The sequence below is a fragment of the Streptomyces sp. NPDC058773 genome, assembly GCF_042746015.1.
GTDB lineage: Bacteria > Actinomycetota > Actinomycetes > Streptomycetales > Streptomycetaceae > Streptomyces.
Genome location: NZ_JBHYPE010000006.1, coordinates 1 through 57,292, shown reverse-complemented (window position 1 = coordinate 57,292; position 57,292 = coordinate 1). Strand labels below are relative to the sequence as shown.

General features: G+C 70.8%; 46 protein-coding genes and 4 pseudogenes. 31 read left to right on the top strand and 19 right to left on the bottom strand.

Annotated features, from left to right (window positions below; all coding sequences use genetic code 11):
- Both ACFW5B_RS07645 and ACFW5B_RS07640 read left to right on the top strand, forming a co-directional pair.
- Window positions 1-1,311 (top strand): glycerophosphodiester phosphodiesterase family protein (locus ACFW5B_RS07645; protein WP_386434720.1); only part of this gene is annotated, 1,311 nt, incomplete at its 5' end.
- A gap of 158 nt (window positions 1,312-1,469) precedes the next feature.
- Complete coding sequence (locus ACFW5B_RS07640; protein ID WP_386434717.1) at window positions 1,470-3,626, top strand: glycosyltransferase; 2,157 nt, start codon at window positions 1,470-1,472, stop codon at window positions 3,624-3,626.
- Window positions 3,627-3,753: 127 nt separating this feature from the next.
- On the opposite strand, the pseudogene ACFW5B_RS07635 reads toward ACFW5B_RS07640, so the two are convergent.
- Window positions 3,754-3,890, bottom strand: a pseudogene (locus tag ACFW5B_RS07635) (IS5/IS1182 family transposase); the annotation flags it as partial.
- 16 nt (window positions 3,891-3,906) lie between these two features.
- Between ACFW5B_RS07635 and ACFW5B_RS07630 the strand changes: the two are divergent.
- The 3 genes from ACFW5B_RS07630 to ACFW5B_RS07620 are packed head-to-tail and all read left to right on the top strand — an operon-like array spanning window position 3,907 to window position 8,126.
- Complete coding sequence (locus tag ACFW5B_RS07630) at window positions 3,907-4,158, top strand: hypothetical protein (protein ID WP_386435195.1); 252 nt, start codon at window positions 3,907-3,909, stop codon at window positions 4,156-4,158.
- Between the two features lie 34 nt (window positions 4,159-4,192).
- Entirely contained in the window at window positions 4,193-7,744 is a 3,552-nt protein-coding gene (locus ACFW5B_RS07625) for a trypsin-like peptidase domain-containing protein (RefSeq protein ID WP_386434714.1), read from the top strand.
- 49 nt (window positions 7,745-7,793) lie between these two features.
- Window positions 7,794-8,126, top strand: a complete 333-nt coding sequence (locus ACFW5B_RS07620; RefSeq protein WP_386434711.1) for a CU044_2847 family protein — start codon at window positions 7,794-7,796, stop codon at window positions 8,124-8,126.
- Window positions 8,127-8,267: 141 nt separating this feature from the next.
- Here the strand turns inward: ACFW5B_RS07620 and ACFW5B_RS07615 are convergent.
- Both ACFW5B_RS07615 and ACFW5B_RS07610 read right to left on the bottom strand, forming a co-directional pair.
- Window positions 8,268-8,411: pseudogene (locus tag ACFW5B_RS07615) on the bottom strand (CGNR zinc finger domain-containing protein); the annotation flags it as partial.
- Window positions 8,412-8,516: 105 nt separating this feature from the next.
- Window positions 8,517-9,932 carry a DEAD/DEAH box helicase gene (locus ACFW5B_RS07610; protein ID WP_386434708.1) on the bottom strand — a complete coding sequence of 472 codons (1,416 nt, stop codon included), beginning with the start codon at window positions 9,930-9,932 and terminating at the stop codon, window positions 8,517-8,519.
- A 287-nt stretch (window positions 9,933-10,219) separates the two neighbouring features.
- On the opposite strand from ACFW5B_RS07610, the gene ACFW5B_RS07605 reads away from it, so the two are divergent.
- Window positions 10,220-10,855: an AAA family ATPase gene (locus ACFW5B_RS07605; RefSeq protein WP_386435170.1), complete on the top strand. Its 636-nt coding sequence runs from the start codon at window positions 10,220-10,222 to the stop codon at window positions 10,853-10,855.
- Entirely contained in the window at window positions 10,852-11,142 is a 291-nt protein-coding gene (locus tag ACFW5B_RS07600; protein ID WP_386434705.1) for a hypothetical protein, read from the top strand. The genes ACFW5B_RS07605 and ACFW5B_RS07600 overlap by 4 nt, the downstream gene beginning before the upstream one ends.
- A gap of 212 nt (window positions 11,143-11,354) precedes the next feature.
- Here the strand turns inward: ACFW5B_RS07600 and ACFW5B_RS07595 are convergent, their stop codons facing one another.
- Entirely contained in the window at window positions 11,355-11,537 is a 183-nt protein-coding gene (locus tag ACFW5B_RS07595; protein WP_386434702.1) for a hypothetical protein, read from the bottom strand.
- A 511-nt stretch (window positions 11,538-12,048) separates the two neighbouring features.
- Between ACFW5B_RS07595 and ACFW5B_RS07590 the strand changes: the two genes are divergently transcribed.
- From ACFW5B_RS07590 to ACFW5B_RS07555, 8 genes are all read left to right on the top strand, one after another.
- Window positions 12,049-13,185, top strand: coding sequence for a molybdopterin-dependent oxidoreductase (locus tag ACFW5B_RS07590; RefSeq protein ID WP_386434699.1), 1,137 nt, complete (start codon window positions 12,049-12,051; stop codon window positions 13,183-13,185).
- Window positions 13,182-13,586: a hypothetical protein gene (locus ACFW5B_RS07585; protein ID WP_386434696.1), complete on the top strand. Its 405-nt coding sequence runs from the start codon at window positions 13,182-13,184 to the stop codon at window positions 13,584-13,586. The genes ACFW5B_RS07590 and ACFW5B_RS07585 overlap by 4 nt, the downstream gene beginning before the upstream one ends.
- A 241-nt stretch (window positions 13,587-13,827) precedes the next feature.
- Window positions 13,828-14,880 carry an NAD-dependent epimerase/dehydratase family protein gene (locus ACFW5B_RS07580; protein ID WP_386434693.1) on the top strand — a complete coding sequence of 351 codons (1,053 nt, stop codon included), beginning with the start codon at window positions 13,828-13,830 and terminating at the stop codon, window positions 14,878-14,880.
- A 196-nt stretch (window positions 14,881-15,076) separates the two neighbouring features.
- Window positions 15,077-15,796 (top strand): glycosyltransferase family 2 protein, encoded by a 720-nt coding sequence (locus ACFW5B_RS07575; protein WP_386435168.1) that lies wholly within the window; start codon window positions 15,077-15,079, stop codon window positions 15,794-15,796.
- A complete protein-coding gene (locus tag ACFW5B_RS07570) occupies window positions 15,793-16,449 on the top strand; it encodes a DUF2064 domain-containing protein (protein ID WP_386434690.1) in 657 nt (218 codons plus the stop codon). The genes ACFW5B_RS07575 and ACFW5B_RS07570 overlap by 4 nt, the downstream gene beginning before the upstream one ends.
- A complete protein-coding gene (locus ACFW5B_RS07565) occupies window positions 16,446-17,357 on the top strand; it encodes a class I SAM-dependent methyltransferase (protein WP_386434687.1) in 912 nt (303 codons plus the stop codon). Before ACFW5B_RS07570 ends, ACFW5B_RS07565 begins: the two co-directional genes overlap by 4 nt.
- Window positions 17,354-18,850, top strand: coding sequence for a glycosyltransferase 87 family protein (locus ACFW5B_RS07560; protein WP_386434684.1), 1,497 nt, complete (start codon window positions 17,354-17,356; stop codon window positions 18,848-18,850). Before ACFW5B_RS07565 ends, ACFW5B_RS07560 begins: the two co-directional genes overlap by 4 nt.
- A 301-nt stretch (window positions 18,851-19,151) precedes the next feature.
- Entirely contained in the window at window positions 19,152-19,688 is a 537-nt protein-coding gene (locus tag ACFW5B_RS07555) for a PadR family transcriptional regulator (RefSeq protein ID WP_386434681.1), read from the top strand.
- A gap of 321 nt (window positions 19,689-20,009) precedes the next feature.
- On the opposite strand, the pseudogene ACFW5B_RS07550 reads toward ACFW5B_RS07555, so the two are convergent.
- Window positions 20,010-20,961 (bottom strand): annotated as a pseudogene (locus tag ACFW5B_RS07550) (SDR family NAD(P)-dependent oxidoreductase).
- A 494-nt stretch (window positions 20,962-21,455) separates the two neighbouring features.
- Entirely contained in the window at window positions 21,456-22,205 is a 750-nt protein-coding gene (locus tag ACFW5B_RS07545; RefSeq protein WP_386434678.1) for an SOS response-associated peptidase, read from the bottom strand.
- Between the two features lie 190 nt (window positions 22,206-22,395).
- Between ACFW5B_RS07545 and ACFW5B_RS07540 the strand changes: the two genes are divergently transcribed.
- Window positions 22,396-22,653, top strand: coding sequence for a hypothetical protein (locus tag ACFW5B_RS07540; protein ID WP_386434675.1), 258 nt, complete (start codon window positions 22,396-22,398; stop codon window positions 22,651-22,653).
- A gap of 152 nt (window positions 22,654-22,805) precedes the next feature.
- On the opposite strand, the gene ACFW5B_RS07535 is transcribed toward ACFW5B_RS07540, so the two are convergent.
- A complete protein-coding gene (locus ACFW5B_RS07535) occupies window positions 22,806-23,336 on the bottom strand; it encodes a DedA family protein (protein ID WP_386434672.1) in 531 nt (176 codons plus the stop codon).
- On the bottom strand, window positions 23,333-24,142 hold the full coding sequence (locus tag ACFW5B_RS07530) for a class I SAM-dependent methyltransferase (RefSeq protein WP_386434669.1): 810 nt from the start codon (window positions 24,140-24,142) through the stop codon (window positions 23,333-23,335). The genes ACFW5B_RS07535 and ACFW5B_RS07530 overlap by 4 nt, the downstream gene beginning before the upstream one ends.
- Before the next feature lie 941 nt (window positions 24,143-25,083).
- Here ACFW5B_RS07530 and ACFW5B_RS07525 point away from each other — a divergent pair.
- From ACFW5B_RS07525 to ACFW5B_RS07510, 4 genes are read left to right on the top strand one after another with little or no spacing between them, the layout of a single operon-like run.
- Window positions 25,084-26,253 (top strand): cytochrome P450, encoded by a 1,170-nt coding sequence (locus ACFW5B_RS07525; protein WP_386434666.1) that lies wholly within the window; start codon window positions 25,084-25,086, stop codon window positions 26,251-26,253.
- A gap of 11 nt (window positions 26,254-26,264) precedes the next feature.
- Window positions 26,265-27,431, top strand: a complete 1,167-nt coding sequence (locus tag ACFW5B_RS07520) for a cytochrome P450 (protein ID WP_386434663.1) — start codon at window positions 26,265-26,267, stop codon at window positions 27,429-27,431.
- Complete coding sequence (locus ACFW5B_RS07515; RefSeq protein WP_386434660.1) at window positions 27,428-28,663, top strand: MFS transporter; 1,236 nt, start codon at window positions 27,428-27,430, stop codon at window positions 28,661-28,663. Before ACFW5B_RS07520 ends, ACFW5B_RS07515 begins: the two co-directional genes overlap by 4 nt.
- Before the next feature lies 1 nt (window position 28,664).
- The gene (locus ACFW5B_RS07510; protein WP_386435165.1) at window positions 28,665-30,479 is read left to right on the top strand and encodes a prolyl oligopeptidase family serine peptidase; all 1,815 of its coding nucleotides are present in this window, start codon (window positions 28,665-28,667) and stop codon (window positions 30,477-30,479) included.
- A gap of 137 nt (window positions 30,480-30,616) precedes the next feature.
- Here the strand turns inward: ACFW5B_RS07510 and ACFW5B_RS07505 are convergent, their stop codons facing one another.
- The 7 genes from ACFW5B_RS07505 to ACFW5B_RS07475 form a co-directional block, all read right to left on the bottom strand.
- Window positions 30,617-32,599, bottom strand: a complete 1,983-nt coding sequence (locus ACFW5B_RS07505; protein ID WP_386434657.1) for a collagenase — start codon at window positions 32,597-32,599, stop codon at window positions 30,617-30,619.
- Window positions 32,600-32,800: 201 nt separating this feature from the next.
- On the bottom strand, window positions 32,801-33,772 hold the full coding sequence (locus tag ACFW5B_RS07500; RefSeq protein WP_386434654.1) for a LysR family transcriptional regulator: 972 nt from the start codon (window positions 33,770-33,772) through the stop codon (window positions 32,801-32,803).
- A gap of 367 nt (window positions 33,773-34,139) precedes the next feature.
- The gene (locus ACFW5B_RS07495) at window positions 34,140-35,804 is read right to left on the bottom strand and encodes a PKD domain-containing protein (protein ID WP_386434651.1); all 1,665 of its coding nucleotides are present in this window, start codon (window positions 35,802-35,804) and stop codon (window positions 34,140-34,142) included.
- A gap of 345 nt (window positions 35,805-36,149) precedes the next feature.
- Window positions 36,150-36,764: an ATP/GTP-binding protein gene (locus tag ACFW5B_RS07490; protein ID WP_386434648.1), complete on the bottom strand. Its 615-nt coding sequence runs from the start codon at window positions 36,762-36,764 to the stop codon at window positions 36,150-36,152.
- The gene (locus ACFW5B_RS07485; RefSeq protein ID WP_386434645.1) at window positions 36,712-37,128 is read right to left on the bottom strand and encodes a DUF742 domain-containing protein; all 417 of its coding nucleotides are present in this window, start codon (window positions 37,126-37,128) and stop codon (window positions 36,712-36,714) included. Before ACFW5B_RS07485 ends, ACFW5B_RS07490 begins: the two co-directional genes overlap by 53 nt.
- 117 nt (window positions 37,129-37,245) lie before the next feature.
- Complete coding sequence (locus ACFW5B_RS07480; protein WP_386435162.1) at window positions 37,246-37,677, bottom strand: roadblock/LC7 domain-containing protein; 432 nt, start codon at window positions 37,675-37,677, stop codon at window positions 37,246-37,248.
- Between the two features lie 25 nt (window positions 37,678-37,702).
- Window positions 37,703-40,120 carry an ATP-binding protein gene (locus tag ACFW5B_RS07475; protein WP_386435160.1) on the bottom strand — a complete coding sequence of 806 codons (2,418 nt, stop codon included), beginning with the start codon at window positions 40,118-40,120 and terminating at the stop codon, window positions 37,703-37,705.
- 570 nt (window positions 40,121-40,690) lie between these two features.
- On the opposite strand from ACFW5B_RS07475, the gene ACFW5B_RS07470 reads away from it, so the two are divergent.
- Window positions 40,691-41,830: a substrate-binding domain-containing protein gene (locus tag ACFW5B_RS07470; protein ID WP_386434642.1), complete on the top strand. Its 1,140-nt coding sequence runs from the start codon at window positions 40,691-40,693 to the stop codon at window positions 41,828-41,830.
- A 78-nt stretch (window positions 41,831-41,908) separates the two neighbouring features.
- Here ACFW5B_RS07470 and ACFW5B_RS07465 read toward each other — a convergent pair whose 3' ends face one another.
- Window positions 41,909-42,580: a DUF4142 domain-containing protein gene (locus tag ACFW5B_RS07465; protein ID WP_386434639.1), complete on the bottom strand. Its 672-nt coding sequence runs from the start codon at window positions 42,578-42,580 to the stop codon at window positions 41,909-41,911.
- A 315-nt stretch (window positions 42,581-42,895) separates the two neighbouring features.
- Between ACFW5B_RS07465 and ACFW5B_RS07460 the strand changes: the two genes are divergently transcribed.
- The 5 genes and pseudogenes from ACFW5B_RS07460 to ACFW5B_RS07440 all read left to right on the top strand — a co-directional run bounded on the left by ACFW5B_RS07460 (window position 42,896) and on the right by ACFW5B_RS07440 (window position 46,413).
- Window positions 42,896-43,363, top strand: a complete 468-nt coding sequence (locus ACFW5B_RS07460) for a MarR family winged helix-turn-helix transcriptional regulator (RefSeq protein WP_386435157.1) — start codon at window positions 42,896-42,898, stop codon at window positions 43,361-43,363.
- Between the two features lie 103 nt (window positions 43,364-43,466).
- Window positions 43,467-43,805 carry a hypothetical protein gene (locus ACFW5B_RS07455; protein WP_386435154.1) on the top strand — a complete coding sequence of 113 codons (339 nt, stop codon included), beginning with the start codon at window positions 43,467-43,469 and terminating at the stop codon, window positions 43,803-43,805.
- A gap of 4 nt (window positions 43,806-43,809) precedes the next feature.
- Window positions 43,810-44,811: a caspase domain-containing protein gene (locus ACFW5B_RS07450; protein ID WP_386434636.1), complete on the top strand. Its 1,002-nt coding sequence runs from the start codon at window positions 43,810-43,812 to the stop codon at window positions 44,809-44,811.
- Complete coding sequence (locus tag ACFW5B_RS07445) at window positions 44,795-45,931, top strand: trypco2 family protein (protein WP_386434633.1); 1,137 nt, start codon at window positions 44,795-44,797, stop codon at window positions 45,929-45,931. The genes ACFW5B_RS07450 and ACFW5B_RS07445 overlap by 17 nt, the downstream gene beginning before the upstream one ends.
- A 69-nt stretch (window positions 45,932-46,000) precedes the next feature.
- Window positions 46,001-46,413: pseudogene (locus ACFW5B_RS07440) on the top strand (MBL fold metallo-hydrolase).
- Window positions 46,414-46,510: 97 nt separating this feature from the next.
- Here the strand turns inward: ACFW5B_RS07440 and ACFW5B_RS07435 are convergent.
- On the bottom strand, window positions 46,511-47,089 hold the full coding sequence (locus ACFW5B_RS07435) for a TetR/AcrR family transcriptional regulator (protein ID WP_386434630.1): 579 nt from the start codon (window positions 47,087-47,089) through the stop codon (window positions 46,511-46,513).
- 358 nt (window positions 47,090-47,447) lie between these two features.
- Here ACFW5B_RS07435 and ACFW5B_RS07430 point away from each other — a divergent pair, with 358 nt between their 5' ends.
- The 5 genes from ACFW5B_RS07430 (at window position 47,448) to ACFW5B_RS07410 (ending at window position 52,509) form a co-directional block, all read left to right on the top strand.
- Entirely contained in the window at window positions 47,448-48,113 is a 666-nt protein-coding gene (locus ACFW5B_RS07430; protein ID WP_386434627.1) for a (2Fe-2S)-binding protein, read from the top strand.
- A complete protein-coding gene (locus ACFW5B_RS07425; RefSeq protein WP_386434624.1) occupies window positions 48,110-49,102 on the top strand; it encodes an FAD binding domain-containing protein in 993 nt (330 codons plus the stop codon). The genes ACFW5B_RS07430 and ACFW5B_RS07425 overlap by 4 nt, the downstream gene beginning before the upstream one ends.
- The gene (locus tag ACFW5B_RS07420; protein WP_386434621.1) at window positions 49,099-51,246 is read left to right on the top strand and encodes a xanthine dehydrogenase family protein molybdopterin-binding subunit; all 2,148 of its coding nucleotides are present in this window, start codon (window positions 49,099-49,101) and stop codon (window positions 51,244-51,246) included. Before ACFW5B_RS07425 ends, ACFW5B_RS07420 begins: the two co-directional genes overlap by 4 nt.
- A gap of 129 nt (window positions 51,247-51,375) precedes the next feature.
- Window positions 51,376-52,149: a DUF72 domain-containing protein gene (locus ACFW5B_RS07415; protein ID WP_386434618.1), complete on the top strand. Its 774-nt coding sequence runs from the start codon at window positions 51,376-51,378 to the stop codon at window positions 52,147-52,149.
- Window positions 52,150-52,224: 75 nt separating this feature from the next.
- Entirely contained in the window at window positions 52,225-52,509 is a 285-nt protein-coding gene (locus tag ACFW5B_RS07410) for an acylphosphatase (RefSeq protein ID WP_386434615.1), read from the top strand.
- Window positions 52,510-52,618: 109 nt separating this feature from the next.
- On the opposite strand, the gene ACFW5B_RS07405 is transcribed toward ACFW5B_RS07410, so the two are convergent.
- On the bottom strand, window positions 52,619-54,103 hold the full coding sequence (locus tag ACFW5B_RS07405; protein WP_386434612.1) for a lanthionine synthetase C family protein: 1,485 nt from the start codon (window positions 54,101-54,103) through the stop codon (window positions 52,619-52,621).
- Entirely contained in the window at window positions 54,100-57,228 is a 3,129-nt protein-coding gene (locus ACFW5B_RS07400) for a lantibiotic dehydratase (RefSeq protein WP_386434609.1), read from the bottom strand. The genes ACFW5B_RS07405 and ACFW5B_RS07400 overlap by 4 nt, the downstream gene beginning before the upstream one ends.
- Window positions 57,229-57,292: the final 64 nt, after the last annotated feature.

Here is a 57,292-nt window from a genome sequence, read left to right as displayed (position 1 = left end):
TCGGGCAGTGCACGAGTCAGCGGTGGTCATGGCGCAGGCCCCGTCGCCACCCTGGCCGGTAGCGGCGCTCAGCTGGGCGTCGTGGGCAAGGTCGGCACGGCCCTGCACCTGAACGGAACATCCGCCTACGCGGCTACGGCCGGACCGGTGGTGGACACCACGAAATCGTTCTCGGTATCGGCCTGGGTCAAGCTCGACGACAAGGACCGCAATTACACGTTCCTGTCGCAGGCCGGTAACCGGGCAAGCGGCTTCCAGCTCTACTACTCGAAGACCTACGACAAGTGGGCGTTCAACCGACGCACGAAGGACACCGACGACACCACCATAGTCCGGGCCGTGAGCAACAATGCGGCTCACTCGGGCGTATGGACCCATCTGGCCGGTTCCTACGATGCGGCCCAGCAGACACTGTCGCTGTCCGTGAACGGCCAACTGCAGCAGTCGGTCCGGTTCACCACACCGTGGCGAGCCAACGGCGGCCTGCAGATCGGCCGGCTGCTCCACCAAGGCGCCTGGCATGAATACGTCGCCGGCACCATCGACGAGATCCGCATTGCGCAGCGGAGTTCAGCTGTTTCTTGCGCCCGCACCTATGCCATCGGTCACCGTGGCGCCCCGGAGATCGCCCCGGAGAACACGATTGCCTCACTGGAAGCAGCCGCCGATCACGGTGCGGACTGGGTCGAGACGGATGTGCAGTTCACCAAGGACGGTCAACCGGTCATCATGCACGACAACACCGTGGACAGGATGACCAACGGAACAGGACGTATCGACCAGCTCACCGCCGAAGAGATCTCCCGATTGAGGGTGAAGGGGGGCGGACACGTGCCCACCCTGGAAGAGGTCCTGACCTCCCTGAAGAACCGGCCTGCCCGTCTACTCCTGGAGATCAAGGGGCCTCAGACGTCAGCAGCGGTGGAGCATGCCCTCAAGCTCGTGGCCGAAGCGGGGATGAACGAACGAACCGTGGTCCAGTCCTTCGACGAGGACGTCGTACGGCATGCAGCTGCCTCCGGCTACCGGACCAAGGTCGCACTGCTCCGGTCCAAGCTCGATCCGGATCCCGTAGCCACGGCACGCACCTTCGCTCTCAGTGCGTACGCGGTGAACTTCAAGGGACTCTCTGCCCGTCCTGCTGTGGTGGATCAACTGAAGGCGGCCGGGGTCGAAGTGTTCGTCTGGACGGTCGACAGCGAGACTGATTGGCAGCTTGTGGCGTCATGGGGTGTTGACGGCGTCATCACCAATCGCCCGGAACTGTTCCTGCCATGGCGGCAAGCCCACTGCCTCGAAGCAACGCAGTGAGGAATCAACCCGACCATGACTCGTCACCTTGTCACAGGCGCTTCCCGTGACAAGCGAACGGTCCGACAGCCTTCGCAAATCCACCACGGTCTGGTTCCGCGCCTTGGGCGGCTCCCGGACTGGCGATCGTACATTCGACATCACTGTGAAAGAGAACGATGAAAATCGCGTTCCTCATCAACAATGCGTTCGGTATCGGTGGGACCATCCGATCCACGATGAACCTGTCGCGCGCCCTCGCCGCACGCCACGAAGTCGAGGTGGTGAGTGTGCACCGGGTGAGTGACACACCGGCTATCGCCCTCGATGAACGGGTGAGACTGACCTCCCTGATCGATATGCGTCAACACAGCCCCGGCTGTGAACGGGGCCACGAGCTGACCCGGCAACCGTGCACGATGTTCCCCGACACGGGCGCCGCCGCGAACTCCGGGCACCTGCCGTATTCGGCCCTACACGACGAACGCATCGGCACCTGGCTCCATCACACCGACGCAGACGTGGTGATTGCCACCCGCCCCGACCTCAACGGCTACCTCGCCCGCGACGGGCGCAGCCGCTACCTGCGCATCGGACAGGAACACCTGAGTCTCGATGCCCACAGCCCGACCCTACGCGGCCACCAGGCCGCTGCCATCGCCGGCCTGGACGCCTTCGTGACCGTATCCGAGGCCGACGCATCCCAGTACCGCGCTGCCCTGCCCGGCATATCGACGCGAATCCTCTGCATCCCCAACAGCGTGCCCGAGCCCGCGGTCGATCCCTCAACCCGTCGCTCGAAAGTCATCGTGGCCGCGGGCCGGCTGGTCAGCGTCAAACGCTATGACCGATTGATCGACGCATTCGCCGAGGCAGCCGCAGACCACCCGGACTGGACCCTGCGCATTTATGGACGCGGCCCCGACAAGCCCCGGCTGCGCGAGCAGATCGACCGGCTCGGACTCTACGAACAGGTCCGTCTCATGGGCCCTGCCGCACCGATCGAGACCGAATGGGCAAAGGGCGCCATCGCCGCGGTCTCCTCCGACATGGAGTCCTTCGGCATGACCATCGTCGAAGCCATGCACTGCGGCGTACCGGTCATCGCCACAGATTGCCCGCACGGACCGGCCGAGATCATCGATCACGACACCAACGGCGTCCTCGTCCCGCTGCAGGACGGCAGCGACGCGTACGTGGACGCGCTGAGGCAGCTCATGACGGACGACGCCTTACGCGACCGACTCGGCGATGCCGCCCGTGAACGTGCCCGCGCTTTCGCCCCCGCCTCAGCCGCCCGTCGCTACGAACGGCTCTTCGGTGACCTGCGGACCACTGCTCGCCCGTCCCTTTTGACAAGGTTGCGCTCAGCGGTGCGCGCAGCCGCGCCCGCGGTGCACACGCGGCGGCAGCAACGACCGGCACAGGCCGCAACAGAGCCCCACCACGTCACCGCCCCACGCGCATCGGCGCGCGCACGGGCCCTGTCCGACGATGCCCTCCTCATCCGCCTTGCCGCCGACACCCTCCCCACCGGCCTCCTCGACTTCGTCGCCCGGCTGCGCAAGGATCCCAAGGGTCGCGAGATACGCCTCCCCATATCCGAAGCCACCGCACCCGACCAGACTGACCCGCACATCATCCTGCCGGTCGGCGCCGGACTCACCGAAGGCCGCTGGGACTGCTACGTCGCCCACCGTGACACCAACACCGCCGCGCGTCGTACCCGGCTCACCGCAACGCTCACTGAACAAGCCGCCCTTGTGGGACGTCACCCCCTCACCGGCCGCGACGGAGTCAGCGCTTGCATCCCGTACACCACAAGCGACGGCTACCTCGCCCTGCGTACCTGGCACCGCCCCGCCCACGCAGAGGTGCACCGCATCACGGTCGACGGCGCATACGTGTCGGTCACCGCGACACTGCTCAGTCCGAACATCGAGGCGAACCTGACTGCGGCGGCCGTGGTGGCCGCTTCCCGCACCGGGCCCGAACACGACTTCACCACCTCGGTCACCCAAATTGTCGACGGAAGCTTTGAGTTCACCCTCGACTACCGCGACATGCTCAACCACCGCAGAGCAGAGAACGACCTGTGGGACCTGCGGCTGCGCTTGAACTCCCCAGGCCACGCCCCCATCCCCATAGGCCGCATCGGAGGAGACATAGTTGATCGCAAGAGGACGGACAAGACTCCGGTGACGCATCTTGCACACCCGAAGCGTGGCATGACCCGCCTCACGCCCTTCTTCACCGTCGACAACAACCTCGCGCTCAGCGCCAAGGACATACCGGAATCCGCTCGCGACCACGCCAGTCGCATGGAGATCGGGTGACGGTGAGCGGCACTCCGGGCGAGACGCCGGCAGAGGTCGCAGTGAAGGTGAGCAAGATCTACTGGCCGCCGGAAACGAGGTGATGGTCCGTGCCCATGTCCTCGGCTGTCGGCCCGCCGGGTTCCGCCCCCGCGGGCGGGACGCGCACGCGAGCCATCACATTCGGGAAGGCAGGTGCATCGCCGGCCTGCCGGGCCCGGCAGTCAGGACGAAGGCCGGCGGCCGGCAGCGGTCGTCGGCTGCGAGGTGGACCTCATCGCTCAAGCACCGCAACCTCAACGTGCCCGGCCGCTACGGCTTCACCGCCGCCAACCCGGCCGGAGGTCACCTGCGGCCCCTGCGCAACTCGGACGCCCCCGAGCTGGACGAGGACGAGACCGGCGCCGAGTGCCGCCTGATACGGCTCTCCGCTCCCGAAGTTGTCGCCAGCCGCCGGCTTGTCCTCTTCGGCAGTGAAAATGATCTCTCCCATTCGCATCCGAAGGGTTCCGGCATACCGCCCGGGCGCGTGGTGGTATGCCGGTACCGTTGAGGCAGAAATCAGTACACGGGGGTCTGATATGCGTGTGCCTCTCGAGGCTGGGCTGGTGCGGATCTGGGACGGTGACGAGCCCGTCGGGGCCGGCTTTCTCGCCGGCCCCCGGCACTTGGTATCGGCCGCGCATGTGGTCGCCGGGGCTCTCGGGTTGTCCGCCGACGAGCGCCCGCTGGAGGGGGCCTCGGTCAGTCTTGATTTCCCGCTGCTCGCCCCGGGCAGACGGCAGCTCGCCGACATCGTCGCCTGGCGGCCTCCCGTGCCGGAGCACGGGATGGACGTCGTCGGGCTGCGGTTGCGGGAGCCACCGCCTGCGGACGCCCGGCCGCTCGTCCTGAGCCGGCGACACGGGGAGTTGGACGGTTCGCTGGTCATGGTGGGCTTTCCCCGTGGTCTGGAGCTCGGCACCTGGGTACACGGGCGCCAGGGCGGTCCCGTCGCCACGGGCTGGGTGGAGATCGAGAGTGACCCGGCACGGCAGGCCATGCTGGCTCCCGGCTTCTCCGGAGCCCCGGTATGGAGCACCGACGCGGACGCTGCCGTGGGCATGGTCGGCTACCGGGTCACCGGCGCGGGCACGAAGATCGGTTACATGCTCCCGGTGGACATGCTGCTGGAGGCGTGGCCCGAGCTGGCCGAGGTGATCGAGCGGCGCGTTCCGTACCGGGCGCTGCGCCCCTTCACCGAGCAGGATGCCGATCTTTACTACGGGCGCGAGGAGTTGGCCGGTCAGCTCGCCGACCGCATCCGCTCCGGAGTGCCGCTGATCAGCGTCATCGGCGGATCGGGCATCGGGAAGTCCTCGCTGTGGCACGCAGGCGTGGTGCCGCGGCTGCGCGCCACCGACTCCTCGGGCGCCATCCGGCTCACCCTGGCGTTACGCCCGTCCGACGCCGCCACCCCGCTGACCGCACTGGCCTTCGCCTTGGACCGGCTGATGCGCCCCGCCCTCACAGCGGCGGCCCGGCTGGAGTCGGTCGCCGCGACCGAGGGCCGGCTGGCCAGGGGACAGCTGCCGGACATCGTGGCGGCTGTGCTGGAGCAGCACCACGCGGACCAACTGGTGGTGTGCGTCGACCAGTTCGAGGAGGTCTTCGCGGCGTCGGCCAACGACCGCTCCGCATTCGTCCGCGCTCTTGTGCCCTGCTTGTCCTCCGGGTCCCGGCTGTGTGTGCTGGTGAACCTGCGCGACACCTTTCTGGGGGCGGCGCTGGCCGATCGCGCCGTCGCCGACCTCGCCAGGACGTGGCTGCCGGTCACCGTGGGCGAGATGACCGAGGGCGAACTGCGCCGGGTCATGACCGGACCGCTGGAGAATGTCGGCACGGTCGCCTTCGCCGAGGGGCTGGTCGAACGCATCCTGGACGACCTGAAACACACCCCGAACCCCCTGCCCCTGCTCGAATTCACTCTCGCCGAGCTGTGGGCGCGCCGACGGGCGGGAGTGCTGACCCATGCGGCGTACGAGGAACTGGGCGGCATCTCAGAGGCACTCGCCCGCTACGCCGACCGGATCTGGGCCGGCATCGACCCGGAGAGCCGGAAGGTCGCCGACCGGCTCCTCATTCAGCTGGTCCGGCCCCTGCCCGATGGGGACCTCGCCGTACGCCGCACCGCGTTGCGTGAGGAGTGCGACGAGAACCAGTGGACCGTCGGGCAGCGCCTCGCCACGTCACGGCTCCTGGTGATGCACCGGATCGGCGGCGACCCGAGCGGCACCTCCGGTATCGAGCTGGCGCACGACTCGCTCCTGCTGCACTGGGGACATCTGCGCGAACTCTGCGACGAGCACCGCGCGTTCCGCGTCTGGCAGGACACCCTCCGGCAGCGCATCGCCACCTGGTCCGAGCAGGGACGTCCGGGCAGGCGGCTGCTCGCCGGCGCCGAGCTGAGGGACGCCCACCGGTGGATGCGCAGCCATGAGGCCCATCTCTCCGCCCAGGAGACCCGATACATCATGGCCGGCCGGGCGCGCCGCTGGCGGGTGAACGGCTCTGTCTCCGCCGCCCTGGCCCTCGCGCTGGTGGCGGGGACGCTGATCTACCAGAACCGCAGCGAGCAGGTGGAGGCGTCCCTCGCGGGTACCCTGCGCACCAAGGCCGAGGAGCGGGCTTCCTACGACCCCTATGGCGCGATGCAGCTGGGCTTGCGCGCCTACCGCACGCACCCTGACAGCGGTCTGCCGGACGTCTTCGACGGACTGGGTCCCGTCGACCGGATCGTGCCCAACCTCGATGCGAAGACCACGGCACCACGTAACGCATCCCCGACGTCGACACCGACCGCGCAGAAGGTTCCGCCGTTGTCTTACGCCGACCAGATGGCACTCCAGGATCTGACCCCACTGGTGGCGGCCGGCGGCCGGACCCTGGTCACGCGCGGCCCGAAGGGCCAGATCGTCCCGTGGCGGGACACCGGGCGCGGGCTGGTGGCTGAGCCCCTGGACGGGGTGCTGGAGAAGAACGACCAGACCGACCATGCAGTGATCAGCCGCGACGGACGGTACATCGCGTTCCTCGACGAGCCCTTTCCGGACCTGGACGGGAAGCGGAGTGTCCCCGGCTCCTGTTCTGTGCCGGACATGATGAGCGCCACCAACAAGGTCTGCCTGGTGGTCTATGACACGGTCGGACACCGGGTCGTCCTCGGTACCGAGTTCCCCCCGCTGCCCCGGGTCGGCGTGGTCTCCATGAGCATCGACCCGAACAACCGGGTACTCGGGCTGGTACTGCCGGACAGCATGGATCCCATGACGGCCGCGGGCCGGCGCAACACCCTGTACCTCCTCGACCTGAAGAGCGGCAAGCTTCTCCGCAAGGCCGTATTGCCGTGGCAAAGCGCGGTGTTCCACTTCTGGCTGGGGCCGGACGGTGAGTCCGCGATCCTGGGAGAGGGCGAGTCGGACGGGTCTTCGATCCGTACCGCAATCACCCTGACCCGAGTACGTGTGGAATCCGATCGAATGACCCGCACCGCGCTGGCAGATCCGTCCCGGACGCAGAACTTCATCACGAGCCCGGACGGCCGGACCGTCGCTGCCGTACTCAAGGGGGCGCCTGGCACCTCGGCCGAGCTGAGGGCCTGGAACATCGCCACCGGCGCGCAGACGGGGTACATCCCGCGCCTCGACCCAGCGGAGGTCGACGGGACCCTCTCGCTCAACTCCACCGGAACCGCCGCATGGTTCTCCCTCCCACCCGATGCGGACGCCATCAATGACCACGCCGACTTCATTGCCGAGGCAGGAAGCCGCGTATCCATCCGGTCACTGGCCACGGGAAAACGCGTTGGCCGCTCCTCCTATCCGGGGGACTGGTCGACACTGATGCCGCTGGGTGACTCTCCGGACGGCCCGGTCCTGCTCGTGGACCACACGGCGCTGGGCGTCGTGTCGGCGGCCTCTGGCGGGCGGAGCCCGCTCCAGCGGGTGGCGGACGCGGCCGAGGCCGGCCCACGCGAAGCCGTCAGGAAGCCACCCGGCATCGACCGCCTGTGCGCGCTCCTGGGCCCCCAGGTCAACGATTCGCACCACATCAAGGACTTGATCCCCTCCGGGGCCTTCAAAGGGTCCCTGTGCCCCTGAGCCGGGACTGCCTACGCAGCACGCACATCACTCACGGATGAGGTGTCACATGGCTGAGATCGCTCGCTGGTCGCTGGACGACGGCGGAGAGGTGCTGGTGGAGATCGCGGAGGATGGCCCCGAGATCAGCCCGGTGTCCCGCTCCCGGGATGTGGTCCGGTCCGCGGCGACCTCGCTCGGGTCCGCACTGAGCAGTGTGCGGGACGCCTCGTCCACGATCCTCGGCCAGTTCCGTGATGCGCCCGTGTGCCCGGACAAGATCGAGGTGGAGTTCGGGGTGCGCCTGAGCACCGAAGCCGGTGCCGTCATCGCCAAATCCAGCCTCGACGGCCACTTGACGGTCAAGCTCAGCTGGGAGGGCGGACGAGCCGCCCGGGAGTGATCCTCCCGGTACCGGCTGGTCGCGCGCCGTACTTCCCGGCCTCCGCCGAGGCCCTTGCCGAGAACCCCGCCGACACCCACACCGAGCACGGCGCACAGCCGACCTCACATCGGGGCCCACTTGAACGTGCCGAGGTAGCCATCAGTCCGCTGATCCGGGGTCCTTGCGCTGGTTGGCATGGAAGCGCGCCCTCTTCTGACGAGTTCCGCACGTGTTCATGTCACACCATTTGCGGGTGCGACTCCGGCTGGTGTCGAAGAAGGCGGCTCGGCGGATTGGTGAGGCCGATCACCGCCTGATCCGGCTCCAGGCGTTGCCCGACGGCTTCCGGACCGAGTTCACCGAGACGGCAGAGCGTGGCCGGACGGGAAGGTCCGGCTATCCGGGGGCTCAGCCGCCGCGGCGCACCCGGGCTGCCTTGCGGGCCTCGGCGAGCTGACGGGCCTCGGTGGCTTTGCGGGACTTGCCGCCGGTGGCGCGGGAGGTGTCCTTGCTGGTGCCCAGGCCGCGGAAGGGGGTATGGGTGTTCTTGGCCCGGTGTGCGGCGGGCTTACCGTCGAGCGCGGTGCCGGAGGGGCGCTTGGCTCCGGTGATCCGGCTCAGCTCCGCCTCACCCGAGCGCACCTTGGTGGTCGTCGGCTTGATGCCGGCCTCTGCCATCAGGCGGCTCATCGCGCTGCGCTGGCCCGAGAGGACCAGCGTGACGACGCGGCCGGACTCACCGGCCCGGGCGGTGCGGCCCGCGCGGTGCACATAGTCCTTGGGGTCGGTGGGCGGGTCGACATTGACCACGAGATCGAGGTCGTCGACGTGCAGGCCACGGGCCGCGACATTGGTCGCCACCAGGACGGTGATCTGGCCGCTCTTGAACTGCGCGAGGGTCCGGGTGCGCTGCGGCTGGGACTTACCGCTGTGCAGAGCGGCGGCATCCACCCCGCTGGCCCGCAAGTGCCGGGTGAGCTGGTCGACCGCGTGCTTGGTGTCCAGGAACAGCAGTACGCGGCCGTCGCGGGCGGCGATCTCCGTCGCGACGGCATACCGGTCGGGGCCATGAACGACCAGCACATGGTGGTCCATGGTCGTGACCGCGCCCGCGGACGGGTCGACCGAGTGGACGACGGGGTCATGGAGGTAGCGCCGGACCAGGTGGTCGACGTCGGGGTCAAGGGTGGCCGAGAACAGCATCCGCTGGCCGTCGCGGTGTACCTGGTCGAGCACCTCGGTGACTTGCGGCAAGAAGCCCATGTCGCACATCTGGTCGGCCTCGTCGAGGACGGTGATCCACACCCGTCCCAGGCGACAGGCCCTGCGCTCGATGAGGTCGTGCAGGCGGCCAGGGGTGGCGACAATGACCTCGACCCCGTCGCGCAACGCAGCGGCCTGCCGGCCGATCGACAGGCCGCCGACGATCGCGGTCATCCGCAGCCGGAGCGCGTCGGCATACGGCGCGAGTGCCTCGGTGACCTGCTGGGCCAGCTCTCGGGTAGGCACCAGGATCAGGGCGAGGGGCTGCTTGGGCTCCGCGCGCCGCCCGGCCGTCCGTGCGAGCAGCGGCAGGCCGAAGGCGAGGGTTTTGCCCGATCCGGTGCGCCCGCGCCCCAGGACGTCGCGTCCCGCGAGGGCGTTGGGCAACGTGGCTGCCTGGATCGGGAAGGGCTCGCGCACGCCGAGCTCGGTGAGCGTTCGCAGCATCTCGGCCGGCAGTTCAAGGTCAGCGAAGGAGGCGGCCGGGGGAACCGTCGGGGTGAGGGGCACTGGCTGGGCGAGGTCGCCGTGCGAGGTGCCCAGGAGGTCCGGCTGGTTCATGCAGAGCCTTCCGTATGCGGAACGTACCGAGGAAGGCACGGCAGGAAATGAGCATCCAACGGACAAGGGAATCGGACGGGCAGAATTGCCGGCCCTCACAGCCGTCACAGCCGTCCAAACGTCTGAGGTTAACACAAAGTGACAGTGCCCAGGGCGCAGGTGGCGCACAGGGTCGGCCGCGACCTTCAACCAAGTGTCCGACGTTTCTCACGGCTTGCGGGTGAACTAGGAGACCACGCCGTCGCGCCGACCGAATTGGACGATCATGCCCGTTATTGTCCTTTCTTGTGCCTTTGAGTTGTGCGTTTGTGAATCTCAAGCCCGGCGTGGGAAAGACGACGAGTGCAGTGTGGCTGGCCCACGCGCTTTACGAGTCGGGTAGGTGTCCGCTGCTGGTCGACGGTGACCCGGCCTCTTCCGCGCTGCGCTGGAGCGAGCTGGCCGGTGGCTTCCCATTTCCGGTGATCGCTCTGCCGGTGGGGGATGTCCACCGTCGCGTGAACGATTTCCTCGGCAACCGGCAGGCCGTCGTGCTCGACGCGCCCCAGTTGGAGGACCATCCCCGCATTACCCGCAGCATCATGAGGTACGCCGGTGAGTGGATCGTGCCCGTGACCCCCGCCCCCATCGAACTGGACCGGATGGCACCCATCCTCGGCGAGATGGCGGACGTGCAGTCCCTGCGTGCCGAGCCGGCCCGCACGGCGGTCCTGCTCAATCGCACCAACCGTCCCGATGCCACGCGCACCGGGCCCGATGCCGACGCTCGCGAGGCACTCACCGAGAGGGGTTTCGAGGTGCTGCACACCCAGATCGCGCGACTCGACCTGTACGCCCAGTCGTTCGGGAACCCGGTCCAGGCCAAGGGGTCGGCGTACATGGACTTCGCGGAGGAACTGATCGAGCGTCAGGACGAGGCATGAATCAGCGCAAGGAGAACTACCGCGCGGCATTGCGGCGGGGGCCGGATGTCTCGGCACCTCGGTCCACCAACGTCACCAGGTGGCAGAGCAGATATATCCGGGTGACCGTCGAGGTCGACCCCGACCTGCGAGGTGATCTGGCGCGATGGATGGGATGGCCGGTCTCCTCGGTGGTGTCCGCCGGCGCTACCGTCCTGCATACTCTGGCCGCCACCGCCGGCTGGGTCGCTCGGCCCGGAGGCCAGGCCCTGTCCACCCCGCGCGAGGTTCCGGATTCGGGTCGCTGACCTCCACGCGCCAACGATCCCGGTCATGGCTGGAATCATGCGCCGCGGTCGTTCTGCAACACGCACGGCATGCATCCGCGTGCGACGAACGGGCAACTCTCCTGGTGGTGTGCGGGCGGGAACAGCCAAGGCGAGGTCGTGTACATCCGGGTGACCGTGGGTGGACTCGACGGCCTCGCCCACTAAGACCACAGCCTCCAGGCCGCAGCGCGTCAGGCAGTCGGGCTGGTGCCGAACTCGTCGCGGAACCAGCGGGAGATGGTGCTGGGGCCGACACTGGCGGGCGTAGGGCGCAGCAGCGGGTCGGAGAGCTGGTTCGGGGCGTCGAGGTCGCTTGCGTATATGCGCAGCTCTTCGCCGCCAGGTCGCTGCTGGGCGTGGGCGAGGCGGGTCACGGCCCGGCGGGGGCGGCGCCGGCGCCTGGAGCACGGCTGCCGGACCACGCCTGGCCGCGACGCCGTGGTGTCCGGCGACCGCACCCGTCGCACCCAGGCCGGTTCCTGACCGACGAGCGGGCCACCACCGCCCGTCTCAATACCTGGACACGCTCAAGCAGCACGACGCGTATTTCTACGCTTCCCGACGCCGAGGCATACAGCCAGGATAAGAACCGAGTCGGCGGATTCCGGGGTTCGAGCCTCAACTCGTAAATGTCCAGGGGGCGGAACGGTTCAGCCTTTTCCATCGGCTCGGATGTGTCATGGCACGAATGGCGGTTGTCATCAGCGTCGTCCGGCTCGGCGACTCTTTCGGTTACCGGCCCCTGATCACACCGGGGCGCGACGCTGACACACGATGGCCCGGCCATGCCCTGAGTGGCAGCGAGCGTTGTGCCGACGGGATGTCAGCGTTCCGTAAGAGTTGAATTGTTCCGCGGCGGCCACGCGCCGAGTTGGAATGGAAAACATGAAACTGGGAGTCTTTCCGCCGGTGTTCAAGGGCAGACTGCATGATGCCCGCACGGCGACCTCGATCGGCAGATGGCTGGGGGCGGCATTCGCCCTGTGCTTCGTCACCGGGCTGGTCAGTCACTTCATGCAGCATCCGCCGGACTGGCTGGCCAACAGCATCCCGAGCCGCCCGTCGTGGGGATATCGGCTCACTCAAGGACTGCACGTGGCCTCCGGCATCGCGGCGGTCCCGTTGCTGCTGGCGAAGTTGTGGGCGGTGTATCCGCGGTTGTTCGGATGGCCGCCGTTGCGGTCGGTCAAGCACGGTCTGGAGCGGCTGTCGGTCGCGGTGCTGGTGGCCGGTTCCGTCTTCGAGCTGGCGACCGGGCTGTTGAACACGGCCCAGTGGTATCCGTGGCCGTTCTCGTTCGTACCCGTGCACTACGCGGTGGCGTGGCTGGTCGTCGGTGCGCTGCTGCTGCACGTAGCGGTCAAGGCGCCCGAGATCACAGCGCATTGGACCCGCCGGTCAGCCGGGACGCAGGCCCTGCCCGCGCAGGACGGCCCCGACCGGCGCTCGTTCCTGGCCGCGGTGGGTGCCGGTGTCGGGGCCGTCACGCTGACCACCGTGGGCCAGTCCTTCACCCCGCTGAAGGACGTCCTGCTGTTCGCGCCCCGCCACCCCGACGAGGGCCCGCAGGGACTGCCGGTCAACCGCACCGCCGCCGCGGCGGGGGCCGACGGGATCACTGCCGAGGAGTACCGCCTGGTGGTGACCGGCCCGCAGCCGTACACCCTGACCCTGGACGAGCTGCGCGCCCTGCCCCAGCACGAGGTGGAGCTGCCGATCGCGTGTGTGGAGGGCTGGAGCAAGTCGGCGCGCTGGACCGGCGTACGGGTCGTGGAGCTGCTGGAGCGCGCGGGGGCCCCGGCGCATGCGCGCGTAAGGGTGGAGTCGCTGGAATCGAGGGGCGGCTACCGCGTATCGGAGCTTGGCCAGGGGCACGCCCGCGATCCGCTGACGCTGCTCGCCCTGCGGGTGAACGGCGAGGAACTCCACCCCGACCACGGCTACCCGGCGCGGCTCATCGCCCCGAATCGGCCGGGTGTGCTGCAGACCAAGTGGGTCGGGCGACTGGAGGTATTGGTGTGAAGGCGTTGCGTGTGGTGGTGGGGGCGGCCGGTGTGGCGCTCATGGGCGTGGGGGTGTCCTTGGTGACGGACGTCCGCGACCCGCTGGATGTTCTGGTGTGGCTCGGCGGAGCGGTCCTCCTGCACGACGTGCTGATCGCCCCGTTCGTGCTGCTCGTCGGGTGGGCGCTGGTACGCGGCTGGGCGCGCGGTCCGGTCCGCGGTGCGCTGCTGGTCGCGGGCGCGTTGACGACGGTGGCGGTGCCCGTGCTGCTGCGGCCGGGGAAGACGGCCAATGCCTCGGTGCTGCCGTTGGACTATCCGCACAACTGGCTGATCGCGATGGTGGCCGTGGTCGCGGTGGCGGCGCTCTGGCTGGGCGTGCGGGGGTACGGGCGTGGTCGCCGGCGGTCCGATGCGTGACCTGAGTGCGCGGCCGTGGGGCGAGCCGTTGCACGCTCGCCGGAGGCGTGAGGGCGGGCGCCGGAGCACGCGGGCCGCCCGTCCGTGTGTTCCCGATGCCGGGCCTCGCGGCGGCACGCGCCCCGCTGCCGGCGGCGTCGGCGCCCGGCGAGGACGCGCGGGAGCACCAAGGCCTTACGAACCCCTGACGTCCTCGCGCCGAGCGGCCCGCTTCGGGGCGCACCTCCCTACGTTTGGTGGCATGTTGATCCTGGTCACTGGAGGTGCGGGCTTCATCGGCTCGCACCTCGTCACCGCTCTCCTCACCGCGGGGCACGAGGTGCGCGTCCTCGACGCGTTGCTGCCCGCCGCCCACCGCACCGCTCCGCCGATCCCCGACGGGGTGGACTGGCGGCAGGCCGACGTCCGCGACAAGGAGGCCGTGGCGGACGCCCTGCGGGGCGTCGATGCCGTCTGCCACCAGGCCGCGATGGTCGGTCTCGGCAAGGACTTCGCCGACGCCCCGGACTACGTGGGCTGCAATGACCTCGGCACCGCCGTGCTCCTGGCCGGTATGGCCGAAGCCGGGGCGCGGCGCCTGGTGTTGGCGAGTTCGATGGTGGTCTACGGCGAGGGCCGCTACGAGTGCGCGCGGCACGGCGCCGTACGGCCCGGTCCGCGCCGTGTGGCGGATCTGGAGGCGGGCGACTTCGAGCCGGTGTGCCCGCACTGCGGTGCGCCGCCGGCCGGCGGACTGGTGGGCGAGGACGCACCGGCCGATCCGCGCAATGTGTACGCGGCCACCAAGCTGGCTCAGGAGCACCTGGCCGCCGCGTGGGCGCGGGCGACCGGCGGGCGGGTCGCCGCCCTGCGCTATCACAACGTGTACGGCCCCGGGATGCCGCAGAACACCCCCTACGCGGGCGTCGCCTCCCTGTTCCGGTCCGCGCTCGCACGCGGCAGGGCCCCGCGGGTCTTCGAAGACGGCGGCCAGCGGCGGGACTTCGTCCACGTCCGGGATGTCGCCGGCGCCAACCTCGCGGCGCTGGCCGGTACGGACGGTCTGCCGGAGGGCGGCCTGCGGGCGTACAACGCCGGCAGTGGAGCCCCGCGCACCGTCGGCGAGATGGCGGCCGCGCTGGCCGGGGCGTACGGCGGGCCCGAGCCGGTCGTCACGGGGGAGTACCGGCTGGGCGACGTCCGCCACATCACCGCCTCCTCACGGCGGCTCCGCGACGAGCTGGGCTGGAAGCCCCAGGTCGGCTTCGCCGAAGGCATGGCGGAGTTCGCGGCGGCGCCACCGCGGGCGGGGTGAGTTCGGCCGGTCCGGACATCCGGCGACGACATCGGCATGGCCGGTCGTCGTCCACGACACGTACCCGTTGAGTACGCGTCTTTGGCAATCAGTCTCAAATCAGGATTCCTGCCGAGGACGGAAGCAGGAGTCGACGTCAGCGATCCGTGAGGTCGCGACGCCCCTTCGACGGCTTCCCGTCCGTAGCGTGAGTGAGTTGATCAAGATTTCCCCCTTTTCTGTGGACATCGTGCTGCCCTGCCTGGACGAGGCCGAGGCCCTGCCGTACGTGCTGGAGCGGATACCGCCGGGCTGGCGCGCGATCGTCGTCGACAACGGTTCCTCCGACGGTTCCCCGGACATCGCCCGCGCCCTGGGCGCGTACGTCGTCCATGAGCCGCGGCGCGGCTTCGGCGCCGCCTGCCACGCGGGCCTCACCGCCGCCACGGCCGATGTGGTCTGCTTCTGCGACTGCGACGCTTCCCTCGACCCCGGTTGGCTGCGGACGGTGGCCGGCCCGGTCCTCGACGGCACCGCCGATCTGGTCCTGGGCCGCCGCCGCCCCACCGCCCGCGGTGCCTGGCCCCTGCACGCCCGGCTGGCCAACCGGGAGTTGGCCCGTCGCATCCGCCGTCGCACCGGCGTACGCCTGCACGACCTGGGACCGATGCGCGCCGCCCGCCGGGAGGCGCTGCTGGCCCTCGGCCTGACCGACCGGCGCTCCGGCTATCCGCTGCAGATGGTGGTCCGCGCCGCCGACGCCGGCTGGCGGGTGGCGGAGACCGAGGTGCCCTACCAGCCTCGTACGGGCCGCTCGAAGGTCACCGGCACCTGGCGCGGCACCTGGCAGGCCGTGCGCGACATGCGGGCCGTCCTCGCCGAGCAGCCGGCCGCCACCCCAACCGGCCGCGCGCGCCTCGCGGGAGGCGTCCGATGAACGCCCGTGCCACGGCCGCGGACGCCGTCACCCTGCTGGTCATCGCCAAGGAGCCGGCACCCGGCCGGGTCAAGACCCGGCTCACCCCGCCCTACACACCCCAGGAGGCGGCGTCCCTGGCCGAGGCGGCACTGACCGACACGCTCCACACGATGCTCCACGTCCCCGCCCGGCGCCGGGTACTCGTCCTCGACGGAACCCCGGGGCCCTGGCTGCCGCACGGCTTCGAGGTCGTGCCCCAGTCGTCCGGCGGCCTCGACGAGCGGATCGCCGCCGCCTTCGAGGACTGCGACGACGGCCCGGCGTTGCTGCTCGGCATGGACACTCCGCAGGTCACCCCGGACCTCCTGGCCGGTGTCGGCCGCGACGGTCGCGACGCCTGGTTCGGTCCCGCGGCCGACGGTGGCTTCTGGGCGCTCGGCTTCGCCGATCCGGCGGGCGCCGGAGCCCACGTCCGGGGCGTCCCGATGTCCACCGACCGCACCGGTGCCGTCCAGCGCCGCAGACTCGTCGAGGCCGGACTGACGGTCGGCGACCTGCCGCTGCTGCGCGACATGGACACCGCAGCGGACGTCGCCGCGGTGGCCACCGCCTGCCCGCCCGGCTCACGCTTCACCGCCACCCTGGCCTCGCTCGCGGAGACCGTCCGATGAGCGGCACGGCACACGGGAGGCGCACTGCCCTCGCCGGACGGACCGGGCCCCTGGAGCGAACCTTGGCGGAGGAGAACCTCCTCCACGTCACCCTCCCCTCCCCGCTCCGTGAGCCGGTACAGCGCGCCGACCGGCTCACGGCCGTCGAGCCCGGGGAGCCCTGGACGGACGACCCCTACGGCCGTGCCCTGCGCACCGGCCGCGGCCCGCTGTACCTGAGGCGACTTACCCCTCACGCCCACGGGACGGCGGAACTGCTGCCCCTGGACGTGGCGCGCTTCTGCGCCGCGCCCGACGCCGCCGACACCGGCGTACTGAACCGCTGTACCGGCCCCGTCCTCGACGTCGGCTGCGGGCCGGGACGCCTGGTGGCCGCCCTGGCCGCCCGGGGGATACCGGCGCTGGGGGTGGATGTCAGCCCGGCCGCCGTCGCCCTCACCCGCCGCCTGGGCGGAACCGCCCTGCAGCGGTCCGTCTTCGACCGGCTGCCGGGAGAAGGCAGTTGGGGCACGGCCTTGTTGATGGACGGCAACGTCGGCATCGGCGGCGACCCGGCGGCTCTGCTCGCGCGCCTGCGCGAGCTGGCCCGGACCGACGGGCGCCTGCTGGCCGAAGCCGACCCGCAGGACGTGGACGAACGCCTCACCGTCCGCGTCCAGGACGCCCACGGCCGCCACGGCCGTCCCTTTCCCTGGGCCCGTCTCGGCACCACGGCCCTGCTGCGCGCCGCCGACGCCGCCGGCTGGATCCTCACCGGCCGGTGGACCACCGACGACCGCCCCTTCCTGGAATTCCACCACCTGAGCCCCGGCTCCGACACCCCACACCCCGCATCTGCCGGGACGTCCGGACCGCCCATGACCGACTCCACACACCCCGCACCCGCCGGAGGGCCGAACCGCCCATGACCGACACCGCCGCCCCGCACCGACAAGGCCCCGGTGGCTCCGCCGCACCCCCGTCCCCGGCCCGCTCCATACCTGCGACCGGCCACCGGGCCCGGACCTCCATCGCGCTGACCGCCGTCCTTCTGGCCGCCCTCGCCGCCGTCCTCGTCACCACCCTCCAGACAGGCGACAACCACAGCGCGCCCGGCCGGCTTCTGGCGGGATACGCCGTTGCCTGGGCCCTGTTCGCCGCCGCTGTGTGGACCGTGCGCACAGTCCCGGCCCGCGCCGCGACCGTCCTCGTCCTTGCAGGCTCGGCCGTGGTCGCCGTGGCCGGGCTCACCACGCAGCCGCGCACCAGCACCGATATGTACCGCTACGCCTGGGACGGCCGCGTCCAGGCCGCCGGAATCTCCCCCTATGCCCACCCGCCCGCCGCACCACAGCTGACCCGCTTGCGCGACGACTGGCTTTTCCCTCCACAACAGGCCTGCAAGGGCTGGGGGATCGCACGCACCGACGACAGCCTGTGCGTCCGCATCAACCGGCCCACCGTTCCCACCATCTATCCCCCGGTCGCCGAGGGCTGGTACCTCGCCGTGCACGCGCTGTCCCCGCCGGATAGCCGCCACAAACCGCTCCAGGTCGGCGGCGCCGTCCTGGCCTTCGGCACGACCCTCGCGCTGCTCCGCGTCCTGCGTCGTCGCGGCGACCCGCAGCGGGCCCCGGCCCGGGCCGCGCTGTGGGCCTGGTGCCCGGCCGTCGCCCTGGAAGCGGTCAACAACGCCCACATCGACACGCTCGGCGTCCTGTTCGTCGTGCTCGCACTCGGCACCGCCACCGCGGGAATCCGCCGCGGCGCGCTGCTCGGCGCCGCGATCGCGGTCAAGATCCTGCCGGTCCTGGCCCTGCCCGGAGCCCTGTCCGGGCAACGCGGCCCGGTCCGCGTCCTGCGCGTCGCCGCGGCCGCCGCCGGCACCGTCGCGCTCGTCTACCTGCCCCACGTCGCCGCCTCCGGCGCGGGCGTCCTGGGCTACCTGCCCGGATATCTCCAGGAGGAGGGCTACGACCCCGGCGACGTACACCGTTTCGCCCTGCTGCGACTCGTCCTGCCGGACGCCGCCGCCGGCGCGACCGCCGCCCTTCTGCTCGCGCTGATCGGCCTCCACGTGTGGTGGCGCGGCGACCCGGCACGCCCCTGGCGCGGCGCCCTGCTGCTCACCGGCGCGGCCCTGCTCCTCTTCTCCCCGAACTACCCCTGGTACTCCCTGCTCGTGGTCGCCCTCGTAGCCATGGACGGCCGCTGGGAATGGCTGACGGTCACCCTCGCCGGCACCGTCCTCTACCTGGCCGGCCGCCTCCTCCCCGGATTCCCCCTCCAGGCCTGCGCCTACGGAGCCGCAGCTCTCGTGATCGCCACCACCGCATGCCTCCGCTCCGGCCGGGCACGCCGCATCACGAGGTCTTCCGGTCGGCCACCGACGACGGTCGAGCCGGTGACGGGGAGCGCCTGAAGACCTGCCATGCGCCGGCCCGGCCCGGCCCGGTACAGGTGGACCGGCACCATCATGTGGTACGTGGCGTGCACGCGGGGCCCGCCAATGATCCCTATCGCCGTGATCCTGTCGTTGCTGCCGGCGAGGAGGGTGTGGGTGATCTGTGTGCCGAGGTTTCCCGCTGTCCGGGTAGGGGGTGCCGCGGTCGGTGTTGATGACGGCGATGGGCAGGCGGTGCAGTTCGCCGGGCGGGTTCACGATGCCGCCCATGTAGATCAGGGACAGCAGGAGGGTGAGGGCGGTGCCCAGAAGGGTGGGCATGAGCAAGAGTTTGCGGTTGCGCAGCATGCTGGCCGCCAACGGGCCCGCCTCGGGCTATGAGCTGGCCAAGCAGTTCGACAGCTCCATCAACCTGGCGTGGCGGGCGAAGCACAGTCAGATCTATCCCGAACTGGCCAGGATGGTCGCCAGTGACGCCGCCACCGTCGAGGACACCGGTGACACCCGCCGCCGCAAGGTCTACACGATCACCGACACCGGCCGGCAGGAGATCACCCAGTGGCTGACCGGCGAGGAAACCTCCAGCAACGTACGCAGCGAACTCGCCCTGCGCGCCTTCCTCGTCGGCCTCCTCGACCCCGCACAGGCCGCGGAACTCATCCGTCAGGAGGCTGACCGTCTGGCCGCACAGCTCCAGCAGCTGGAGGGGCTGCGCTCCGCCCTCGACGAGTCGGCCGCGTCGCAAGCCCCGTTCGGGTCCTACGCCCTGGACCTCGGCATCCGCGTCGCCCGCGCACGCCACGAGTGGGCCGGCGACACAGCCGCGGACCTGGAACGGCGCCGGCGCGCGGAATAACCCATCGGTGCGGCGTCCGCGCGGTGCCCGCTGCCGGGGCTGTGCAGCGCGCCCAGGGGGTGCTGCCTCGGTCTGTCCCCCGTGCCGTGCTGCTCGCCGCGATCAAGCGAACCCCGGGACTGCGAGCGGGGTACACGTCAACGAGGACGACGTGGCACTCGTCCTCGCCGGCAGCGCCGCCGGGCAGGACCTCGATGGCCTGGCCGCCATGGTGGGAGGACGGTAGCGACCTCCTGCAGAACTGTTTGTGACTGAGCCCGGTTGGCCGGGCTGAACAGGGCGGTGGGCCACCGAATGGCCGCCCTGGGCGCGGCTCCGTGCCTACCGAAAGCCGAGGTGCGGATCGGTGCCGACCAGCTCACCGCTGACGGTCCATAGGTGAGCGGCGACGGCCGGGTCGGCCATGTGAGAGGGGATGGGCTCACGCCGCGGTAGGCCACGCAGGCCGAAGGCCCTCGGCCCCCACAGCTGTCCTCCCTGCACCTCCGAGTCGAGGACGGCGCGGACGACGGGCCATGCTCCGGCGTCTTTGCCCTGCACCAAGAGCGCGGAGGGCCAGGCGCGCAGCCGCTCGCCGGTGGTCGTCACACGTACCGGCGGGCGGGACGGGGTGAGGGAGTCCAGTGCGCCGCCGGGGTGGGCCACCACACTGAGCACCGTGCTGCCGACGGCACGCAGGCGGCGATCGAGTTCGAAGCCAAAGCACATCTGCGCCAGCTTCGATCGGCCGTAGGTGCGCTTGGGCCGGTAGTCCTGCGTCGACTGCAGATCGCCGAGGTCCAGTCGCTCGGACCGCGCCGACGAAGCTTCCCACCGTCACGATGCGGCCCTCGGGCGCCGCGGACAGCAGGGGAGCCAACCACTGGGTCAGCGCGAAGTGGCCGAGGTGATTGGTGCCGAACATCAACTCGTGGCCGTCCTCGGTCTCTCGACGCGGCGGGTCGTCGAGCGCGACCCCTGCGTTGTGGACCACCGCGTCGAGATGATCGAGGTTCAGTCTGTCTACGGCGGTCTTCAGGGACGACAGGTCGGCGAGGTCCAGTTGAAGGTGGCGCACATGCGCGCCGGGGACGCGCGAGCGAATCGAGGCCATGGCGGCGTCGGCCTTCGTGCGGTCGCGGCTGCCGAGTATGACGACGGCGCCGGTGGTGGCGAGCTGCTCCGCGGCAAAGTAGCCGATCCCGGCGTTACCCCCGGTGACCAGGAAGGTCCTGCCCTCGGCACACGGCAGCCGGTGTATGTCCCACGGCCGGCTCTGGGATGCGGAAGACACGATGACAGGCTCCTTGCGCTCTGGGGCAGCGTGCTCACGGGAAGCACCAACCCGCCCAAGGTCGCAACCTCCACCGACACACCGCCGACAGATTTCCGACACCTCGCCGGAAAACTGCAGAGAGCAAGAAGGGCGCTACGCCACGACCGGCGCAGAACCGAGAGCGAGCGCGGCCAGGTGAACACTCAGTGCTCAACTCGGGCGCTCAGTCACGCTGCTTGATCACAACCACACAACAGACCCTCAGTCTGCCTGCGGCTCGGCCGCCCACGCGCGACGCACGCCAGGGCTGTCGCGAAGACGCGATCACCCATATCTCCGGTACAGATCCCTGGCCCGCCGCGAGTCATGGAAAGCGTCGAGCATGGCTTCGTAGTGCCGCCGGTTACCGACGTCTCCCGTCGGATGCGCGAGCCGTCGTTGTGTATGTGCCGTCGGCTTCCATTCCGTTTCTGTTGAATGCGTCGACCGGTTCCTTGTCGGGGCGCGGGCCGTCAGCCGTCGGGTGGGGTCTCGGTGATCTCGTCCAGGAGGTGCGGCCCGTTGTTGTGGACGCTGTTGACCGCGGTGGAGACGGCACGGGCGTTCAGGTGTCCTGCGGCCGGTGCTGTGAGCAGGGCGCGGAGGTCGCCGGGGTCCTCGTGGGCGGGGTCGAGCCAGGCGCCCCAGCCGTCGGGGGCGACGGCCAGCGGCATACGGGGGTGGATGCGCCCCGCGGCGTCGGTGGCCTCGGTGGTGATGATCGTGCAGGTGGTCCACCACGCCCCCGGTGCGTCGCTGTCGGCGACATCGGGGGCGCGCCAGAACTCGTACAGCCCGGCGAGCGCCATGGCCTGGCCGTCCTCGGGGCTGATGAAGTAGGGCTGCTTACGGGCCTTGGTCGTCTCGGTCGCCGCGACGGCCTGCCATTCGTAGAAGCCGTCCGCCGGCAGCAGGCACCTGCGTTTGGCGAAGGCCCGGCGGTAGGCCGGCTTCTCCGCGACCGTCTCCATCCGGGCATTGATCATCTTCGCGCCGACGCTGAGACTCTTCGCCCATGACGGCACCAGCCCCCACCGCAGCGGGCGCAACTGCCGCGTGACCTCGCCGGTGTCGCGCTCCACGCGCTCCAGCACCGACCACACGTCATCGGTCGGGGCCACATTCCAGCTCGGTTCGAGCAGCTGGCCGGGATCCCAGCGCGTCACGTCGAAGAGGTCGACCAGATCCTGCGGACGGCGGGTGGAAACAAAACGACCGCACATACCCTCCACCCTCCCACGTCACCGACGGTTTGCCCGGTCATCCATGCCTTCGTCGGACGCGCAGGGGTTTCCCCCGGGCCGCCACGCCGGTCTCGCCCCCCGACGGCAATCTTCGGGAACACCACATTCGAACCGCCGACGCCGCGCGCCTGTCTCATGGCGCGTGCCACAGGCACTTAAATATCGGAGCGTGACTAGAGAGCCGCAGCGCTTCACTATCTTGGTGGTCCCCGAACACGTTGTGGACCGAGGCGATGCCTCCGTGGAGGACTCAGCCGTACGGTCGGCGGTCGTCGAGGCAACGGGCGAAACGGGCGCTTCGGGCTACCCCCGCTACGTCGGGCACGGGATCGTGGCCGACATCGACCCCAGTACGCGCACGGTCGAGGCGCTGCTCGTCGACGGTGCAGAGCTGGACTACGGGCTGACCGCCTTGGTCACTTCCTGATCGCTGCGATGTTGACGAGAGCGGCCTGTTTTCCACGAGCGGCTTGTCGTGTCGCTGCGGGATGACCGTGTCCCGCCTCCTCTGCCACCGTGGTTGGCGTGAGCCGGCGTCCGGAGCGGCATCAGGGAGGCACTGAACTGAACCCCGTTCCGCTACGGGCCTCCGATCGCGGAGATGTGCTGGAAAGAGAAGGCCGCTGTGTAGCCCGCGCCACTTTCCACGCTTGCCCATGCGACCGAGGCCAGGGCGCTGTACGGGGCGATATGACGGTACGGCAGGCCGAGGATGCCGGCCAGGTGCGGGGTAAGGGTCCGCATCACGGGCACGAAGCGGAATATCAGGAGGGTTTGGCCGGCGCGCTTGTTCATGAGGGTTTCGGCTCGCTGCCACGCTGAGGCCGGAATGCGGCGGCCGAGCTTCCCGGTACGTAGGCGTCTGCCCATCAGGTGACCGGTGCGATGGCCAAGAGCGTCCCCGGCCACGACAGCGCCGGCGGCGACTGCGATGACCCAAAAAAGGTTCATGCTGCCAGTGCGGGCCAAGGCTCCCGCGGTGAGCATGAGAGCGAGAGTGGGAATGACGGCACCCACCAGCAAGACGGATTCTGCAATGATCGCCGCGGCCAGCACCGTGTAGGCGGCTTCGGGGGGAATCCTGCTGAGCAGGCCGGCGAGGGTATTCATCGCGATATGCCCGGACGGACAGTCAACGCGCCGGAGCGGTTGGCAGTATCGATGGGTCGGCGTAGTTGCCACACCGTCGCCGGTGGCAGATTTCCCCACACCGTCCAGCAGCCGACGGCGTACTGGTTGTGGTATCGGTTCAAGAGCGCTTTGACGTTGCGCTGACGGCGGGCCTCCGGGCGGGAGGTCAGGAAGGTGCGCACCCAGCGGCTGCCGCAGTAGGAAAAGTAGGTGAGAGTGCCCCCCGGGCGCAGCAGATCCAGGTAGCGGCCCATGATTGCGTCAACCTGGCCGGGGGAGAAGTTGGCGAACGGCAGACCAGAGATGATCACGTCATAGCGACGGTCCGTGGTGAGCTGTTCAACAAACATGTTGTGGACGCGTATGTGCTCCTGCTCTTCCAGCAGGCTCGGGTAGCCGCGAACCAGGCGACGCAGATGTGCGGCAAAGTGCGCGTTCGCTTCCACGATGTCCAGTTGGCTTCCCCGAGGTATCCGGGGAAGCAGGACACGTGTGACCGAGCCGGTACCCGCGCCCACTTCCAGGACGTTCGCGCTCCGTGGCGCCCGTTGCAGCAGCGGGTCGGTCAGCAGATTGGCCAGTGACTTGCCGCTGGGAGCGATGGAACCGACCGTGCGATGGTTCCGTATCGATTCAACCAAGAAGGCCCAGCCTTCGGTTGCACGCTGAGTCCGGACACGGCTGTGCGCAGTGTTTTCATTCATGAAGAGAAGGAATTCCTGAGAGAAGGCGATGTGGACGTCTGTGTCGCTGCCCTGTACAGCGCAGCGGCTCGCAAGAGGCACGGTGAAGAAGCTCGCTCAGCGCGTGACGGAACGCCCCGAGGGGGAGGCCCCGCAGCGGCCCGGGACGCACCGGGGCCATGTGCCACGGGTGCGCGCGCTGTTGGCGAAGCAGCTACCTGTACGACATGGGGGACTCCTGGGAACGGGCGGAGGATTCGACGCCCATCCTCGAATGCACAGGTCAGCGCCGTCCTCCCCCACAGGGACCCAAAGCCGCACGGTTCTGAAGTACCACCACCGGCCTCGGCGTCATTCTCTGGACGGACGGCCACCCGACCTGGGGCCCAGGGGAATTCCGTTGGGAGGATAGGTCGTTGGTGTGGGTGTGCCGGGGGTTTGAGCGCAGTGGGCGGCGAGGCGTTCGCCCTCCCCTACGGCCCGCCCCCACGGGAACGGCCCCAACGATCTCTGCGGGGCCACGGCCACGCCGGCAGCAAGGCCTCGCGGTCGAGCGCTCGCGCCACAACGAGCCGGTGAATCGGCAGGCCGGTTTCGGCATTTTTGCAAGGTCGAATTACTCATTCCGTGAGTGTTATTCGGCCTCGGTGGCTGAGACTTATCGCTGAGGATCGTGACGTGGGTCACGTTTCAGCGTCAAAATGCACTCCTTGTGTGGTTTTGGCGATGGCTCAAAACCTTCCCTAGCTCAGCAATCTACGATTCCGGTCAAATCGGGTGTCTCGTGCGGCGAATTCTCGTGTGAATAGAGTCTTGGCGTCCGGCGGGAGTTCGCCGGTTGCCCTTGGGGGCGGAAATGGGGATTCCCCTTCGTGGATTTCCGGATTCCGTTTGCAATGGGCGTCGCGCTACGGCAAGGGGGTGCCATCATGCGTTACGCGTACTGAGGTATATGAGGCGTCGGCCGGGGCCGCTGGGCCCCGGCCCGCGCGACTTTTGATGTGCGTGGGTCTCGTGTTCATCTCACTCGCTCGGGACGGAATGTGACTGACTACGATCCGCTTGACGCGGCCACGGTGGCCGATCCGTATCCCGTTTATGAGCGGCTGCGGGAGAATTCGCCGGTGTTTTGGAGCGAGCGATTCGGCTCGTGGATCGTGACACGCTACGCGGATTGTCACAGAGTGCTCAGCGATGTGGCCGGATTCGCCAGCGACTGGCGCAGGGCGGGACATGAGGCGCCGCCCACCGCGGCCTTGAGCATGCAGGAACTCGATCCGCCCGACCACACACCGGTCCGCAGGCTGTTCACCACGGCCTTCCGCGACCAGGACCTCGACGGGATAGCGGCCTTCGCGGTCCGGGACACCGCTGCGGTCTTCGAGCGACTCGCCGGCGCCCCCTCCTTCGACTTCACCGCCGAAGTGGCCCGTCCGGTGGCGCTCCAGGCGGTATGCCGTCTGCTCGGCGTGGAACCCCCGCCGGTCGCCGCCTTTGCCGAGCTGTCCGACGCGCTCGTACGCGGCATGGACGCGGGCTTGCTGCCCGAGGTGCTGGAACCGGCGATGGCGGCCCGAAGCCGGATCAATGAGCTCATGAGCGAGTGGTTCACCGCCAGTCGCGGGCCGGGCCTCCTCACCCAGGTCCTCCACGGCGCCGGCGCCGCGGGCGTCACGGAAGACGCGGTGTGGAACAACGTGCGGGTGCTCTTCCTGGCCGGATTCAGCACCACCGTCGGCGCGGCCGCCAACGCCGTGCTCGCCCTCCTCGAACACCCCGCCGCGCTGGAACGCCTGCGAGATCCGGCTCTGCTGGATTCCGGAGTGGACGAACTCCTGCGGTACGACGGCCCGGTGCAGGGCACCACCCGTGCCTGCGTGGAGACCACCAAGATCGACAGCGTCACCGTCGAGCGCGGTCAACTGGTGCTGGCGCTCTTCGGTGCCGCCAACCGCGACCCCGAACGGTTCGCGTCCCCGGACGAGTTGCTGCTCGACCGGCACCCCAACCGGCATCTCTCCCTGGGCTGGGGCCCGCATGCCTGCTCGGGCGCGATCCTCGCCCGGATCATCATCCGGGCACTCGTCCAGGAGCTGCTGGCCGCACCCGTGCCCCCGCGACTCGCCGCCCCGCCCGTCAGGGTGCCGCGCGCCACCCTGCGCTATCCGGACCGGCTGCCCGTCACGTTCCAGAACGCCGAGCCCGAACGCTGAGAGTGAGAGCCATGACAACCGACGCCGCAGTCGAATACCACCCGCTCGCCCCGCACACCCTGCTCGACCCCTATCCGGTGTACGCGTCCCTGCGGGCGGCCGGCGCACCCGTGTGGAACCAGAAGCTCGACAGCTGGGTGCTCACCTCGTACCAGGACTGCCGCCAAGTGCTCCTGGACCACGAGAACTTCGCGGCCGACTGGCGGCGGGCGGGGGAGACCGTCCCCGACCCCGCGCTGGACGTCCACACCATCGACCCGCCCGACCACACCGCGATCTACGGAGTGCTCGCCGCGTCTCTGCGGGACATGGCCTCGGACGGCCTCGCCGCCCGCACCAGGGATCACATAGCGGCCGTGCTCGACGCGCGGCCGGACGGGCCCTTCAACGCGATCACCGAGTTCACCGAGCCGCTGGCCCGCTGGTTCATCCCCGAGGCCATCGGGGTTCCGCCCTTCGACCTGACCACCGTCCGGCCGATGGCCGAGGCCATCACCGCGGCCATGGACTCCGGCCTCAACCCGGCAGCCAGGGAACCGGGCGTCGCCGCGCAGCGTCAACTGGCCGCGATGATCGAGGGCTGGGTGACCGGGATGGACGCGGGCCACCCCCTCCGCGCGTTGGTGGACAACGCCATGGCCGCCGGCGTCCCACGCCACATAGCGATGAACTCGCTGCGTACCCTCGTCGTCAACGGATTCACCGCCGTCCCGGCCTCCCTCGGCAACGCGCTGAATGTGCTGTCCAGGGACGCGAGCCTCCTTGCCGACCAGCTCGGCAGTGCCGAGGCGATCGACCGGGCGCCTCATGAGTTCTTCCGCTACGAGGCGCCGATCCAGGGCACCACCCGGCTGGCCGTCCGGGACCTCGAATTCAACGGTGTACAGGTGCGCCGCGGCCAGGGAATGCTGATGCTCTTCGCCGCCGCCAACCGCGACCCCGAGCAATTCGACGCCCCTGACGCGGTACGGCTCGACCGGTGGCCGAACCACCATCTCACCTTCGGCTACGGCGCCCATGCCTGTACCGGGTCGCTGCTCGCCCATCTGCTGCTGCGTGAGTTGCTGACCGTACTGGTGGAACGCGGTACCACCCTCAAGCCGGCCGGTCCCGCGGTGCACAAGAAACTCGCCACCGTCCGCACCCTCGCAGAACTTCCCCTGGAACTCGCTCCATGAGCAGGTACCGCACGGCGCTCGGCATCCCCGAATTCCGGGCGATCTTCACAGCACACCTCGTCTCCATGGCGGGAGCGGTCACCGCGAATTTCGCGCTGGCCGTGCTCGTCTACTCCCGCACCGGCTCGTCGCTGCTGTCCGCACTGGTCTTCGCGCTGGTCCTCGCACCGCATCTGATCGCGGGCACCCTGCTGTCCGCGCTCATCGACCGGCTCCCGGTCCGGCGGCTGCTGGTCTGCTGCAATCTGCTCTCCGCGGGGCTCGTTCTCGTCATCTCGCTGTCCGGCACCCCGGTGGCCGCCGTACTGGCGCTGGCCTTCGCCCTCGGCCTGATCGAGCCGGTGTTCTCCGGCGCCCGCGCCGCCACCCTGCCCGAGGTACTCCCCGGCGACGCCTACGTGCCGGGCCGCAGCCTCATGCGACTGGTCGCCCAGGGGGCACAGCTGGGCGGATTCGCGGTCGGCGGCCTGCTGATGGCGGCCTTCTCACCGCAGGTGATGCTGCTCATCAACGCGGGCTGCTTCCTCTTCTCGGCCCTCCTGCTGCGGCTGGGGACCAGGGAACGAAGGCTCCACGACGACAGCGGGACCACGGGGCGGACCTCCCTGCTGCGCGACTCCCTGACCGGGCTCGGCGCGGTGATGCGGGTTCCGGCCGTACGCCGCATGCTGCTCCTCGGCTGGGCGGTCCCCGCACTGGGAGTGATACCGGAAGCCCTGGCGGTGCCGTACACCGCCGGCCTCGGGGGAGGGGCGACCGCCGCGGGACTTCTGCTCACCGCGATCCCGCTCGGGACGGTGACCGGCGAGATCCTCACCAACTGGCTGGTTCCGAAGGAACGGCAGATCCGGATGATCGGGCCGGCCGCCCTGCTGGTGTTCGTGCCGATGCTCCTCTTCGTGCTCCGCCCGGGGCTGGTGCCCGCGATCGCCGTGCTGTTCGTCTGCGGCCTGGGGTTCAGCACCCAGCTCGGCCAGGACCGGCTGCTGCTCCGGGTGGTGCCGGAGGAGCTGCGGGCCAGGACGCTCGGCCTCCAGACAGCCGGGCTCATGTTCTGGCAGGGGCTCGGCTTCGCCGCGGGGGGCGCGGTGGCAGAGCTGTTCAGTCCGAGCGCGGTGATCTGCGCGGGGGCGGTGGCCGGTCTGTGTGCCGTCGTCCTGCTGCTGCGTGGCGCGGTGTTCGACGCCGAGAAGTGGAGTTCCAGGAGTGCGGATGGAGTGGTCAGTGGCTGAGATGGCAGGCGGAGTCGATGACGAGCGGTGGAAGGCACGCATCGGAGTCGCCCATGTGACGGTGCCCCGCTGGGCCCGCGACGCTCCCGACCGCTGTGTCTACCGGTCGAACGCCACCGGTACATGGGAGGTGTACGAGTGGGACCGGGCGAGTGACGCCCGGCGCAGGCTCACCGACCGCCCCCACGGCACCGCCCTGGGCTTCATCGACCCGGCCGGCGCCTGGGTGTGGTGGTTCGCCGATACCGACGGGGACGAGCGCGGCGTGTGGATGCGCCGCCCGTTCGGTGGGGAGCACGAGGAACCCGCCGTGCCCGGCCTGGACCCCGCCTACCAGGCCGGACTCGCCCTCGGCGCGAACGGCCTGGCCGTGATCGGCACCACCGTGACCGGCGCGTCCACCGTGCATGTCTGCCGCCCGGGAAGCGAACCACGCACGCTCTACAGCCACCCGTCGGACGCCCATGTGGGAGCCCTGTCCGCCGACGACACCCTCGTCGCGATCGGCCACAGCGAACACGGCGACAGCCGGCACAAGGCGGTGCGCGTCATCAGCCTGGACGGCAGGGTGGTCGCGGACCTGTGGGACGGCGAGGGGCGCGGCCTCGGCGGTATCTGGGACGGACCGGGCAAGGGCCTCGGCGGTATGGCGTTCTCCCCGGTCCCGGGCGACAACAGGCTGCTCATCGAGCACGAGCGCCGCAGCCGGCCCGAGCCCATGATCTGGGACCTCGCCACCGGCGAGCAGCGCGAGATCGCCCTCGACCTGCCCGGCGAGGTCAGCGCGGCCTGGTACCAGGACGGCTCGGCGTTGCTGATCTGGCACACCCATCACGCCCGTGACGAGCTCTACCGGCTGGAACCCGGCACTGCGCAGGCCCACGGCCTGACTCGTCTGGACACCCCGAAGGGCGTCATCAGGGGCGCCGGGACACGCCCGGACGGCACCGTGGAGTTCGTCTGGTCGAGCGCCGCGCACCCTCCGGTCGTCCGGTCCACCTCGGGTGGCACCGTACTGGCCCCGCCGGGACCGACGGCTCCGCCCTCCGTCCCGGTCACCGATGCCTGGGTGGCGGGCCCCGGGGGCCGTATCCACGCGCTGGTCTCCCGGCCCACGGGGACTGACGGCCCGCTCCCGTGCGTCTTCGAGGTGCACGGCGGCCCGATCGGTTACGACGACGACGCCTTCGACCCCGTGGTCGCCGCGTGGGTCGACCACGGCTTCGCGGTCGTCCAGGTGAACTACCGGGGTTCCACCGGCTACGGCTCCCGATGGCGGGACGCGATCGAGAAACGCCCCGGCCTCACCGAGCTGGAGGACATCGAGGCCGTCCGCGAGTGGGCCGTCACCAGTGGCCTCGCCGCCCCCGAGCGCCTTGTCCTGTCCGGCCGTTCCTGGGGCGGCTACCTCACCCTGCTGGGCCTCGGCACCCGCCCCGGGAACTGGGCCGTCGGCATCAGCACCATGCCGGTGGCGGACTACTTCGCCGCCTACGAGGACGAGATGGAGGCCCTGCGCGCCTACGACCGCTCACTCTTCGGCGGCTCTCCCGACGATGTGCCCGAGCGCTACCGGGCGTCCTCCCCCCTCACCTACGCGGACCGCGTCACCGCACCGGTTCTGGTGATCGCGGGCGAGAACGACCCCCGCTGTCCGATCCGGCAGATCGACAACTACCTCGACCGCCTCGCCGCACTGGGCAAGCAGCACGAGGTGTACCGGTACGACGCGGGGCACGGCTCACTCGTCGCCGACGAACGCATCAAGCAGATCGAGGCGACCCTCGCGTTCGCCCGCACGCACCTTCCGGACTGATACCGGGCCGGTTGGGGCGTAGCGCAGGTGGGCGGGCCGGCCGCCATGGAGGGGTGAGGCACCGGTGGGCGTGGTGCACCACCTCGGCCCCGGAGCCAGTGGCCCCGGGGCCGAGGTGGTCGGCGAGGTGTGGTGGGTCAGCCCGTGGAGCGGTGCGTGGCGGTACGGGCCTGTTTGGCCTTGCAGGCGCCCTCTGCGCAGGCCGTGAGCCAGGTGTCGAAGTCGGCGTCGTAGCGGGTGCCGATGGTGGTGTGGTAGACGGCGTAGCCGCCCTCGTAGTCGCCGGTGCGGAAGTGGCTGAGGATGGTGGCGATGTCGTCGGGGTGCTTTTCGAACATGTAGCGGACCGCGAGGTAGCCCCACGGGTAGGTGCGGGTCACATCGCTGTTGTCATAGGTGCTCTGGAACAGCGTGCTCAGCTTGTAGGTGTGTTTGCCGGCCTGGGTGACCGCCTCGTCGTCGGTGATCTTGCGGTAGCTGTACGAGACGTACTCGCCGAGGCCCTCGATCCACCAGACGTCCGGGACCGAGGTCTGCTGGCCGAAGTCGCCCTTCATGTCGTCACGGGCGTCGAGGTAGTGCGTGTACTCGTGGTTGAGGTTCCAGATCCGGGCGGGGAAGCCGTTGTCGTCGCTCCGCTGGTACATGATGGACAGGGGCTTGTTGTCGGGTTCGGCCGGGTCACCGATCATGGTGATGCCGCCGTTGTCGGTGTCGACGCCGAAGATGGCTCCGGCGTAGGTCCGGTAGTCGTTGCGCGAGCCGAACACGACCAGCTCGATGGTGGATTCGTACTGGTTGGGGATCGGGCCGTCGTTCTTCACCAGGTCGCGGACGTACGCGCCCTGGCCCAGCACGCTGGTGCAGGCGGCTTCGAGTTCCCCGGCGGTCAGCGACTGCGCCTTGATGGTGTGCGTCGCGTCGCAGGAGTGGGTGAGCGGCAGCGCCGCCTTGGTGAGCTGGTCGGACAGGTCGCAGACGCCCAGGTACGAGCAGTTGTCCTTGTCGTAGGCGTCGGCCTGGGAGGCCACGGTGACCCACAGGGGGGCGGTCGGGCCGGTGATCTTCGACGCGTCCAGCAGGCCCTTCATGAGAGGTCGGACCTTCTCCTTGAGGGCCGCGTGCTCGACGTACCGGGCGACGTTCATCCCGGCGTTGGAGTCGAGGTAGGAGTTGTCGCCGCCCAGCATGTCGAGGTGGTCGAGTGCGAAGCGGTCGAGGGTGTCGATGATGCTCGGATCGGCCGTGACCGCCTTGACGTACTCGGGGTTCCAGTTGCCGCGCCAGAGCGGGGTGTAGACGTCGTTGACGGCGGCCAGCATGCTGGGGATGGCGTCGTAGGAGCTGTTGTAGGCGCTGAGCACCTGCTTGTAGGTGTTCAGATAGCGGGCCTGTGCGTTGGCGCTGTCGGAGAGGATGATGACCTCTCCCAGGACATCGCCGTTGTCTGAAGTGACGTCCTTGGAGTGGGAGTTGGCGAAGAAGGCGTCCAGCCCGCCTTCGGTGGCCGCTGCCAGGGCCGGGCCGTAGTCGCCGACGTCGTCCGCGTGGTTGGACTGCACGTAATAGCCGGCGCGCAGGAACAGCACGAGTTGCCAGATGTGGCCCGAGTTGTCACCGGGGTAGGCCGGCGCCCCGCTCTTGAAGGCGTCGGCCACGGTGACCATCTGTTCCTCGCGGAAGATGCTGTGTGCGTCCTTGCCGACGACGCTGAACAGGGTGTTCACGCACTCCGTGGTCGAGGCCTCGATGAAGGTGACCAGTTCGGAGCCGGTCCGGCTGCCGAAGTCGGACGGGTCGCAGGAGGCGGTGGCGCCGTGCTGCGATCCGTCCTGATGCCCGGTCTCAGTCGAAGAAGTGGGGGGACTCTTCGCGGTGAGTGGGGGCAGTTCGGCGGTGTCGTGCGGCCGGGCCTGTAGCGCGGATCGTTCGTTGACGCCGGTTGACGGGCCGGTGGGTGGTACGGGGTGGGCGGCGGCGGTCCGGGACGTGGTGGCGGCTCGGCCGGTAGCCGGCGAGTGGGGCGCCGCCTGGGCCGGCGCGGCCAGCAGGCCGACCGTGGCGACGCAGGCGGCCAGTCCGCCGGCCGCACCTCTGGGCAGGGGGAAGCGGTAGCGCATCCATGCTCCTTCGTGGACAGATGCGCCTCGGGATCGAGCCGAGGCGTGAGTGGCACCTTCTCAGCGCGCGGTGACGGCGACAATAAGGTGTGACATAGCACCTGGGGGGAGCGCGTCATAACATCGGGGGATGGCGTGAGCGGCGGCCCGGACGCCCGAATGGCCTTGCCGGGTAAGTCAGTTGGGCATGACGCGGGTCATTCAAGCCAGTCCGTTCGGCCTCGTCACGCTCCAGGTTCGGGAGGCCCAGGTCCGGAAGTGTGGCGACTGGGCGATGAGGGCGCGGTAGGCCGCGGTGGCGGAGCCGAAGAGCGTGTCGGCTATCTCGTCGGCAACGCTCTGGCGTCGCCAGGCCAGCACATAGCGGCACCACAGCGGCGTGCCGGCCAGCGGTTTGACGAGGACATCGGGGATCGGGCGGAGCGTCGCCTGCACGACGGAGACGCCGATGCCTTCGGCGATCATGTTCTGTAACTGCTGCTGGTCGCCGAGGAATTCATGGACCGCCGTGGGGGTGAAACCGGCCGCCCGGCAGGCCGCGTAGAAGACTCCCGGCCAGCCCGCCCCGTCGTCCGGGGTGAGGAACCAGGCGTCATCGGCCAGGTCGGCGAGCGTCACCTCGGGGCAGTGCCGGAGCCGGTGTCCGGCCGGGAGGGCGACGAAGGACGGTTCGGTGACGATTCCGCGGTGCGCCACGGTGGCCGAGTGCCGCAGTTCCCGTCCGGGGTAGTCGGCGGCGATCGCGGCGTCCACCTCACCGTGTTCCAGGAGTTCGACGATCTCCGAGGACGGATAGACGCTGCTCACCGTCAGCGCGAGGTCGGGCAGCCGGCTGCGGAGCCGGATGAGCAGGCCGGCCAGGACCGGAGAGTTGGTCGCGGCCAGGCGGAGGGGACGGCGGGGGCGGGCATCGCCGTCCGCCGGGCGGCTGCCGATCGCGGCCGCGCGGGCCAGTACGTCACGGGCCTGGGCCAGCACCTCCGTGCCGTACCGCGTCAGCTCCACACCGGAGGTGTTCCGCTCGAACAGCGGACGCCCGAAGTAGTGCTCGATGCGCTGGAGTTGGGTGCTCATGGCCGGTTGTGAGTACCCCAGGTCCGCGGCGGCCCGGCCCACACTCCCGGCATCGGCGATCGCACACAGCACTCTCAGGTGCCGAAGCTCCAACTCCATGCCCGCACTCCTCCCGTCCGCGCATTCCTGTCCGAACCGTGCGGTGCCGGTGCCACGGTGGGGTGGCGGTGCCACAGTGAGGTGGTGCCGGGCGCGCGGCCTTCGTCCGACGGTTCGGTGTGGAAGCCCACCTCATCGTGCCCCGGCCGCCGGCGCCAGGCCCGGGGGCCGCAGACATCCGAGGACTCGGAGCGGGCGGAGCGGTTGGGGAGGGGGTGGAGCGGCCGATGCGACCGGAGCAGTCAAGGGGGCGGCCCGCGTCCGCGAGCCGCCCCCTTGGGGCCGGGCCTTCATTCCCGCGAAGATTCCCGCGGGTGGTGATGCAGCGCTCGGCGCTTCAGCACGCGGTACGCCGGCGCTGCCCGCCTCAGCGAGCCGTCACCGTCCGGCCGGCCTCCACCAGGACCTCCTTCCCGTCCCCACCGGTCATGACCACCCGTGGCAGCCAGGGCCCCTTGCGGTCGTAGACGTGGCGGACGGCCGGCTCGTCCGTCTCCTGTTGTGTGCCGTCGCCGAAGTACCAGTGGTAGCGGTAGCCGGCGGCGGGTGGCCTGCCGTGCACCGTTACCGAGAGGGGGACCTCACTGTCGACGTGTGCGTTCGCCGGGACCTTCAGCTGTGCCCGGGGGCCTTGTCGGGGGAGGTGGAACCAGGACCGCAGATGCGGGTTGAGGAGGAAGGAGTCGGCGTACTGCCGGGCGCCCGTGATGTCGGGGTGGCCGACGGCCGCGCTGAGACACTGCAGCGGGGTGGCGCTGAGCTCGGGACAGGCCCGGGTGCGCAGCGGGAACGCCGGGTCGGTCACCGGGGTGTTCCAGACCTTGGAGTCCGGGGTGAGAGCGGCGTTGTCGACGGTGAACAGTCCGTCGCCCGCGGTCGCGTACGGGCCGTCCTTGGACGCCTTGTTGGCGGCGGCCGCGGCCTGGCGGTAGGCGGCGTTGGCCAGTTGGGTGTACTGCTCGTAGCGTTCGGCCACCTTGCCGAGGGCGGCCTTGCAGGAGGCCCGTCGCGCCCCGGTGATGCCCGGGGTCGAGCAGGTCTTGACCGGGATCGGCGAGCTGCTGCGGCTCAGCGCGTAGTAGAAGTCGGCCACCAGCACCTTCGGCCGGCCGGGCAGGGCATGGGCCTTCTCGATCGCCGCCCGCATCCCGCGTCCGCCGTATCCCACCTTCGCACCGCTGAAGTAGGGCACGTCCTTGGCCGGGTTCTTTGCTGCCGCGCCGACGCCGGAGCACTCACGCCGCACCGCCTTGGGCAGGTTCTCCGAGCCGGGCGTGATGCCGACGCCGATGCCGAAGAAGGGATCGAGGTCGTTGATGCACCCGTTGATCACGACCAGGTCGAGACCGTAGCCGCCCGCCCGTGCCTCCGCGCCCGCCTTCTCCAACTGGCAGAACACATCCGGCATTTGCTGGGTGACCTCACCGAACTCCATCTCCCCGTCGCCGTCCGGATCCTGCCTCTCCGTCCTGCGCAGACAGGCCGCGTCCTTGTTGCCCGCGGGCAGTTCGGGCGCGTCGAGCACCGCACCGGATATCGAGTAGTCCCTCTGCTGATGGCCGCGGCCGGTCTCCCGGCCGAGCAACTCACCGGTCAGGTAAGGGAACTTCTGGTCATGGTCCAGGCCCTGTCCCCAGACCACCGAGTCGCCGACGGACGCCACCCGCACCGGGTCGCACCCCCGGCGTACGGTGTCCCGCCAGACCTTGCCGTAGGGGCCGGCGGCACGGTGGCCGGGCGCGGCGGCGATGCGGGCGTCGATCTGCAAGGCGGTCTCGGTCGCGGGCACCCGGTCGAAGGGGATGCGGAACCTCGCCGTGCCGACGTTGCCGGTCATGGCGAGCCGCCCGCCGGCCACGCGCGTCGCACCGGCGCGGACCCGCCACTCCACGGTGGCCCCGGCCTTCGCAGCGGCCGGGTCGTAGAGCTCCACCCGGCCGCGCACGGCTCCACTGCACACCGGGTTGGGCGTCAGGTCCACGTCGAGGACGAGGGGGAACGCCGATCCCGGCAGGGCGCCGGGCCGTGCCACGGCGGGCTGTCCGCCGAGAAGCTGGCCGAGGAGGACGGCGGCCGCGCCGGCCGCCGCCAGTCGCCTCCCCGCCCGTGAGCGGCGGGCCGCCCCCGGACCCCTCGGGGCGGAACCCGTGCCGGTACCCGCCCGCCTGTGCACAGCCCACCGCGACCACGCTAATCTCACGCCAACACCCCTGATGTCGCTGCCATTTCGGTCCGTACGGAGTCAGTCGATTCCGCATCGGTAGGGATCATGGCAGCCGGGAGGACGGCAGGGTGGGCGGGCGGAGGCCCGTACGGGGTGAAACTGATCACTTACCTGTAGTTACGGCCGTGAGGGAGGCGGTGGGCCGCCCGGGAGTCAGCCCGTCGTGCCGTTCTCCGCGCGGGACAGTGCGACTTCGAGGACGACGAGCAGGGCGTCCCGGACCGAGCCGGTGGTGCGGGCGTCGAAGACGACCAGCGGTACGTGTTCGGAGACATCCAGCGCCCAGCGCACCTCGTCGAGGTTGTGGTGGACCTCGCCGTCGAAGGCGTTGATGGCGACGGCGAAGGGGATGCCCTTGTGCTCGAAGTAGTCCACCGCGGCGTAACAGTCGTCCAGGCGTCGGGTGTCCACGATCACCAGGGCGCCGAGTGCGCCCTCGACCACGTCGTCCCACATGAACCCGAACCGGTCCTGGCCCGGTGTGCCGAACAGATAGAGCTTCAGCGTGGGGTCGATGGTGAGGCAGCCGAAGTCCATGGCGACCGTGGTGGTGGTCTTGCCGGGGGTGTGGGTGAGGTCGTCCACCCCCGCCGCGACCTCGGTGATGGCGGCTTCCGTGGTCAGCGGCCGGATCTCGGAGATCGCGCCGACCGCGGTGGTCTTGCCGACGCCGAAGCCGCCGGCGATGACCAGCTTGACCGGTACCGGCGGCTGTTCAACCGCTGTCACGGAGTGAGTCCCGTGAGTCGGGGACGGCGCGGAGACCATCGATAACCCTTCGCAGTACGGAAATGTCCTGGGTGGTGCCGGCGTTCGGGACGTGCACTGCCAGATGCCCGGCGATGCGCAGATCCTCGGCCAGCACCCGGACGACATTGAGGTGCAGGCGGAGCCCGGCGGCCAGCTCCGCCACCGATTGCGGCCGTCGGCAGGCGGCCACGATGTCGTGTTGTTCGAAGGCGAGCGACCCCAGGGCGGTGATCCCGGACGAGGTCGCCACGATCTGCGTCTCGACCGGGAGCGACGGGCCGGTACCGCCCCCGGCCACCCGCCCGGCGGTCAGCAGGAAGGGCCGGATCGCGGGAGCGCGGCCGACCGGCTCCGACGGGCCCGGGGCGCTGCCCTCCCCCAAGCCCTCGGCTCTGCTCGGGCCGGGGGGACCCCCACCCTCGTCCGGTCTTGGTTCACCGGCGGCCATCTCGTGATCCTTTTCTTGGCGCCTGTATGCCTGTTCCGCGGTCCGGGACGGTCAGCGAGCCGGTGCGGCGCCGGCGTTCTTCTTGAGCTCCAGCACCAGCTGGGGCGTGAGCGCGCTGCCCGCCCGGTTGGCGAACAGGGTCATCTCGTAGGCGATGTTCCCGAGCTTGGCCTCCTTCGAGGTCACCACCCCGAGGACGGCGCCGCAGCCGATGGCCGACACGAGGACGTGGCCGCCCTCCAGGTCGATGATGACCTTGTTGAGGCCGCCGAGGCCGTAGTTGCCGGACGCGCCGGAGGCCAGGCTCGTGATGCCCGAGACGATCGCCGCGAGCCGTTCGGAGTCCGCCTGCTCGCGCAGTTGGGAGACGGCGATCAGCAGACCGTCGGAGGAGACCGCGATGGCGTCGACGACACCGGCGGTCTGGGTGGCGAACCGGTCGAGCAACCAGGTGAAGTCGGCCGCGGCGGCTGTCAGATCCATGGGTTCCGCCCGCTCGGGACTGCTCTTACCTGTCGGCGTCGTCACTGCCCGACTCCTTCCGGGGTTGCTGGTGTGGCGAGGGAGCTGAGTCCCCCTGGGGCGGAGCGCTTTCTTGCTCCGCCCGTCGTACTGCTGCTTCGAATTCGTCGAGCTCCGAACGGACCGCGTCGGCGTCGGCGGGCCGGCGCAGGGCCTGGGTCTCCCGGTCGGCCGTCGGAGTGGTCATGGTGAGCGTCGCGCCCCGCACCCGCCGCCGCAGCGGGCGGCCGGCCTGCGCGGACCGAGGACCGGAAGCGGAGCGGTCCCGCTCCTCGTCCGCAGGCTGCGGGAGGCGCCGGGGGAGCTCGCCCTGCCGCGAGACGGCGGCGGGCCGCCGCTTCGGCGCGGTGGCGGAGGTCCGCACCGGGAGGGGCGTGGCGGGGGCCGGCTCGGGGCCGGACCCTGACGCATCGGGCTCCTGCCCGGGGGTGGCCGGGTGCACTGACGGGGCCTCGGCGCCGGCCCCTTCGCGGTCACCGGCGCCGTCCCCGTGCTCGTCCCCGGCCTCCGTCGCGGACAGGTCCGCAGCCGGAGACGGGGTGACGGGGAGCACGGCCGGGAGCAGTGCGGAGGGGAGCCAGACGGTGGCGGTGACGCCGCCGCCCGGCGTACGGCTGAGGGTGACCCGGATGCCCGAGCGCCGGGCGAGGCTGCCGACCACGAACAGACCGAGGACCTTGGTCGGCACGAGGTCGAGCCGCTCGCGGCGGACCAGCCGGGCGTTCTCCTCGTCGAGGCGGTCGGCGCTCATGCCGAGGCCGTGGTCGATGATCTCGATCAGGGCACCGCCGTCCGCGGTGATGTCGGTGCCGGGCCGGACGACCACCTCGACGGGGGTGTCGGACGGCGAGAACGAGACCGCGTTCTCCAGCAGTTCGGCGAGCATCAGCGTCAGATCGTCGACGACGTCGGGGCCGATGGTGACCTCCGACTCGGACCGCAGGGACACCCGCTGGAAGCCCTCGATCTGGCCGAGCCCGGCGCGGATGACATTGACCAGGCTGGTCGGCCGGGCCTCCAGCTCGGGGTCCCGGATGCCGGCGAGCAGCATCAGGCTGTCGGCGTTGCGCTGGAGGCGTACCGCGATGTGGTCGATGCGGTACATCTGCTGGAGCACGTCGGGGTCGGTCTCCTCGCGCTCCACGGCGTCGATCAGCATGAGCTGACGCGAGGTGAGGTTGCTGACCCGGCGTCCGACGTTGCCGAACATCTCGGCGACGTTGCGGCGGCTGAGCACCTGCCGTTCCAGCAGCGCCGCGGCGGTGACCTGCACCTGGTTGAACGCCTCGGCCAGGTGGCCGATCTCGTCGCGCACCGGGACGGGGATCGGCCGCGGCTGCAGCGGGGTGCTGTCCGCCGACTCGTCGTCCTCGACCCGGGCGAGTTCTTCGCCGGCCACGTCGACGACCTGCTGCGCGGCGCCGGTCAGGGCCGCCAGGGGACGGACGACCGAGCGCCGGACCTGGACGGAGAAGGTAAGCCAGGAGGCGAAGCCGAGCAGCGCGATACCGAGCATCGCCAGCGCGTTCCGCAGGGCCTCGGCGGAGAGGCTGTCGGCGCGGGCGGCGATCTCCTCGGTCAGCGACCGGGTGATGTCGAGGCGGGCCTCGGCCTGCCGGGTGCCGGCCGCGATCGCCTTGCGCAGCTGCTCCGGGGTCTGGCCCTGGAGCGAGCCGGGGTCGATCTGCAGCTCCGCGAACTGCGCCTCGATGCCGTTCGCGTCGGCGTCCCGCTCGATCCCGCCCAGGCGGAGCACCTGCTCAGGGGAGGCGATCCTGGCGAAGCGGGCCGACTGCTCCTCGTAGAGCTTGTGGGCGCCGACCGCACGGGTGTATTCGGTGAGCGCGTTGGCGTCCCGGGTCTGGGCGGAGAACACCCCGCTCTCGTAGGCCGCGTGGGCGGCGTCGGCGCGCAGCACCGTGTCGAGGAGATCGGTGACCGAGGACGACGAGGTGCCGAGGAAGCGGTCGAGGCCGATGCCGTCGATCAGGTAGCCGACCGCGGCGGCGTAGGCGGGATCGATACCGGCGGCCGGTACCGAGCCCCGCTCGACCTTGTCCCGCAGCACCGCCAGGCCCCGGACGTACTCCAGCGCCCGCGCCCCCTCCTTCGGCAGGTCCGGCCCGAATGCGGAGTGCACGGTCGTGACCTGCGCGTCGGTGCCCCGCTGCGCCTCGCGGTAGGCGGCGGTCGACGGCAGCGCGGTACCGGGCCGGGCCGCCTCCTGCTCCACGGACAGCAGCAGCGCCTGCCGGTGTTCGGCCTGGATGTCGTTGATCAGCTTGGTGACCTGCTCGCTGTCGCGCACCAGCTCCTCGGTGCGGCCGGCGTCCAGGGCCTTGTCCATCTGGTTGTTGACGCCGATGGCGAGCAGTACGCCGACGACCGCGACCGGCGCGATCACCAGCACGTTGAGCTTCCGCCGGAACGCCCAGCGGTCCAGGAGCGCGCCCGTGCGCTGACTGAGCCGCGGCCTCAAGGGCGAACGCCCGGAACGGTCCGGTTCATGCGGCGGGTCCACTGTGTCCACAGACACCCAGGCCTCCTTACGACGTGCTCCTGAGCGGTGACCGAGGTGGTGTTGTTGCCGACCGCCGACGACGGGGGCGGAGTGTGGCGATCGCAGACTTCGCCCCATCACGAGCGAAAGGATCACGCCACACCTCCGACGGCCGTGAACACTACCGCTTGTGCACGCGCAGGCAACACAGGACTACCAATGGCCAGGCTGTATTCAACTCTTTGTCATGTTTGGCCCGTTGTCTTCACTGTGGAGAACGGTGCCGGCGGGATGGGTTGATTGGCCGGTTTCCGCCGGGGAGTGGAGGATGTGGAGCGACTCGTTCCGCGGTGAGCCCGGCGTCGGCGGCGTACGCCGCGCTGACCGGAGGCGGCTGCTCCGCGGAGCGACGCCACCCGTAACCTGTCTCCCCCCACGCCCACCCGTATCCTCATCCTGCCTGCGAGGAGCCCCGTGCACCCCACCCGCAAGGCGGTCGTGACCGCCGCCGCATTCCTGGTCATGGCCACCGCCGCCGGCTGTGAACCCGGCGCCGGCGCCGCCGCGTCCCACCGGGACTCCGCCACGCCCGGATGCCCCACCGCCCTCTCCAGGGCCAAGCGGGCGGTCAAGAAGGCCGAGGCGGTCAACGCCCCCTGGAGGGGGCCCACCACGGGACCTGAGGCCGTCCACGACAAGACCGTCGTCTACATAGCCCAGACCCTGACCAACCCCGGCGTCGCCGGAGTCGCCCAGGGTGTCCAGGAAGCCGCGAAGATCGTTGGATGGCACGCCCGCACCCTCAACGGCCAGGGCACACCGGAGGGCCTCAAGGCCGCTTTCCAGCAGGCCCTGCGCCTCAAGCCGGACGGCATCGTCATCAGCGGATTCGACCCCTCGACGACCCCGGCGGAGGTCAAGAAGGCCCGGGCCGAGGGCATTCCACTGATCGGCTGGCACGCCGCGCCGGCCCCCGGCCCCAGCAAGGACCAGGAGCTCTTCAGCAACGTCACCTCCCGGGTCGAGGACGTCGCGAAGATCAGCGCCGACTGGATCATCGCCCGGTCCAACGGGCGTGCGGGCGTTGTCCTGTTCACCGACGCCACGGTGCCGTTTGCGAAGCGCAAGTCCGACCTGATCAGGAAGGAACTCGCCACCTGCTCCGGCACCAAGCTGCTGAGCTACACCAACATGCCGATTCCGCAGGTCAACAGCCGGTCCATCAAGGTGGTCCGCTCCCTGATGTCCCGTTTCGGCAGTAAGTGGACCCACTCCGCCGCCATCAATGACATGTACTTCCAGCACGCCGCACCCGCACTGCGCGCCGCGGGCAAGGACGGCGCGGGCGCCCCGTTCAACATCGGCGCCGGTGACGGCGACCCGTCCGCCTTCCAGCGCGTCAACGGCAAGGAGTTCCAGGCCGCGACCGTGCCCGAGCCGCTCTCCGAACAGGGCTGGCAGATCGTCGACGAGTTCAACCGCGCCTTCCATCACGCCCCGGACAGCGGCTATGTCGCCCCCGTCCACATCGCCACCGCCGGCAACAGCGGCGGCGCACTCTCCTGGGACTCCGAGGGCTACCGCCAGGCGTACCGCAAGATCTGGGGCGAGTGACGCGCGCCCTGGCCGGGGGCTCGGCGCGGCGGCGTCACCGGCCCGGCACCGCCCTGGGGGAACGCCCTGTGCGGCTGGTCACTTGGGGATGGTCGAGGCCACGTCGTCGAGGGTGTCGTCGGTGACCAGGCCGGTGTCCTCCAGCACGCTCATGTGGTCCTGGACGGTGTTGTTGGTCTGCGTGGCCAGGCGACGGATCAGTGTGTTCTTGGTGGAGGCGCGCACCTCGCCGATGGTGATGAAGATCTTCCCGTGGGAGGCGCGCAGCAGGTCCACGAAGAGCTGGTCGAACTCCCGGCCCCGGGCCTTCTTCAACTGGTCCACCCAGCCCCGTTGTTCGGCGGTGGCCTGGTCGGGGATGGGCACGCTCAGGGCCTCGGAGTCCTCACGGGCCAGCTGATCGAGTGTGCTGTGCCCTTCGAGCAGATGCATCCCGGCGCGCTTGATGGCCTCGCTCGACGCATGGGTCTGGGCGAGCCGCCCCGCCGGCATCTCCCACAGTCCCGCCTGCCGGACCTTGGTGAGGAAGGTCTTGTCCAGGGCGCTGACGTCACCCGAGTTGCCGCCCTCGGGCCCGGCCGCGGCGGCCTGCGCGGCGGGGAGGTGGGCCGAGGCCGACTCGTGGGCGGAGCCGTGCTGTTGGGAGAGCCACACGGCTACGGTCGCGATGACCGCTGCGAGCGCGACCGCGGCGGCCGTCACGCGGCCACGGCTCGGGGTGGACTGGGTTTTCCGCGCATGAGATTTCATCGTGCCTCCTGTTTGCGCGCGTTGATCGCCGGAGCGCTGTCGCCCATGGGGCTGCCGGGGCACGGTCACGCTAACGATTGCACTGAGCAAAGAAGCCGATTCAGCGGCGATGCTCAAATCCCTGGGGCGGATGGCGGGGATGGGCTACGATGCCGCCCCTTCTTTCTGGGCTCCCCCTGGTGAACGGGGCGCGCTGAACCGCCCGTTGGAGGCTCACCGGGCTGTCGGCTGGTCCACCCGGAGGCTGTGCGGACATCCGGACAGCTGGGGCGGTAGAAAGGGGAGATGGCGGAGCACGGAGCCCCCATGAGGGCCATGGACGATGTGGATGCGGTGACCCGGGCGGTGCTCACGGCGTCGAGACTGCTGGTCGCGGTCTCCGCGCGGTCGCTCGGTGAGGTGGAGGAGCGGGTGACGCTGCCGCAGTTGCGGATGCTGGTGGTGCTCTCCACTCGCGGCGCCACCAAGCTCGTCACCCTCGCCGAACTGCTCCAGGTCGCTCCCTCGACCGCGATGCGCATGGTGGACCGGCTCATCGCGGCGGGTCTGGCGCACCGACAGGCCAACCCCGCCAGCCGGCGCGAGACCCTGCTCCAGCTCACCGACGAGGGACGGCGCACGGTCGAGGAGGTCACCGCCCGCCGCCGCGCGGAGATCAGCGCCATCGTCGAACGCCTCGCCCCCGAACAGCGCGCCTCGCTCATCGAGGCCCTCACGGCCTTCAACAAGGCGGGCGGTGAGCCGCCCGTGGACGCACCGGAGACGCATCCGCGCCCTACCTGATGAAGGGCTCCGAAAGGGAAAAGCGCGAAAGTTCCGTCTCGCCGTGTCGGCCGGCTCTATGCTCTGAGCACATTCCATCTCGGGCCGGAGGCTTGCTGTGAAGATGACGATCCGGTGCGAAGGGGCGGACTCCGCAGGCGAGTTGGCGGAAAGCCTCTACCAATGGCTGCTCGATGAACCGGCCGCCCGCCGGCATGCCGAACCGCAGCTGATCGGCGCCGCACCGGCCGAAGGCGAACTGGGATATGTGCTCGATCTGGTGCAGCTGGTCGTGAGTTCCGGCTTCAGTGCGGCGTCCCTGGGCTACACCGTCGCCCAGTGGAAGAAGATGAACGCCCCGACGATTTCGATGAGTTTCGAGCGGAACGGCAAGACCGTGACGGTGAGCGGGACGGACGCCGAGGAGATCGAGCGCGCCGTCCAGCAGCTTGACGAAGAGTGAGACATTGGCGCGTCTGCCGCGGTTCGACGCTTCGTATGCCCTGTTGATCGGGGTGTCGGAGTACCAGGACCACGAGTTTCCCGAGGTCCCGGCCGCGATTCACAACCTGGCGGGTCTGCGCAGTCTGCTCGCGCCGTCCGACGGCGGAGGATTTCCCCGTGAAAAGTGCCGGATGGTGTCGAATCCGCGGACCGGCGAGGGAATGCGGGTCGCCATCAAACGGGCGGCCGAGTCCGCCACCGACGTCTTGCTGCTCTATTACGTGGGCCACGGCTGGAAAGTCGACGGCGACCTCTATCTGGCCTCCCAGTCGTCCAGCCCCGATTCGATCGAAACCACGGGACTGGCCTATCGGACGGTCCGCCGGCTGGTCCGGAGTTCCCCGGCCGCGGTCAGGATCATCGTTCTCGACTGTTGTTTCAGCGGTGTCGCCACCGGGCTGCTGAGCGGCGCGGGGGATCTGTGCCTCAGCGCTTCCGAGATCGAGATCCCACTCGCCGAGGAGCTGCCCGACGACCATGCCGATGGTGTCTGCGTGATCGCTTCCAGCGGCCCCAACCAGCCGTCCCAGGATTCGGACGGGGCGGACCACACCGCCTTCACGGGGCATTTCCTCACCAACCTGAAGGCCGCCACGCAGATGCCCGAAGTGCGCGATGTGGAGGCGGTGTTCGATGCGACGAAGGCGGCGATGGAGGCTGCCGAGCTGCGCCATGTGCCGTTGATCGCCTCCATGGGCGGGGCGCGCCGGCTGGCGCTGGTGAAGGGGCTGGTGGTGCCGGCCCCCGTTCCCGTCGCAGAACCGGAGGTCACTCTCGTACCGCCTCCGGAAGCGGGGGACGAGACCGTGACCGCTACGGCACCCGTCCCCAGGGAGGACGGCCCGGCGAAGCTCATGAGCTGGCACACCCCGGTGGGAAGCGCGGACATCTTCGATTCCACATTGGCACTGACGCTGCTGCGGCAGGCCATGGCACGGGGAGGTGACGATGAGCGCGCTGGATAGGAAGCGGAGCGGGGAGATCGAGCGCCTGCGGGGACAGGCGGCGGACGACTTCCGGACCTATGGCCCACAGCTCGCGGACCGCCTGCTGACCGCGTGCCGGCGGCTGCGTGCCGCGGGCGAAGGAGAGGAAGCGCTCCTGATCGCACAGGAAGCGGTGGGCATTCACCGGGAACTCCTCGACCGTTACCGCTGTGCCGGTACCGGACTGGCGCACGCACTCCTCCAGCTCGGCCTCTGTCTTGCCGAAATCGGGGCGGCCGACGAGGCGACCGATGTGCTGCAGGAGTCCATCGCGCTCACCGACGGCTTGCCCGCGCCGCTCCGCCCGCCCGCGCAGCGGCTCCGTTCCAACGCCCTGGAGTGCCTCGCGCTGATCCTCGGCTCCCTGGGCCGCACCGCGGAGTCCATCGCCCTCTCGCAACTGGCGATCAGGGGCTACCGGGAGGTGTTCCGGGAGGACCGGAGAGTGGCACCGGAGCTGGCCCGTGGTCTGCACAACCTCGCCACCCTGCTGGCCTCCGGCGCCGCACGGGAGGAGGCTCTGATCCCGCTGGCGGAGTCCCTCGCGATCTACGACCGGCTCTCCATGGAGGGCAACTCCGCACTGGCGGCGGAGCGGAGCCGTGCTCAGCAGCTGCACGCCGTACTGGCGGAAGGAGAGGAGCAGAGCGGGGAGGTCGCGGGCGAGGCGCTGTCCGCCTACCACCTGGCAGCCGAGGCCGATGCGTACTCGGCCTCCTCGGGGCTGGGCAGTATCCCGGCGCATGTAGAGATCCATCGCGTTGAACCCGTCGACCACGACGCACCGCCACACAGAGAGCAGAGGAGCATGGACCGGAACCGGATTGACCTCACCGAAGCGGTACAGGCCGTACGCGATGATCTGCGCGCCGCCACCGGCAGGTTCGACGGCGAGGAGCTGCAGTTCGACATGGGGCCGATCGAGCTGGAGTTCACCGTCGAGCTGGAGCGGGACCCCCGGGCGCGGTCGGGGGTCCGCACCTGGGTGATCACGGACACCGGCGGCGCGAACGCGGCCTCCGCCCGACACCGGCTCAAACTGACGCTGACCCCACGACAGCTCGCCTACCGGGCCATTGATGTGACGGACCGGATCTAGGGCGGCATCCGGCCACCTGCGACTTCCCGTCCGCTGCCGCCGGAACCCCGGACGCGTACGCTCCACAGGATGCGGATTACCAAGTACACGCATTCCTGTGTCCGGTTGGAGCGTCCGGGGGGGGCGGGGCCCTGGTCATCGACCCGGGCATCTGGAGCGAGCCCGGGGCGCTGCACGGTGCCGACGCGGTCCTGGTGACGCACGAACACGCCGACCACGTCGATGTCCTGCGGCTCAAGGGACTGGGCGTGCCGGTTCATGCGCCCAAGGGGGCGGACTTCGGCGGCCTCCTGGACGTCATCGAGGTGGAGCCGGACGAGGAGTTCAGCGCGGCCGGCTTCCGCGTCTCGACGCACGGTGGCCGCCATGCGCGCCAGCGTCAACGGCTGGCTCGACCGGGAGGCGGGCGGGTGTTACGGCTGGGTGCCGCCGGGGGTGCGGTTGCCGTGCTCGGAGCGGTGAGTGTGCGTCGGGAGCAGTGAGTGCGCGTCCGGAGCGGTGACCGCCGTGTCCCGGGTGTCGGGGCGGTGATCCCGTACGTGCGGCGCTCGCTCGGCCGGACCCGATGAGCCGCGCCGCTCAGGCCCCCGGAGCGCCGGCGCGCAGGCCGTCCATGACGAGGTCCAGGAGGCGTTCGGCGCGCGACTGCCAGTCGCCGTGCGGGTCGAGGTGCCACAGGCCGGAGATGGCGAGCACGAAATCGTCGGGGGTCATGCCCGGACGGATGGTGCCGGCCTCTTCGTTGGCCTGCAGCAGGAGGGCGACGGCGGCGGTCACCGGGCCGTGTCCCAGTCCGGCGGGACCGCCGTGCGCGGCGGCGGCCTTGCGCAGCGCGTCGGCCAGGCCGGCCTTGGCCATGGCGTACTGGGCGAGGCGGTCCATCCATGCGCGCAGGGCCTGGTCGGGTGCGCGGGTTTCGAGCAGGTGCGAGGCGGACGCGGAGACCTGCTGCACCTCATGGCGGTAGACCTCGAGGACGAGCGCCTCGCGGTTGGGAAAGTTGCGGTAGAAGGTCCCCTGGCCGACACCGGCCTTCTTCGCGATCGCGCTCAGCGGGGTATCGGCCGACTGCGTCAGCTCCGCCAGGGCGACTTCCAGGATGCGTTCGCGATTCCGTTGCGCGTCCGAGCGCGCCGGCGGGGTCTTTCGCTGCTGCACTCGTCCTCCTCCCGGGAGCACGGAACGGTCGGTTCGTGGGGTGGGTCTTGCTAAGCGGACAACTGTCCGGTAGATTTTGAAACTAACGGACAGCTGTCCGCTTAGGTCCACCATACCGCTCGATGCGGCCGGTGTGGACGACCCGCGCCACCACGCCCGGTTCCTCGTCCCCACCGCATCCGCCGCAGCAACCCCAGTCGACGCCGCCACGTACAGTGCCATCCCTCCCGAACTGCTTGCAGGACCGTCCCGTTGGACGCTCCGCTCCCGCGCGACCAAGGACAGCTCGACGTCCTGTTCGGCCATGTCGCCCGCAGGGCCGGCCCGTCGCGCTTCACCCTGCGAAAGAAGGCTGACCATGGCCCCACCGACGTCCAGCGTCATCACCCTGAACGTCAACGGCGAAAAGCGCACCCTCCCGGTCGACCACCGCGCCACCCTGCTCGACGCGCTGCGCGAGCAGCTCGATCTCACCGGCACCAAAAAGGGCTGTGACCACGGCCAGTGCGGTGCGTGCACGGTGCTGCTCGACGGACGCCGGGCCGTCTCCTGCCTCCAGCTCGCGGTTGCCTCCGAGGGGCGGGAGATCACCACCATCGAGGGGGTGGCGGACGGGGAGCGGCTCCATCCGGTGCAGCAGGCCTTCCTCGACCTCGACGGCTATCAGTGCGGCTACTGCACACCGGGGCAGATCTGTTCGGCCATCGCGGTGATCGAGGAGCATGCGGCGGGCTGGCCGAGCGCCGTGACCGCCGACATACGTCCCGAAGCGAAAGCCCCGGCGCTGACCGCCGAGGAGATCCGGGAGCGGATGAGCGGCAACCTGTGCCGCTGCGGCGCCTATGTGGCGATTGTGCAGGCGGTCGCCCGGGCGGCGGAGGCGGACACGGGGGAGAAGGGGGAGCCGCGGACGGCGGAGACGGAGATGGCGGGGACGGTGGAGACGGGGGGCGGCCGGAGGCCGGCCGGAGCGCCGTACGGCAACGGCCCGGCCGGTGTGGTGGACGGGGAGAGGACGGCATGAGGGAGTTCGGTTATCAGCGGGCGCTCGATGTCCCGGGAGCGGTGGCGCTGCTGGGCGCCGATTCCGGCGCACGCTGTCTCGGCGGCGGCACCAATCTCGTCGACCTGATGAAGGCCGGGGTGGAGCGTCCCGCGCTGCTCATCGACGTACGGGACCTGCCGCTGGGGCGGATCGAGCCGCTGGACGGCGGCGGGCTGCGCATCGGTGCGACGGTCACCAACAGCGACCTCGCCGCCGACCCCGAAGTGCGGCGGCGCTACCCGGCGTTGGCCGAAGCCGTGCTGGCGGGCGCCTCGGGGCAGCTGCGCAACATGGCCACGGTCGGCGGCAATCTCCTCCAGCGCACCCGCTGCGGCTACTTCACCGACCTGGCCAAGCCGTGCAACAAACGCGCCCCCGGCAGCGGCTGCCCCGCCGTCCGGGGGGAGCACCGCAACCACGCGATCCTGGGCGCCTCCGCGCACTGTGTGGCGGTCCACCCCTCGGACATGGGGGTGGCGCTCGCCGCCTTCGACGCCGTCGTCTCGTACGAAACGGCGGATGGTCCGGGCGAGATGCCGCTCGCGGAGTTCTATCTGCCGGTGGGCGACACCCCGCACCGGGAGACTGCACTGCCGCCCGGCGCGCTGATCACCGGAATCACCCTGCCGCCGGCGCCGGTCGCCGCCGCCTCCCGCTACCGGAAGGTCCGCGAGCGCGCGTCCTATGCGTTCGCGATCGGCTCGGTCGCCGCCGCCCTCGACGTCCGGGAGGGCACCGTACGCGACGTTCGCCTCGCCTTCGGGGCGGTCGCGTCCCGGCCGTGGCGGGCCCGGGAGGCCGAGCGGTTGCTCATCGGGGGACCGGCGGACGCCGGGGCGTTCGCCGCTGCCGCGGAGGCCGAGCTGTCCGCCGCCGATCCGCTGCCCGACAACGGATACAAGGTGACCCTGATGCGCAACCTCGTCGTGGCCGTGCTCACCGAACTCACCGAGGAGGCTTCCCGATGACCACGACCACGGAACGGCGCACGGGGGCCGGGGCCGTCGGCGCCGCCCACACCCGCCTGGAGGGCCGGGACAAGGTCACCGGCACGGCGCGCTATGCGGGCGAGCTCCCCTTCGCCGAACTCGCCCATGGCTGGCTGGTGTTGTCGACGATCGCCCGGGGCCGCATCCGCGCCGTGGAGACGGCGCCCGCCCTGGCCCTGCCCGGTGTCCTCGCGGTGCTGCACCACGACAACGCCCCGCGCCTCCACGGCGACTACACGGGCCCGCTCGGCCCGCCCGACCCGGTCCTCCAGGTCTTCCAGCACGACCGGGTGCCGTACGTGGGCTGGCCGGTGGCGCTGGTCGTCGCGGAAACCCCCGAACAGGCCAGGGAAGCCGCCGAACGGCTGGTCGTCCGGTACGACGAGGAACCGCACGACGTCGCCTTCTCCGCCGGGCGTCCCGGTATGTACACACCGGCGGATTCCCCCACCATGGCAGCGGAGACGGCCAAGGGGGATCTCACGGCCGAACTCGCCGCGTCCGCCGTGGTCGTGGACGCGGAGTACACCACACCGGAAGAGCACCACAGCCCGTTGGAGCCCCATGCGGCGATGGCGCGCTGGGACAGCGGCCGGCTGGAGGTCGTCGACTCCAACCAGGGAAGCCGGTTCGTGGCGGACGAACTGGCCCACCTGTTCTCACTCGACCCCGCCTCGGTGCGGGTGCGGTCCGAGCACGTCGGCGGTGCCTTCGGAGCCAAGGCGACCCGCCCGCATGCGGTCCTCGCCGCGATGGCCGCGACCGTCCTCCACCGCCCGGTCCGGGTCGTCCTCACCCGCCGCCAGATGTTCTCGCTCGTCGGCTACCGCAGCCCCACCGTGCAGCGGATCCGGCTCGGCGCCGACACCGACGGGCGGCTGCGCGCGTTCGACCACCAGGCGGAGTGCCTCACCTCCACCGTGCGCGAATTCGTCGAGCGCAGCGCCAACTTCGGACGGCCGATGTACGACGCCGCCGCGCACCACACCGTCAACCGCGTGGTCCCGCTCGACGTCCCGACACCGAGCTGGATGCGCGCACCGGGCGAGGCGCCGGGCTCGTTCGCGCTGGAGTCCGCGCTCGACGAACTCGCCGAGAAGTGCGGCCTGGACCCGATCGCGCTGCGCGCCCGCAACGAACCGGATGCCGGGCCGGTCTCCGGTCTGCCCTTCGGCAGCCGCAAGATGCTCGCCTGCTTCGAGGAGGGCGCCCGCAGGTTCGGCTGGGCGGACCGGGACCCGCGCCCCGGTGTGCGCCGCGAGGGGTGCTGGCTGCTCGGGACCGGCACCGCCGCGGCCACCTTCCCCTCGGGGGTCGCGCCGTCCACGGCCGCCGTGACCGCGGAGCCGGACGGCGGCTTCACCGTACGGATCACCGCGGCGGACATCGGCACGGGCGCGCGCACCGCGCTGACCCTGATCGCGGCGGACGCGCTGGCGGTGGCGCCGGAACGCATCCGGATGAAGATCGCGGACAGCGACTTCGGCCCGGCGATGATCGCCGGCGGGTCGATGGGCACCCGCTCCTGGGCCTGGGCCATCACGGCCGCGGCGAGCGAACTGCGGGAGCAACTGGCCCTGGGCGGCGGCATCCCACCGCAGGGGATCACGGCGCGGTCGGACACCGGCGCAGCCGTCATGGCGCTGGAGAAGAAGGAACGGCATTCCTACGGGGCGCAGTTCGCCGAAGTCGCCGTGGACGTCATGAGCGGGGAAGTCCGGGTACGACGCATGCTCGGTATCTTCGCCGCGGGCCGGATCGTCAATCCGCTGACCGCACGCAGCCAGTTCATCGGCGGGATGACCTGGGGCCTGTCCATGGCCCTGCACGAGGAGGCGGTCCGGGACCAGGCCTCGGGCGGCCATGTCGGCGCCGATCTCGCGGGCTACCACGTCGCCGCACACGCCGATGTCCCGCCCATCGAGGTGGACTGGGTGGATGACCCGGACCCCGACGACCCGGTGGGGATCAAGGGCATCGGCGAGGTCGGGATCGTGGGAGCCGCGGCAGCCATCGCCAATGCCGTCTGGCATGCGACCGGAGTCCGCCACCGGCAGCTACCGATACGCCCCGACCGCGTCCTGCTGGCCAACCCGGCCCCGGGAGGTGACCGCGACGCCTGACCCCGACAGCGCGTTACGCCGCCGGCCGGGGGAGGAGCGGGACCGCCGGGCGCCCGCTCGTCCCACCGATGGCCCGCGATCTGACCCATGGCTGATATGCCGTGCCCCGGGCCGGGCAGGGATGCGCTCATGACCGTCCTCGTCGGGACCTCCGGCTGGCAGTACAAGGACTGGCGGGAGGTCCTCTACCCGCAGGACCGGCCGCAGCGACTGTGGCTGGAGGAGTACGCGCGGCACTTCGCCACCGTCGAGAGCAATGCCGCCTTCTACCGGCTGCCCGAGGAGAAGACCTTCGCGGACTGGCGGGACCGGACGCCCGACGGTTTCGTGATGGCGGTGAAGGCGAGCCGCTATCTGACCCACATCAAGCGGCTGCGCGATCCGGAGGAGCCGGTCGGGCGGCTGATGGGGCGGGCCGCCGCCCTCGGCCCCCGGCTCGGTCCGGTCCTGCTCCAGCTGCCGCCCACACTGCACGCGGACGCCGGTCTGCTGGACGACTGCCTCGGCTGCTTTCCCGCCGGCACCCGGGTGGCCGTCGAGCCCCGCCATGCCTCCTGGTGGACCCCGGAGATCCGGACGGTGCTGGAGCGGCGGGGCGCCGCGCTGTGCTGGGCGGACCGGGGCTCCCGGCCCGTGACGCCCCTGTGGCGGACCGCCGACTGGGGGTATCTCCGCTTCCACGAGGGCCGCGCGGAACCCTGGCCGCGTTATGGACGGCAGGCGCTCACCACCTGGGTGCGGCGGATCGCCGACACCTGGCCGGACCGGGCCGATGTCTACACCTACTTCAACAACGATCCGGGCGGGGCGGCCGTCCGCGACGCCGAGCAGTTCGCCCGTGCCGCCGCGGCCGCCGGCCGTTCCGTGAGCCGTGCGCCGTCCGGGCGTGGCACCTCCCGGTGAGCGCGGGGCCGGGATATATCTGCGCTGGTAGCCGGGGCGGGCGAATGAAGTGACGAGGTGTGAGGTGAGACGCGGATGATCCGCAGACGGGTGGTGGTCTCCGGAGCGGTGCAGGGCGTGTTCTTCCGCGACACCTGCCGACGCACGGCCGAGGGGCTCGGCGTGACCGGCTGGGTACGGAACCTTCCGGACGGCACGGTGGAGGCCGTGTTCGAGGGGGAGCCGGAGCGTGTGCAGAAGCTGGTGGAATGGGCGCGCCAGGGCCCGCCGATGGCCACCGTCGACGCCGTGTCCGTACGGGAGGAAGAACCGGAGGGCCTGACGGGCTTCGCGGTACGGCCGACGGCCGGAGGATTCTGACCGGGACAAGGGACACCGCCCCTACCCGCCGCGGCCCGCACCTCACCTGAGGCCCCGGTACGCGGGCGACCCTGTCAGCCCGCGAACACGGCCGCTTCACCCGCTCACCTCAGCTCATGAGAAACGCCGCGTCCCAGCCGTTCCCCTGCTCCCATCCGTCCCGGGCGCTTCCCCGCCGCGCGTCGGAGTAGTCGGCCAGGACGAGTGCGATTCCGGCGGCGCCGTCCAGCAGCCCGGGGTTGTCCACGCGGTGGGCTGCGGCCCCGGGACCGGCAGCAGGGGGCACAACCTGCCGGTAGCCAAAAGGGGTTGAGCCATCGCACTCGTCAACCAGCTCTCGGGCGAGAGCGTCCGCCGCCGTCCACCACTCGGTGCGCCCGGTGGCGACTGCCAGCCGGCTGACGGTGTGCAGGATGCCCGCCCTGCCGTGGCAGAAGCCCGGGTCGGCGGCCACCGCGGCGTCGTACGGGCGGAGCACCAGACCACCGACGGCGTTCTCGGCCAGCGCCGTCAGCCGGGGGGCATCGAGCGCGCGCCCGGCCAGATACAGCGTCCAGGCGATCCCGGAGGTCCCGTAACACCACCCCGGCCGGCTCCTGGCCCCGACGTCCCGGGACGGCCGGAGCCGCTGAGCCGGAGGGGACGCCTCCCCGGCCGCTGCCGGACGGGACGACTCACCAGCCGCCTCCCGACGCGAAGAGACCGCCTCCCGACGCGCAGTTACCGTCCCTGAAGGCGCAACCCGGCCGGGCCACCGCATGCCCAGGTCATCGGCGTACCCGACGCTCACCACCCAGTCGGCCATCCGGCGCAGGGCGTCCCGCATCCCCGGCACCCGGTGTCCGGCGCGGTACGCCAGTGCCAGCAGGGCGAGCGGGCCGCAGATCCCGTGCGCGGCACCGACATTGAGATCGCCGTTCGGGAACTCCGCGCGGTCACGTGGGACGAGATACCGGTCGGGTGCGCACCACCACCCCGGCACCTGGATGCCGGCCCCTGCCGCGGGCGGCCGTACGGGATGCGTCATCTCGACCAGACAGGCGAGGACGTCATGGAGCGCCTCGGCGCACCGCTCGTCGCCGTGGCCGGCCGCCAGCAGGAGGCCGCGGCCCTCGCCCGCCAGGCCGGAGATCACGTCGTAGTCGTCGGCCGCCAGCCCCGGGCCCTGCTCCCGGCGCCGCGCCACCAGTCGGGCGACATGGGCCCGGACGTATGCGGCGTGCACCTCGGCGCAGCGTGCCAGCAGCCGGGCGTAGCCGCCGTGCGCATCGGCGTGCAGCCGTGCGGGCAGCAGCAGATCGCCGACCGCGGCCGGGCCGGCGGCGGTGGCCGCAGCGACGGCCGCCGCGAGGTGGGCGTGCCCGACCGCCGCGTACCGCGCGTCGTTCCGGGCGCACCGGGTGTGCAGCAGCGCGATGCCGGGGTGGCCCAGCAGCAGCGACGCGGGCTGCCAGGCGGGCTGCAGCAGGTCCGGCGGCAGCGCGGCGAACGCCGTATGGGCGGTGCCGGCCACCTGCCCCGGCGAACCGAGCAGATCGGCGACGCGGAGTGCGAGGTCCGACGCCGCGTCGCAGAGCGCGAGGGGTGCGGTCATCTGTTGTTCCGCCTCCGGCTGAGCCACAGCGCGAGCGCCTCACGGGCCGTCACATGCGCCGCCAGTTCCTGTTCGCGGTGCGGGCCGAGCAGCCGGTTGCAGTGCATATGGGCCAGGCTCAGCGCGATCCGCGCGGTCCGGTCCGGGTCCGTCGCAGCGGCGGTCAGTACCTCGCGCAGACCGGCCAGCGCCGGGCCGCGGGTGCTCCACCCCACGCCCCAGCCGTCCGCGGCGGCCGGCGGCCGGGGCCGGGCCTGCGCGTCCAGCAGCGCGGCGACCTCCTGCTTACGGACCCGGGGGACCTCTCCCCGGCGTTCGAGCACCGACGGGCTGCCGAGCCAGTCGAGCGCCTCGTCCGGGGAGCCGAGCCGGGTGAGGATGTCGAGGACGCCCAGGGCGGCCGGCAGCACCGGATCGCCCAGCTGGTCGGGGGCCATCGCGAGCAGCGTGATGACGGACTCGCTGTCGGTGTGGAAGACGCGTTCGGCGGGCCCGAGGGCGCCCGGTCCGCCGTACCGCTCGATCTCGGGCTCGTAGGTGTCCAGGACCATCTTCCCGAGGAGCCCCGCCTCGGTAAGCGCCTGCGCCCAGGAGTGGAGTGCGGGCAGCAGCACCGGCCACAGCGATTCCGGCGTGCCGTGGAAGCGCAGCCGGAGGTGTGGTTCCGGGTCCTCGTAGCGGAGGAAGAACCAGCGGTCGACGCCTGCCTGGTGCAGCAGCTCGGGTTCGGTCAGCGCGCCGAGGTGACGGGCCAGCACCTCCGGCTGGCGGGCCCGGGGCACATAGAGCTTCGCGTGCAGCCACTCGCCGCCGGGCAGATGAGTGCGCGGGGCGTCGCCGCCGTCCGGGACGGCCGTCGGGAGCGGGACCGGCGCCGTGACGGGACGGTCGTCGGCGCCGGTCCCGCGGCCGGTGGGCCGGGCGAAGACGGGGAAGACGAACTCGGCGGCATGGGCGCCCTCGGCACCCCGGAACCACTGCCGTTCCGCCCGGCCCCCGACCTGTTCCACCAGCGTCAGATCGGCCGCCCGCCGCACCTCGTCGCGGAAGACCCTCAGCTGCATCGGGTCGTCGAGGTCGACCGCCACACGGTGGTCGGCCTTGGTGAGCAGCACCCGCCGGGGGACGTCCCAGCGCCGCCGCCACCGCCCGGCCTGCGCAGCCCACTCCGGGTCCCCCCGGACGGCCGCCGCGCGCAGGGCCCGGTCCGGCAGCCAGCGCGCCGGGGAGAGCACGGTCCGGCCGTACCGCACCCGCGGCAGCGCGGGAGCCGAGGCCCAGCGTCCCCAGCTCCACGGTGCGCAGAAGGACCGGCCCTCGTGCCCGAGCTCCAGCAGGAACCGTGCCACGTACGGGAGATGACCGTTGCCGGGGTTGAGCATCGAGTAGGAGAGCGGGCGTACCCGGCGGCCGGTCGGTCGGTCGACGAGCCGGAGGCCGTCCGAGTCGGCCTGGACCGCGAGGCTCTCCAGCCGCAGATCGTGCGCCGTCTCCGCCGCGGCCGGTCCGACACCCAGGGGGATGCGGTGGGAGAGCCACTGCGGTACGGCGGAGACGTTGCCGGAACGCGCCACCCGGGGCCGGTAGGCGACCGCGGCCGGGATCTCGTCGTCCGGTGCACTCCGCTCCGCGTGCCGCGCCAGGTCCCGCAGCGGCGAACCGGAGGGGCCGAGCACCGGCGCGAACCGGCCGAACATCGCCCCGGCCAGCGGCGACAGCGCCTGCGGCGCGAGCACCAGACGGAACTCCCCGTCGTCCAGGGCGTCCCGGTCCGGTGTCACCAGCTCGGCCAGTACCTCCATGCTCAGCGGGGCCGGTCCGCGCTCCGCGGGCTCCAGGGCGCGCACCGTCTCCTCGTCGAGCACCACTTCCCGCGCGCCGCGCCGGGCCGCGTCCATCAGCAGCTCGCCGAGGACCCGGTCGCGCGCCCCGGACTCGGGGGCGGGCAGCGGGCCGGGCTCCCGGTAGGCGCGCGGCAGCCCCAACCCGCGTGCGTCGTCGAGCAGCTCAAGGACCGGGACCGGCCGGTCGGTGCCGTACCGCTCCAGGAAGGCCAGGTGGTAGTCGCGCAGGTGCGGAGCGCCGCGGTGCACGGGGGAGGTCCGCCACAGCACCGTCGCGGCCCGAGCCGCCTCCCGTGCCACCTCCTCCGGCAGGGTCAGCCGCAGCTCCAGCGACAGGTCCGTCTGCAGCACGTCGGCCGCCGGCCGCAGCGCCCGCATCCGGGTGGCGACCGCGGTCAGCCGGGGCCGCCGTCCGCCCGGCGGCTCGGCGTCCAGGGAACGTAAGTCGGCGTGGATCGCGCACAGTTCCCGGGCTGTTGGATGATCGACCCCGTCCAGCCGGTCGCATACGTGGTCCAGGGGAGCGGTGCAGTCGGGCGGCGGCGTCAGATCGGTCAGCAGGAAGTGGCCGCGGACGAGCTGCGCGACGGCGGCCTCGACCGCGCCTTCAGGAGCCTCGGGGAACTCCCGCTTGCCCGCTTCCACCAGCCGGGAACAGGGCGTGGGCCGCGCCGCGGCCGCCAGGAGGTGACGGACCACCCGGGTGTGGCGCACCGATCCCGCCACCTGCCGCTCCCCGCTGCGGTCGTGGTGGTCGACCAGCACCAGACGGCCGTCCCGCACGGTGTGCAGATTGTTGGCCGTCAGTCGCGCACGCTCCAGTACGGCGGGGACATCGCGCAGCGTCTCCAGAACGTCGTCCAGCCAGGCCGCGTCCGGCCGCGTGACGCTGCGCCCGACGCCCAGCGGTTCCGGTGCGGGCTCCGGTCCGAAGCCGGCGAGACCGACCCCCGCGAACAGGCCGAAGGGGGTGGGGCGGTGGGACATCCGGGAGTGGTACTTGGTGAGCGACACCGCGATACGGCGGAGCGACTTGAGCCGCAGCGGCTCCCCGGCGACGCTGCGGTCCACCTCCGCGGCCAGGCTCGCGCTGGCCAGGCTCACCGCCTCCATGAGCCGTGCATCGGCGGCGAGTTGGGCTATGTGCCGGCGCAGCCGTTCCTCTTCCGGTGCGGCTTCGTCGGGCCGGGCAGGGGGATCGTCCGAGGGCAGCGGGAGGGCCGCGGCCCGCACCAGGGCCACCTTCCCGCACTCGAATGCCACATCACCCGTACCGCTCACGCCTGTTCCGCCCCCTTCCCGTGCCACCGCTCCGTCCGACGAGGTTGCGGGGTGCCGCGGGACG

Bases quoted from the DNA above. Each gene is read 5' to 3' on its own strand.
- ACFW5B_RS07415 (WP_386434618.1), top strand. From the start codon at position 51,376: ATGACCGTCCTCGTCGGGACCTCCGGCTGGCAGTACAAGGACTGGCGG.
- ACFW5B_RS07515 (WP_386434660.1), top strand. From the start codon at position 27,428: ATGAGCAGGTACCGCACGGCGCTCGGCATCCCCGAATTCCGGGCGATC.
- ACFW5B_RS07465 (WP_386434639.1), bottom strand. From the start codon at position 42,580: ATGAAATCTCATGCGCGGAAAACCCAGTCCACCCCGAGCCGTGGCCGC.
- ACFW5B_RS07580 (WP_386434693.1), top strand. From the start codon at position 13,828: ATGTTGATCCTGGTCACTGGAGGTGCGGGCTTCATCGGCTCGCACCTC.
- ACFW5B_RS07620 (WP_386434711.1), top strand. From the start codon at position 7,794: ATGGCTGAGATCGCTCGCTGGTCGCTGGACGACGGCGGAGAGGTGCTG.
- ACFW5B_RS07505 (WP_386434657.1), bottom strand. From the start codon at position 32,599: ATGCGCTACCGCTTCCCCCTGCCCAGAGGTGCGGCCGGCGGACTGGCC.
- ACFW5B_RS07545 (WP_386434678.1), bottom strand. From the start codon at position 22,205: ATGTGCGGTCGTTTTGTTTCCACCCGCCGTCCGCAGGATCTGGTCGAC.
- ACFW5B_RS07565 (WP_386434687.1), top strand. From the start codon at position 16,446: ATGAGCGGCACGGCACACGGGAGGCGCACTGCCCTCGCCGGACGGACC.
- ACFW5B_RS07405 (WP_386434612.1), bottom strand. From the start codon at position 54,103: ATGACCGCACCCCTCGCGCTCTGCGACGCGGCGTCGGACCTCGCACTC.
- ACFW5B_RS07610 (WP_386434708.1), bottom strand. From the start codon at position 9,932: ATGAACCAGCCGGACCTCCTGGGCACCTCGCACGGCGACCTCGCCCAG.
- ACFW5B_RS07460 (WP_386435157.1), top strand. From the start codon at position 42,896: ATGGACGATGTGGATGCGGTGACCCGGGCGGTGCTCACGGCGTCGAGA.
- ACFW5B_RS07520 (WP_386434663.1), top strand. From the start codon at position 26,265: ATGACAACCGACGCCGCAGTCGAATACCACCCGCTCGCCCCGCACACC.
- ACFW5B_RS07410 (WP_386434615.1), top strand. From the start codon at position 52,225: ATGATCCGCAGACGGGTGGTGGTCTCCGGAGCGGTGCAGGGCGTGTTC.
- ACFW5B_RS07510 (WP_386435165.1), top strand. From the start codon at position 28,665: ATGGCAGGCGGAGTCGATGACGAGCGGTGGAAGGCACGCATCGGAGTC.
- ACFW5B_RS07560 (WP_386434684.1), top strand. From the start codon at position 17,354: ATGACCGACACCGCCGCCCCGCACCGACAAGGCCCCGGTGGCTCCGCC.
- ACFW5B_RS07425 (WP_386434624.1), top strand. From the start codon at position 48,110: ATGAGGGAGTTCGGTTATCAGCGGGCGCTCGATGTCCCGGGAGCGGTG.
- ACFW5B_RS07570 (WP_386434690.1), top strand. From the start codon at position 15,793: ATGAACGCCCGTGCCACGGCCGCGGACGCCGTCACCCTGCTGGTCATC.
- ACFW5B_RS07480 (WP_386435162.1), bottom strand. From the start codon at position 37,677: ATGGATCTGACAGCCGCCGCGGCCGACTTCACCTGGTTGCTCGACCGG.
- ACFW5B_RS07430 (WP_386434627.1), top strand. From the start codon at position 47,448: ATGGCCCCACCGACGTCCAGCGTCATCACCCTGAACGTCAACGGCGAA.
- ACFW5B_RS07445 (WP_386434633.1), top strand. From the start codon at position 44,795: ATGAGCGCGCTGGATAGGAAGCGGAGCGGGGAGATCGAGCGCCTGCGG.
- ACFW5B_RS07490 (WP_386434648.1), bottom strand. From the start codon at position 36,764: ATGGTCTCCGCGCCGTCCCCGACTCACGGGACTCACTCCGTGACAGCG.
- ACFW5B_RS07600 (WP_386434705.1), top strand. From the start codon at position 10,852: ATGAATCAGCGCAAGGAGAACTACCGCGCGGCATTGCGGCGGGGGCCG.
- ACFW5B_RS07455 (WP_386435154.1), top strand. From the start codon at position 43,467: ATGACGATCCGGTGCGAAGGGGCGGACTCCGCAGGCGAGTTGGCGGAA.
- ACFW5B_RS07420 (WP_386434621.1), top strand. From the start codon at position 49,099: ATGACCACGACCACGGAACGGCGCACGGGGGCCGGGGCCGTCGGCGCC.
- ACFW5B_RS07555 (WP_386434681.1), top strand. From the start codon at position 19,152: ATGAGCAAGAGTTTGCGGTTGCGCAGCATGCTGGCCGCCAACGGGCCC.
- ACFW5B_RS07640 (WP_386434717.1), top strand. From the start codon at position 1,470: ATGAAAATCGCGTTCCTCATCAACAATGCGTTCGGTATCGGTGGGACC.
- ACFW5B_RS07535 (WP_386434672.1), bottom strand. From the start codon at position 23,336: ATGAATACCCTCGCCGGCCTGCTCAGCAGGATTCCCCCCGAAGCCGCC.
- ACFW5B_RS07590 (WP_386434699.1), top strand. From the start codon at position 12,049: ATGAAACTGGGAGTCTTTCCGCCGGTGTTCAAGGGCAGACTGCATGAT.
- ACFW5B_RS07500 (WP_386434654.1), bottom strand. From the start codon at position 33,772: ATGGAGTTGGAGCTTCGGCACCTGAGAGTGCTGTGTGCGATCGCCGAT.